The organism is Stutzerimonas sp. S1 (genome assembly GCF_025966695.1).
GTDB lineage: Bacteria > Pseudomonadota > Gammaproteobacteria > Pseudomonadales > Pseudomonadaceae > Stutzerimonas.
In genome coordinates this window covers 350,822-406,076 of the sequence record NZ_JAOEIY010000004.1, presented here as the reverse complement: position 1 = coordinate 406,076, position 55,255 = coordinate 350,822, and the positions used below count along the sequence as shown (strand labels likewise).

Here is a 55,255-nt window from a genome sequence, read left to right as displayed (position 1 = left end):
GGCTCCTCGCCGGGCGAATCCTCGCTGGCGTCGTCGTGCCGCTCCAGCGCGACCTGACGGATCGACAGGCGCAGCTCTGCGGGCAGCACGCGCTTGGCCGCGCCTTCGGCCAATTCGGCGAGCTGGTCGTGGTAGCCGAGCTTGCCGCTGGCATCGCTGCTGAGCACGTTCTGGTCCAGCAGGCTCTGGATGAAGTGGCGGAACAGGCTCTTGTCGAAGAATTCCGGCGCGTTGAGGCCATGCAGGATCGACAGGCGCTGGGCCATCACCGTGCAGAGATTTTCCAGTTCTTCGGCGCTCAGGCTGTGCTGGCCGCTGTTGAGCAGCAGCGAGGTGGCCATGTAGAAGCGTTGCAGGGTCTGCACGATTACCCGCGATAGCAGTGTGAGCAGCACGAACTGTCGCGAACTGGGTGCCGGGCGCACGTAGCTGTCGCCGTCCTGCTTGAGCAGACCGTGCTCGACGAACGCCGCCAGCCACTGATCAATCACCGCCGCCAGTTCCTCGACCTCCCAGCGGATGAATAGCTCGGCGCGCAGATAGGGGTAGAGCGCCTCGGTGAAGCGCTGGATCTGCTCGCGGTTCATCCGTGAACTGCTCTGGAAGAAACTCGCCAGCAGTGCCGGCAGGGCAAAAATGTGCATCACGTTGTTGCGGTAGTAGGTCATCAGGACGGCATTCTGCTCGTCCAGATAGAGGATGTTGCCCAGCGCATCCTTCTGTTCGGCGATCAGCTCGAGGCTCTTCACGTAGGCGATCAGCGTCTCGCCATCACCTTCCGGCAGGGTGGTGTGCGGCGAGTAGGGCACCGCGCGCAGCAGTGCCTGATACAGATCGAGAATCCGCGCCAGCGAACGCTGGTCCAGCGCCTGGCGGCTGGTGGAGAGCATCGCCAGCGCCACCAGATTGACCGGGTTGACCGCAGCGGCCTCGTTCAGGCGCTGGGCGATGCGCTCGGCCAGGCGGTTGGTGGTGTCGTTGAGCCAGTCCGGGCGGTAGTCCGGGGCGTACGTCTGCTGACGCCAGCCAGGCTGTTCCTGTTCGAGGAATTCATTGAGCTTTAACGGCTCGCCGAAATTCACCCAGACCTGGCCGAAACGCTGCTTGAGCGCGCCGATCACCTTGAAGATGTCGAAGATCGACTCCTTCTTCTTCGTCGCGCCGCGCAGTTCGCCCAGGTAGGTCCGGCCCTCGAGCACGCGCTCGTAGCCGATGTACACCGGCACGAAGAGAATCGGCAGGCGCGAGGAACGCACATAGCTGCGCAGGGTCAGGGCCAGCATGCCGGTCTTCGGACGCAGCATGCGGCCGGTGCGCGAGCGGCCACCCTCGACGAAGTACTCCACGGGGAAACCGCGGCTGAACAGGGTGTGCAGATATTCGTTGAACACCGCCGTGTACAGCGGGTTGCCCTTGAACGAGCGGCGCATGAAGAAGGCGCCGCCACGGCGCAGCAGTCCGCCGACCACTGGCATGTTGAGGTTGATGCCGGCGGCGATGTGCGGTGGCGTCAGGCCGTTGCGGAACAGCAGGTAGGACAGCAGCAGGTAGTCGATATGGCTGCGGTGGCAGGGCACATAGATCACCTCGTGGCCCTGGACCTCATTCTGCAGCGGCTCCAGATGATTGATGCGGATGCCGTCGTAGATCTTGTTCCAGAACCAGGACAGCACCACCTCGAGAAAGCGCACCGCCGTGTAGGCGTAGTCCGAGGCGATCTCGTTGCCATAGCGCAGCGCCTTGGCTTCGGCCTTCTCGATGGAAATCTTCTCGCGTTCGGCATCCTCGCGGATCGCCTGGCGTACCTGCGGCGCGTGCACCAGGCCCTTGACCAGGTTGCGGCGGTGCGAGAGGTCAGGGCCGATCACTGCGGTCTTCTGGTTGCGGAAGTGCACCCGCAGCATGCGATGGACCATGCGCAGGGTGCGCTCGTGGCCTTTGTTCAATGCGATCAGCTCGTTGAGCTGGATCGGCGTGGAGAACTGCACCCGCGTCTTGCGCCCCAGCACCAGGATGCTGAGCAGCTTGCGCAGGCGTCCGGTGACCGCCCAGCTGTCGGCGAACAGCAGCTTCCACGCGCTGGTTTCACGGTTCGGTGATTGGCCCCAGAACACGCTGACCGGAATGATCTGCGCATTCTCCACGGCGTTGTGCTCCAGTGCGCCGACCAGCCGCACCAGGGCCGGTGGTGGCACCAGCCGATTGCGTCGACCGAACCAGCTCGAAGCCGGATTGAGGAAGAAAAACGCCGCCGGCTCGATGTGATCACCTACCGCTACCGACGCGACCGGCCGTGGTAGCCCCGCTTTGCTGCATTCCGTATCGAGCACGGCAAGGTCGCTCAGCGAAGACTGTTGCAGCACATAAAACACCGGCTTGCTGCGATCCAGCTTGAGGGTGAAGGCGGACTGGTTGATGGTCTCCGAACGCACCCAGGTGTACAGAAGGCGGCGCAGCACGGAAAAGATCAGACGGCGAATGGGGGAGCGGGTCATACGGAAGATTCGACTTTTGAAGGGGCGGCGCCCTCGAAGGCGGCAAGTGTGCCGCAAGCGGCGGTAGCGGGCAAAAATGTCTGTTTCACCTCGCAGCGGGAGGGAAACCGCACAGTGTTTTTCCTCCGGGCCGGGGTATTCGATTGTCTGGCAACGGGGTCGCGGTATCCCGCTGCGGGCGGCGAGCCAGTTGCTACCGGGCGGTTACTGCCGACTCGGTTGCCCGGAAAACGAATTGACCCATCGCATCGGAAACCTTCTACCTGCACCTGCAGGCCGGAGACGCTGCGCCTGCGTACCTCCTACCCGGGTGCTGCCGTGGATCGGTGTCATTGCCCAGGGCTATGTGATCGGCCCCTGGTTTCGCCGATCCTTCGCGGCCGAGCGGCGCGGCCAGTACCTGCTCGTCGCCGGGTTCTGCTTCGATTCTGTTCATCGGATCAGGTTTGCTTGGTCTGTTGCATGGCAGCGGCTTCTCTGATCGACGTGCGGGGATTCTCCCGACGTTTTCGGCAATCTTTTCCCGCGACCACGCTGTTGCGATCACCGGGGCCTCTTCTTATAGTTCCGCCGGCATTTTGCAGGTCTGGCTCGCGGTTTGAGTGGCGAGCCAGGTCGTGACCGAACGGGTGACAAGGCCAATGATCGAACTGAAAAGTCTGACGAAACGATTCGCCCAGCACACGGCAGTGGATGCCCTGTCCTTCAGCGTCCAGCCCGGCGAAGTGCTCGGGTTTCTCGGCCCGAACGGGGCCGGCAAGTCCACCACCATGAAGATGCTGACCGGCTTCCTCGCACCGACCTCCGGCAGCGCCAGCATCCTCGGCTTCGACATCCAGTCCCAGACGTTGCAGGCTCAGCGCCAGATCGGCTATCTGCCTGAGGGCGCGCCCTGCTATGGCGACATGACGGTACGCGGCTTCCTCGAGTTCATCGCCGAGGTGCGTGGTTTCCGTGGCGCTGACAAGCGCCAGCGGGTCGAAGCCGCGGTAGAGCAGGTGGAGTTGGAAAAGGTGCTTGGCCAGTCGATCGAGACGCTGTCCAAGGGCTTCAAGCGGCGGGTCGGTCTGGCGCAGGCGATCCTGCACGATCCGAAGGTGCTGATCCTCGATGAGCCTACCGACGGCCTCGATCCGAACCAGAAGCATCAGGTGCGTCAGCTGATCCAGGGGCTGGCCCACGACAAGATCGTGATCATCTCCACGCATATCCTCGAAGAGGTCAGCGCGGTGTGCACGCGGGCGGTGATCATCGCTGGCGGCAAGCTGGTGGCCGACGGCACGCCGCTGGAGCTGGAAGGCCGTTCGAAGTACCACCAGGCCGTCACTTTGGTCAGCGATGGCGCACTGGACGCCGATGCCCTGGCGGCGCTGCCGGGTGTCGCCGGGGTGGAAGTCAACGAATTGGAACGCAGCCTGACAGTGCTGGCTCAGCCGGGACAGGTGATCTTCCCGCAGGTCAATGCGCTGATCAGCCAGCGCGGCTGGGCGGTGAAGGAGCTGGACGTGGAACGCGGCCGGCTGGATGAAGTGTTTCGTAGTCTGACCCGCGGGGAGGTGCAATGAGCCAGTTGCCGGTTATCTTCAAGCGCGAGCTGGCCAGCTATTTCGCCACGCCACTCGCTTACGTGTTCATTCTGATTTTCCTGGTGCTGTCCGGGGTGTTCACGTTCTATCTGGGCGGTTTCTACGAGCGCGGTCAGGCCGATCTCACGCCGTTCTTCAGCTTTCATACGTGGCTCTATCTGTTCCTGGTTCCGGCGCTGGCAATGCGCCTGTGGGCCGAAGAGCGCAAGTCCGGCTCCATCGAGCTGTTGATGACCTTGCCGATCACGCGTTTCGAGGCGGTGACCGGCAAGTTCCTCGCCGCCTGGGTATTCGCCGGGATCGCGCTGTTGCTGACCTTCCCGATGGTCATCACCGTCAACTACCTGGGCGAGCCGGACAATGGCGTGATCGTCGCCGGCTATCTGGGCAGCTGGCTGCTGGCCGGGGCCTTCCTGGCGATCGGCTCGTGCATGTCGGCACTGGCGAAGAATCAGGTGATCGCCTTCATTCTGTCGGTCAGCATGTGCTTCCTGTTCATCGTCAGCGGCTTGCCGATGGTGCTCGATGCCTTCGCCTGGGCGCCGCAGTGGCTGGTCGATGCGATTGCCTCGCTGAGCTTCCTGGTGCGCTTCGACTCCATCAGCAAGGGCGTGATCGACCTGCGTGACCTGTTGTATTTCGTCACGCTGATCGTTACCTGGCTGGCGGCTACCGCCGTGGTCGTCGATCTGAAGAAAGCCGCCTGAGGGAACAGACATGAAACGAGTCATCTATTCCGGTGCCGGGCTGCTGGTTATTGCGCTGGCGTTCCTGGTGTTCAACGGTCTGTCCGGTGTGCTGTTCACCAACGCCCGGCTGGATCTGACCGAGCAGAAGCTCTACACCATCTCCGACGGCACCGAGCGCATCCTCGACAGCCTGCAGGAGCCTATCGAGCTGCACTTCTTCTATTCCGACGAAACCGCCAAGGAGCTGGTGACGTTGCGCAACTACGCGCGCCGTGTCGAGGAGATGCTCAAGGCGTACGAGCGGGCCTCCGGTGGCAAGCTGAAGCTGCATGTGGTCGACCCCCAGCCGTTCTCCGAGGATGAGGACCGCGCCGCCGAGTTCGGTCTGCAGGCGGTGCCGCTCAACCAGGGCGGCGACAAGGTGTATTTCGGACTGGCCGGGCGCAATGCCGAGGGTTCGACACAGACCATTCCGTTCTTCCCGCTGGACCAGGAGGAGTTCCTCGAATACGAGATCAGCCGTCTGGTGCAGAGCCTGGCGAAGGCCGAGTTGCCGGTGGTCGGGGTGCTCTCCGATCTGCAGATCAACGGCGGGTTCGACATGCGTAGCCAGCAGCCCACGCCGCCGTGGATGGTACTGGAGGAAATCCGCCAGCTGTTCCATCTCGAGAGCCTCAAGCGCGACATCGATGTGATTCCGGCAAACGTCTCGACACTGCTGCTGATCCATCCCAAACAGCTCCCGGAACAGACGCTCTACGCCATCGACCAGTTCGTGCTGCGTGGTGGCAAGCTGCTGGTGTTCGTCGATCCGTTCAACGAAGCCGATCCGGGCATGGGCTTCGGTCCGGGCGAGCTGGCCGAGGATCGTTCGTCCGATCTCGAGCCGCTGCTCAAGGCCTGGGGCGCGCGATTGGTGCCGGGGCAGGTGATTGCCGATGCTTCCTACGCGATGTCGGTTGGCATGGGCGCCGAGCGCCGGCCAGTGCGTCATCCCGGTTGGCTGAGCCTGCCGCACGCGGCGGTCGATGCGCAGGACGTCACCACCGCTTCGCTGGAGAACCTGACCCTGGCGAGCGCCGGTGTTCTCGAGCCGCTGGAGGGCGCCAAGACGACCTTCACGCCGCTGCTGCACAGCTCAACCTATGCCATGCCGGTGGAGGCACAGCGCTTCGCCACTCTGGACAATCCGGAAACCCTGCTGCGCGGCCTGGAGCCGAGCGGCGAGCGCTATACGCTGGCGGCGCGAATCCAGGGGCCGGCGCAGACGGCATTCCCCGATGGCATCGAAGGGCGCAAGGACGGCGTCAAACAAAGCGAGAGCATCAACGTCATCGTGGTGGCGGACGCCGATTTGCTCAGCGATCGCATGTGGGTGCAGGTGCAGGATTTCTTCGGCCAGCGCGTACCGCAGCCGTGGGCGGACAACGGGGCCTTCGTGATCAATGCGCTGGACAACCTGTCGGGCACCGACGCGCTGATCAGCGTGCGTTCGCGTGGTCGTTTCACACGACCGTTCGTGGTCGTCGAGGAGCTGCAGCGTCAGGCCGAGAACCGCTTCCGTGAACAGGAGGAGGTACTGCAACAGCGCCTGGCCGATACCGAGCAGAAGCTGGCCGAACTGCAGAGTCCTGATCCTGAGCAGGCGCTGGAGCTGACCGCCGAACAGGAAGGTGCGCTGCAGCAGTTCCTCGAGGAGAAGCTGCGGATCCGCAAGGAGCTGCGTGAAGTGCGCTATCAGCTTAATGCCGATATCGAGGCGCTGGGGAGGACGCTGAAGTTCGTCAACATCGCGCTGGTGCCGCTGCTGCTGACGCTGGCGGCGCTGGCGATGTGGCTCTGGCGTCGACGCAGGACCACCTGAATAAGTCCCATGCCGAGGCCGCTCGGCATGGGAAATCGGCGCTGAATCGGGGGCGGAAAAAAGAGGCTGACAGCGAAATTCGTTGTTTTATACTCCGGCGACGGTCGCTCGCGAGCCGCATTCCCGTTGCGTGGATGCGTGAGCGCCAGACCGTGAGAACCCTCTTCCGAGGAATAACAAAAAGCGAGTTGGAGAAGTGGTAATGGCTGAGCGCGAGACCGGAACCGTCAAGTGGTTCAACGATGCTAAAGGCTATGGATTCATTCAGCGGGGTAATGGCGCCGACGTGTTCGTGCATTACCGCGCGATTCGCGGCGAAGGTCACCGCTCCCTGGCCGAGGGACAGCAGGTGGAGTTCTCGGTGATCCAGGGCCAGAAGGGCCTGCAGGCCGAGGACGTAGCCGGTCTCTGACTCCGGTTGCTGAAAAACAAAGCCCGTCGAATGACGGGCTTTGTTTTTCAGGATTGGCAGCGAGGTGGGAACGCGCTCTATGCGTTTTCCACTCTGCGCGGTTATGGCCGCGCAGCGAGCTTCAGCCCTCCAGGCCCAAAAGCGTGCGCGTTTACTGTCCAGCGCGGGACAGGATCAACCCGTCCGCCAGACGATTTCCTCTTCGCCATCAACGCTGATGCGGATCCAGCGGTCGGCGTCCTCGATAGCTTCCTCTTCCTGCCAGCTGCCGGGTGCGCAGCGGATCTCCACCCCCAGGGCTTGATGGGCTGCGCGCGCGCAGGCGAGGTCGTCTTCCCACGGCGTAGCAGCGCTTTCCAGCAGCAGGCAGTGCCACTTGCCGACCGCCTTGGGCAGCCAGGTCACCGGTATGCCCGCGGCGTTGCACTTGAAGGTCTGGCCCTTCTGCTGCCACGGCGTGCAGGCGCCGATGGCCTGTTCCAGCCATGCGGTGACGGCCTCCTGGCTGGCATCCCTGAGGTAGATCTCGATGTCCGGTTGACGCATATCGGGGTGGCCTTAGTGGTGGGTCGAAGGTCAGTTGCGCTGAATCCAGTCGTAGCGTATCGCAACCCGCACGGTCAGCGGCGTGTCGATCACCGCGGCGCGGCGTGCGGCGCTGGCGCGCCAGCCGTGGGGGGTCATTGCCAGCAGGTCGGCACGGGCCTGCGCTTCGTCCAGTTGCAGCTCGTAGGTGAGGGTTTCGCTATGGGCGAGGTGCATGTCGTCAGGAATCAGCGACAGGTGTTTCTCGTCATCGTAATCACGCACTTCGTCGTAGAGGCGGGCGCGCAGTTCCCACAGGTGCTCGCGGGTCGGCCCCATGCGCAGCAAGCCGCCACCGGGGTTGAGCAGGCGCCTGGCTTCCTGCCAGTCCAACGGGCTGAATACGCTGGCGAGCAGGTCGCAGCTGGCATCGGCCAGCGGCACACGGGCCATGCTTGCCACCAGCCATTCGAGCTGCGGCGCGCGTTTGCAGGCGCGCTTGATCGCCTCGCGCGAGATGTCCAGCGCATAGCCTTCGCCATCCGGCAGCGCCTCGGCGAGCTGCGCAGTGTAGTAGCCCTCGCCGCAGCCGATATCCAGCCAGCGCTGCGGCGTGCGTTCGGCGGCCAGTTCGGCGAGGCGCCGGGCCAGCGGCGCGTAGTGACCGCCGTCGAGAAAGCGCCGGCGGGCTTCGACCATGGCCTGGTTGTCGCCCGGGTCGCGGCTGTTCTTGTGCTGTACCGGCAGCAGGTTCAGGTATCCCTGGCGAGCGCGGTCGAAACGGTGATTGGCCGGGCAGGCGACGCCATTGTCGACCGCACTCAGCGGCGCCTGGCAGATCGGGCAGATCAGCATGCGAGCAGGTTCACCAGGGTTTGATAGTAGATCTCGGTCAACAGGTCGAGGTCGCTGGCGAGGATGTGTTCGTCCACCTGGTGAATGGTCGCGTTGACCGGGCCGAGCTCGACTACCTGGGTGCCGAGGGTGGCGATGAAGCGGCCATCCGAGGTACCGCCGCTGGTGGACGGCGTGGTTTCGCGACCGGTGACGCTGCGGATGCTGGCCGAAACGGCGTCCAGCAGTTCGCCCGGCTCGGTCAGGAAGGGCAGACCCGATAGCGCCCAGTCGATGTTCCAGTCCAGACCGTGTTTGTCGAGGATCGCGGCGGTGCGCTGCTGCAGCTGCTCGACCGTGGATTCGGTGGAGAAGCGGAAGTTGAATACCGCTTCCAGCGTGCCAGGGATGACGTTGGTCGCACCAGTGCCGGCGTTGAGGTTGGAGATCTGGAAGCTGGTCGGTGGGAAGAAGGCATTGCCGTCGTCCCAATGCTCGGCGGCAAGCTCCGCCAGCGCCGGCGCGGCCAGGTGGATGGGGTTCTTCGCCAAGTGCGGATAGGCGACGTGCCCCTGCTGACCGCGCACGGTGAGGGTGCCACCGAGCGAGCCACGACGGCCGTTCTTCACCACGTCGCCCACCAGCGTGGTGCTCGAGGGTTCGCCGACGATGCACCAGTCCAGCCGCTGGCCGCGCTCACGCAGGCGCTCGACGACGGCTTTGGTGCCGTGTTGTGCCGGGCCTTCCTCGTCGCTGGTGATGAGGAAGGCGATCTGCCCCTTGTGGTTCGGATAGTCGGCGGTAAAGCGTTCCACCGCGATGATCATCGATGCCAGGCTGCCCTTCATATCCGCCGCACCACGTCCGTGGAGCATGCCCTGTTCGTCGATGCGCGCGCTGAACGGCGGGTTGTGCCAGGCCTGCAGCGGACCGGTCGGCACCACGTCGGTGTGGCCGGCGAAGCACAGCACCGGGCCTTGGTTGCCGCGGATCGCCCAGAAGTTCTCCACGTCCTCGATGTGCATCGGTTCTACCGCGAAGCCGCAGGCGGCGAGACGCTGGCTCATCAACTGCTGGCAACCTTCGTCCAGCGGCGTCACCGAAGGGCGATTGATCAGATCGCAGGCAAGTTGAAGGGTGGGGGAGAGGGCGGGGGCGGTCATCACGACTCCGGGCGACGGGAAAGGGCGCCATATTAAAGCAAAGCCCGTGGCTCCGGTGACGGCCGGTTGCAGTGGTGGCAACGCGGCAAGGTCTTATAATCGCCAGGTTTTTTCCGGGGAGTCGGCATGTCTATCGATGAACAGCGTTTTGGCGGCATCGCCCGTCTGTATGGTCGGGTCGGGCTCGAACGGCTGGTCGCTGCGCATGTGGCGGTGGTCGGCATCGGCGGAGTCGGCTCCTGGGTGGCCGAGGCGCTGGCGCGCAGCGGCGTCGGCGAGATCAGCCTGTTCGATCTGGACGATGTCTGCATCACCAATACCAACCGGCAGATTCAGGCGCTGGAAGGGGCCGTGGGCAAACCCAAAGTCGACGAGATGGCTGCGCGCATCCGCGCCATCAATCCGGCCTGCCGAGTCCATGCGGTGGCCGATTTCGTTACCCGCGAAACCATGGCCGAGTACATCACCGAAGATATGGACTGCGTCATCGACTGCATCGACAGCGTGCCGGCCAAGGCGGCGCTGATCGCCTGGTGCAAGCGGCGCAAGATCCAGATCATCGCCACCGGCGGAGCGGGTGGGCAGGTGGACCCGACGCAGATCCAGGTCGCCGACCTGAACAAGACCTTCAACGACCCGCTGGCGGCAAAGGTGCGCTCGCTGCTGCGGCGCGAATACAACTTTTCGCGCACGCCGGGGCGCACCTACAGCGTGCCCTGCGTGTTTTCCACCGAGCAGCTGCGCTATCCCAAACCCGATGGCGGCGTATGCCAGAGCAAGAGCTTCGTCGGCGAAGGGGTCAAGCTCGACTGCGCGGGTGGCTTCGGTGCGGTGATGATGGTGACGGCCAGTTTCGGTATGGCCGCCGCGGCCAAGGCAATCGATAAGCTGGTGGCCGGCGCGCGGCGGCCGGCAGAGCGCAAGCCGACTGCCTGAATGCGCGCCGATTGACCCGCATCGCTCGACGCGCGGGCGGCGCGAATCACCCCATGGCGCCTGCGCGGTGAGTGCCTGTGTGGCCCGCGGAGCGCTCTGCGACGCGCCTCACCGGAAAGTTCCCTTGTCATAAAATCTTTATGTAACAGCCACTTGGCTGAAATAACCGGCCGCCAAGATTCCCCCCAACACAAAGAGCCCATCTCGTGTGTTTCCGACGCTAAACATAAAGGGGAATTTTGGATGATCCGTAAGCACTTCGCCGGTTTCGCCGCCAGCGCCCTCGCTCTGGCCGTTTCCGCCCAGGCTTTCGCCGGTACCGTCACCACCGATGGCGCCGATCTCGTTATCAAGACCAAGGGCGGCCTGGAAGTCGCCACTACGGACAAAGAGTTCAGCTTCAAGCTCGGTGGCCGCCTGCAGGCCGACTACAGCCAGTTCGACGGCTTCTACACCGAAGATGGCGGCAGCCAGGACGCGGCTTACTTCCGCCGCGCATTCCTCGAACTGTCGGGTACCGCCTACAAGGACTGGAAGTACCTGTTCAGCTACGATTTCGCGCATAACGCCGGCAGCAGCGACGACGGCTACTTCGACGAAGCCTCGATCACCTACACCGGCTTCAATCCGGTCGCCATTCGCTTCGGTCGCTTCGACCCGATCTTCGGCCTGGAAAAGGCCACCAGCTCCAAGTGGGTCACCGCACCTGAGCGTAACTCGGTCTATGACCTGATGGAGTGGGTAAACGGCCACCAGAACGGCATGGGTATCGAAGTGGCCGCGACCGCCGGCGATTCGCTGTTCGGTGCGGTGACACTGAGCTCCAAGGACAACGGTGATGACAACGGGCAGAGCACCAAGCAGCTCAACCTGCGTGGTGTGTTCGCACCGCTGCATGAGGCCGGCAATGTGCTGCACCTCGGACTGAACTTCGCCCAGCGCAACGCTGACGATGACGGCTACGATGCCCGCTTCCGCAGCCGTATGGGCATGCGTGGCGTGGATACCGAAGGTGGCACCGAGGCCAACAGCGGCAACCGTGGCGTGTTCGGCGGCTACAACGGTTCCGATGCTGGCGATTGGGACAAGGACACCGCCTGGGGTGCTGAGCTGGCCTGGGCGACCGGTCCGCTCTCGCTGCAGGGCGAATACATGAAGCGCACCCTGGAGGCCGATAACGCCGCCGAGGACGTCGAGGCTGATGGTTTCTACGTGCAAGCCGCCTATACCCTGACTGGCGAAGCGCGTGGCTACAAGCTGGGCAAGTTCGACGGCATCAAGCCGGAGAACAAGCAGACCGGCGCGTGGGAAGTGTTCTACCGCTATGACGACTTCACCGTCGAAGATGACAACGGTGTGGGCGCGGTTGCCGGTGTGGTCGATTACGGCACTGGTCTGCGCGAAGTGGGCGACGTCGACGGCAAGGTGCATAACCTGGGTGTCAACTGGTACGTCAACGAAGCTGTCAAGCTGAGCGCTACCTACGTCAAGGCCAAGACCGACGGCATCAGCAACTATGAAGGCGACGACGATGGCGATGGCTTCGTGGTTCGCGGTCAGTACGTGTTCTAAACATCACCTTCATCCGTGATGCTCCATTGAGCCCCGCTTCGGCGGGGCTTTTTTTCGTGTGCGTGACGGGCCAGACTGCGCGGCATGCCTATCCAGACTATTTCCCGCCTTGGCCAGGACGTGGCTGCCGCGCACTGGGATGCGCTGCTGCCCGATGCACAGCCGTTTCTGCGCCATGCCTTCCTGTCCGCACTCGAGGACAGCGGCAGCGTCGGTGGGCGCAGCGGCTGGCAAGCGGAGCATCGCGTACTGCGCGATCAGCACGGGCGGCTGCTGGCGGCGATGCCGCTGTACCGCAAGAGTCATTCCTATGGCGAGTATGTGTTCGACTGGGCCTGGGCCGATGCCTGCCAACGGGCTGGCATCGCCTACTACCCCAAGCTGCTTTGCGCGGTGCCCTTCAGCCCGGTGAGCGGTGCGCGCTTGCTGGGCAATCCACCGGCGCTCGGCACGATGCTCGACGAACTCACCGAAACGCTGTCGAACCAGGGACTGTCGGGGCTGCACGTGAACTTCACCGAGGGATCAGCCGACGGAATCCTGGCTGGCCGCGAGGGATGGCTGGAGCGGATCGGCTGCCAGTTCCACTGGCACAACCGCGGTTATCGCGACTTTCAGGATTTCCTCGACGCACTGACCTCGCGTAAGCGCAAACAGCTGCGCAAGGAACGCGAGCAGGTGGCCGGGCAGGGTATCGAGTTCGACTGGCTGGTCGGCGATCAGCTCAGCGAAGAGCAGTGGGATTTCGTCTACGCCTGCTACGCGAACACCTATCAGGTGCGTGGACAGGCGCCCTATCTGACGCGTCTGTTCTTCAGTCTGCTGGCCGAGCGCATGCCGCAGGCGATTCGCGTGGTGTTGGCCAAACAGCACGCACGTCCGGTGGCCATGGCATTCAGTCTGCTGGGCGAACAGGAGCTCTATGGTCGTTACTGGGGCTGTCTGGCCGAGTTCGATCGCCTGCACTTTGAGACCTGCTTCTATCAGGGCATCGAGCAGGCGATTGCTGCCGGTGTGCAGCGCTTCGATGCGGGTGCGCAGGGCGAACACAAGTTGATCAGGGGCTTCGAGCCAGTGATCACGCGCTCGTGGCACTACCTGGTGCATCCGGGATTGCGCGCCGCGGTGGCGGACTTTCTCGCGCAGGAACGCCACGGCGTGCTGGCGTATGCGCAAGCTGCGCGCGGGGCGTTGCCCTATCGTCAGGCGGATTGACCGATTGGCAATGGTCGGTGGGGTGGATTCGGTTTCCGGACGGGCAGGCGCGCTGTCGGCGGCCTGCCCTGGGGTTGAGCGGTCAGTGCGAGGCAGCGCTGTTCTCTTCGTGGATGCGCAGCATGTGTTCCAATTCGCTGCGCAGTAAGGGGTCTTCGCAGCCGGGCAGGTATTCGCGCAGCTTGCGGATCACCCACTGCTGGCCCTTGTCGACGAAAGGCAGACGCTCGTCCAGCGATTCGATGGCCATGGCCTTGCCATAGAAGGCGCCGGTGTCCTTGTTCGGTTCCAGGCCGAGGTGCTTCAGGCAGTTAAGCAGCAACTTGCAGCTGTCGATTTCGCCCTGACGAATCTGTTCCAGCAGCTCACGCTGTTGCGGGTCGGTGGCTTGCTGCAGCGATTCCCCGGCGACCTTGGCGCCGGCGCGCTCGGCGCTGAGTAGGTCCTGCAACAGTTGTGCCTGACCTTCCGGGGTGTTGAGGGGGCTTTGTGGGGCACTCATTACGCGATCTCCTGTGGCGAGGCGTTGCGCGGATGGGCGCAGGGGCATGGCCGCTGTGCCGTGGCCGCAAACGAGATGGCCGGCGAGGCCGGCCATCGGGAGGGATCAGAGCTTCTTCGCAGTGACGATCTTAACCGGGGTCAGCGGCACGTTCTGCATCATGCTGCGGTTGCCGGTCGGTACCTGCGCGATCTGGTCGACAACGTCCATGCCGCGAACCACCTTGCCGAACACGGCATAGCCGAAATCGCGGGAGCCGTTGTCGAGGAAGTCGTTGTCCCGATGATTGATGAAGAACTGGCTGGTCGCCGAGTTGACGTTCTGCGTGCGGGCCATGGCGATGGTGCCGCGTACGTTGTGCAGGCCGTTGTCGGCCTCGTTCTTGATCGGGGCACGGGTGGGTTTCTGATTCAGTCCCTCACCGAAACCGCCACCCTGGATCATGAAGCCCGGGATCACACGGTGGAATACGGTGTCGTCGTAGAAGCCGCTTTCCACGTAACCGAGAAAATTCTCGACGCTGATCGGCGCCTTCTCGGCGTCCAGCTCGAGTTCGATCTCGCCCAGGCTGGTGGTCAGCAGGACGTGGGGATTGTCGGCAGCCAGCAAGTTTCCGGCGAGCAGCAGGGAACAGGCGGCGAGGGTGAGGCGTTTCAACATGGCGTCATTCCTGATGGTGGCAAAAACAGGTCAACCACGAGTGGCGACAGATTGTTCGCCATCGTACGTCTTGATCAGCTCGATGAGAATCTGTGTGGCCGGACCCAGCGGTTTGTCGGGGTTGGTGTAGAGATAGAACAGCGGGCGGCGCACGCTGCCCTGGATCAACGGTAGCGGGACGAGCACGCCTTCGGCCAGCTCGCGCTGAATCATGTGCCGCGGCAGCCAGGCGAACCCGAGGCCGCTGCTGACGAAGGCTACCGACGTGGCCAGACTGCCAACCGTCCAGCGTTGCTCGGCTCCCAGCCAGCCGCTGTCGCGTGGCTGGCGCACACCAGTGTCGCGCACCACCACCTGCATCTGGCTTTGCAGATCCTGCACGCTGAGCTTGCGGCCCAGCTGATGCAACGGATGCTGGGCGTGCGCCACGGCGACGAACTCCACGGTGCTCAGCTCTGCGCCCAGATAGCCGGTGATGTCCAGGGCGCTGATGGCGAGGTCGGCGGTGCCATCCCTGAGCACGTCCTCGACGCCGGACAGCACCTCTTCGCGCAGGCGTACCCGGCAACCGCGGCTCTTGGGCATGAACTCGGTCAGCGTATGGATCAGCTTGGCGCTGGGGTAGGCCGCATCCACTACCAGCCGCACCTCGGCCTCCCAGCCCTGTTCCATGTGATGGGCCAGTTCTTCGAGCTGGCTGGCCTGGGTCACCAGCTGCCGTGAACGCCGCAGCAGAACCTCGCCGGCCTCGGTGAGCACGGCCTTGCGGCCCTCGATGCGCAGCAGTGGTACGCCGAGCTGATCCTGCATGCGCGCCACGGTGTAGCTGACCGATGACTGCGAGCGGTGCAGCACTTCCGCCGCCTGAGCGAAACCGCCGTGATCGATTACCGCCTGCAGGGTGCGCCATTGATCCAGAGTCACGCGTGGCCCTTTCATTCCCTGATCTTCCTATGCCGTAGGTCTGTTACGCTGGCCGCCGCCTTTTCGTGGAGACAGCCGAAATGAAACGACGTTGCTACATGCTGTTTGCCTTGCTGCCGCTGACCGCTTCGGCGGTGACCTATCCGGTCGACCTCGAGCAGCAGCTCAACGGCGCCGAGGTCTCGGCGTCTCCGGAAACCATCGACCGCGATATGGCCGGCCTGCAGCTGCACAACTATGGGCAGGTCGCCGCGCGTTGCACTGCCGTGTTCCGCAACGGCCCGGAAGCGCCGCGAACCCGCCGCACCGAGCTGCAGCCTGGTCAGCAGAAAATCCTCACTGCCAAGTTCAAGCGCGAGGTCATCCGCCTGCGCATCCAGCTCACCTGCGAGCCGCGCTGAGCGGTCGCCGGGAGCGGGGCTGGCTCAGTCGAGCACGTTCTCCAGAATCTCGTAAATGACGCCGGTGGCGATGGCGACCAGCACGACGTCGCGCCCGACCTGCTGCCATTCGTAGCCCTGATAATGGGGCAGGTGGCTCAGCAGGCGACCATCCATCTTCTTGGCAATGCCCGGTGGCAAGGGCTTGCCGCGCGCCAGATTCTTCTGGATGCCGGGCGGCAGGGAGGAAGCTGGAGCGAGCAGGTCGCGGTGGCTGCGCAGGGTGATGCGCACGTCGCTGAGGTCGATGGAGGGACCGTGCATGCGGTGGTCCTGCTCATACCGCGGCTGATGGTTACCGGCCTTGTCGGGCCGGCCTGGCTTGCCCTCGGGGGGCTGGGCCTGGGCGGTGGCGATGCCTGTCAGCAGGACGGCAGCCACGCTCAGTAGGCTGAATCGGGTGAACAGCGACATTTCGCCTCCTTTGGCATTAAGCCATCTTCGTCCGATCAGCTTAGCGCCAGTTGTGTGCCGAGAATATGCCGGCGGTTACAGAAACGCGCCTTTAGCCGGCAGACGGGGTAACCTATGCCACCGTTTTTTTGATATCTCCGAGGTAGCGCCCTTGTTCGACCAATTCGCCCTGCACGAACGCCTGCTCAAGGCAGTCGCCGAACTCAAATTCGTCGAGCCGACGCCGGTGCAGGTCGCGGCCATTCCGCCGGCGCTGGAAGGCAAGGACCTGCGCGTGACGGCGCAGACTGGTAGCGGCAAGACCGCAGCGTTCGTGCTGCCGATGCTCAACCGGCTGATCGGCGATGCCCAGCCGCGCGTCGACGTGCGCGCCTTGATCCTGTTGCCGACCCGCGAACTGGCGCAGCAGACGCTCAAGGAAGTTGAGCGCTTCTCGCAGTTCACCTTCATCAAGTCGGGGCTGATTACCGGCGGCGAGGATTTCAAGGTGCAAGCCGCCATGCTGCGCAAGGTTCCTGACGTGCTGATTGGTACGCCGGGACGGCTGATCGAGCACCTCAACGCCGGCACGCTGATCCTCAAGGACGTGGAAGTCCTTATTCTCGACGAGGCCGACCGCATGCTCGACATGGGCTTCGCCGAGGACGTCCAGCGGCTGGTCGGCGAATGCGGCAAGCGCCAGCAGACCCTGCTGTTTTCCGCTACCAGCGGCGGCGCGAGCCTGCGTGAGATGACCGCGCAGGTGCTGCGCGAGCCGTTGCACCTGCAGCTCAACCGCGTCAGCGAGCTGAACGCAGGCACGCGCCAGCAGATCATCACTGCCGATGACATCGCGCATAAGGAAAAGCTGGTGCACTGGCTGCTGGCCAACGAGACGTACCAGAAGGCGGTGATCTTCACCAACACCCGCGCTCAGGCCGATCGGCTCTATGGCCACCTGGTCGCCAGCGAGGTCAAGGTTTTCGTGCTGCACGGCGAGAAGGACCAGAAGGAGCGCAAGCTGGCCATCGAGCGGCTCAAGCAGGGTGGCGTCAAGGTGCTGGTGGCGACCGATGTGGCCGCCCGTGGGCTGGATATCGAAGGCATGGATCTGGTGATCAACTTCGACATGCCGCGTTCGGGCGACGAGTACGTGCACCGCGTCGGCCGTACCGGCCGGGCCGGCGCTGAAGGGTTGGCGATCTCGCTGATCTGTCACAACGACTGGAACCTGATGTCCAGCATCGAGCGCTATCTCAAGCAGCGCTTCGAGCGGCGTGTGATCAAGGGGCTCAAGGGCACCTATCAGGGGCCGAAGAACCTCAAGGCTTCAGGCAAGGCTGCCGGCACCAAGAAAAAGAAGGTCGAGAAGAAGAAGGGCGCCACGGACAAGAAGGCCAAGCCGGCCGCCAAACGGCCGAAGAACGCCAAGCGGGAAACGCCTTCATTGGTCAGCCAGGACGGCCTGGCACCGCTCAAGCGCAAGAAGCCAGCCGCCGAGTGACGGCCAGCTCGCGCTAATCCTTCACGTCCGCTTGCGACTCCGCCTGCTCGATCTGCTGCAGGCGCTTGTCGTAGGCCTCGCACTCGTCGCCCAGCTGGTCGGCGGTGCGCTTGGCCTCCATCTGGCGGATTTCCTCGTTGATTTCCTTGGCCCGCTGCGGATCGCTTTGGGTCAGCTGGTTGACGCGCTCGGCCAGTTGCTCCGCCTTGGCCGTGACTTCCTCGGGCGTGCAGGTGGCATGGGCGCCCTGGCTGGCCAGCAGCGCGGCAGCGAACGGAACGATCAGATATCGCATGGTTGGCATCCTCGGCTCGGTCGATATGAACGGTGGATCGCCATGCGGGTGCTTTAGTTCAGCCATCGTGCGGCAGCGAACCCTCGCGCGGTCGGCTAGTCCCAACTAGCAAGCGCCCCGTTTGCCGCGGGGTTGTAATCTGCATCGGGAGACGAGCCATGAACTACAACTGGGACCTGCTGCTGCGCCTACTGCATGAAGTCCAGCAGTCGGCCAATGACAGCTTCAAACCACGTCGCTATGCCGAGGATTACGCTGCCGAACTGGAAAGCGCCGGCCGCCCACTGCCCAACCTCGACAGCCTGCGCGCCGAGGCGGCGGACTACGAAAGCCGGTTGTTCGAGGGCGGTTTCATCGCTTCGCGGCCGGAAAAGGAGGGCGGCAACGGCGAGAACTTCGTGCTCACCGAGCGTGGCGCGCGGCTGCTGGCGATCCTCGATGGGCGTGAGCCGGACAGCGTCAGTCTGCGCCAGCGCCTGACCGCGCAAGGCGACAGTGCACTGGCGCCGGAGACGTTCGACGGGCTGGTTGCCGGGCGCGGCTGACCCATCAGCGGCGATGTTGCAGGCTGTCGACTGCCAGCTCCAGCGCCTTGCGCATATCCAGCCGCGCCGAGCGACCGACATCGCGGTTGTCCAGCTGGTAATTGCGCTCGGAGGGCAGGATCGGCGCTGTCAGATCATCCGCTTCGGCCGCTTCGAAATCGGCGCCGATGGTCATGGCACTGCGGCGCAGCAGCTCGCGCACCTGTTCGGGCTCCAGGCGTGGGTTGACCGACAGCATTGATGCTACTGCGCCGGCCACCAGCGGGGTCGCGTAAGAGGTGCCGCAATGCACCTCGCCCGGTGCCTTGCCATCGCGGGTGGCCGCGCGGGTACAGGCTGCGGCGGTGATGTCGACGCGCATGTCGACATTCGACGAGCGGCGCTTTTTCACGTAATCCGGATGCTCGACCGGCAGTTCGCGCTTGTCGCTGAGCTGATGGCCGCCGACCACCAGCAACTGCTCGGTGATGAACGACGAGGGCAGGCGGTAATCATCGCGTCCGGAGCGCGCCGAGCCGTTGCCGGCCGAGTTGATTACCAGCACGTCCGGGTGCTCGCGGCGCAGCCAGAGGAAGAATTCCTCGAGCAGCTCCTCGTACCCGCTCATGGCGATGCCCGAGCGCAGCAGCGAATCCACCGGTTCGCCTTCGACATCCAGCGTGCCGATCCGATGAATGCCCCAGCTCCAGTTGAGGATGCGCACGCCATCCTCCACCAGATTCACCGACGCGGCGATATTGGCGGTGATGCCGGCATCTGAGTTGCGCTCGACGATCACCTCGAAGCCGGGGCCGACGCCGTCCAGCGCGCTGAGAAAGCCCATGTCCTGCGCCTCCTGGCCGCGGGCGGCGAGAATACCGGCGACACTGCTGCCGTGACTGTCAGGGGCGTCGCCATCGCGGGCGTACAGGCAGGTACGGCGCTCGTCAGCTTTGCAGGGCGTCAGGTAATCGGCGAAGGCTGGCGTGTCGAAATCCACATTGCGTTCGATCACGCCGATGCGCAGTGGCTCGGTTTCGACAGGCGCCTGGCGCGCGTTGATGCGCTGGCGGTAGTAGTGCACCGCATCGAGGAAGCGGTTCGCCGCCCATTCCGACGTCTGCGGCTTTTTGTCGCCATCGTCGCGCTCTGCGGCCTCGGCGCCGGATTCCTCGATCACCACCGCATCCACGCCGACCTCGTTGCCCAGACGCAGGACCAGGGCGTCGCGCTCGGTCAGATTGCTCACCGGCAGGCGCAGCTGGTAGGTGTTGAGCGGGGCGATGGCGCCGACCAGTTCGGCATCGTACTTGTCGGCCAGCTGGCGCGCCGTGTCCAGCGCATCCAGGTCCTCCTCGATGATCACGCTGACCAGGTTCACGTAGGTCGTCAGGCCGTCCATGTTGGTGGCGACTTCGTTGGGCCCGGCGGCCCGCACCTGGCTGCCACCCAACGACAGCCATACCGGGTTGCTGCGACGCTGCTGTTGCTCCAGCCACAGCGGGCCGCTGGCGTGCGCGCGGCTGTGCAGGCGCAGGCGCAGTGTTTCGCCGTTACGCTCGATCTGCTCCGCCGGCAGTGGCTGGCCGGCGAGCAGCACGCGCGGCGTTTCGCTGCCAAGCCCCTCGCTGCGCAGGCAGAAGGTCAGCTTGGTAGCGGCGAACAGGTCGCCGCAGCGCTGCAGGGACTTCAGCCGTAGTGGTTCATCGGCGGGGGTTGCCGTTGCACAAAGGTGCGAGGCGAGCAGCAGGGACAGGGCACGCACTGGAAATTGTCTGCGCATGGCTCAACGTCGCTGCAGGTAATGCACGCTGAACAGCGCCTGTGCATCGGTCCACTGGCCGCGGCTGTCGAAGCCTGCGCTGCTGGCCAGCTGCTTGAAGGATTCCAGCGTGTACTTGTAGGAGTTCTCGGTATGCAGGCTTTCCCCGGCTTCGAAGTGGAAACGCTGGCCCTCGATGGTCACGTCCTGCGCGGCAGGGCTGATCAGGTGCATCTCGATGCGCGATTCGGCCTCGTTGAAGTACGCGCGATGGACGAAGCGCGATGGGTCGATGTCGCTGTCCAGTTCGTCGCGGATGCGCTGCAACAGGTTGAGGTTGAACGCTGCGGTGACATGCGCCTCGTCGTTATAGGCCGCTTCCAGTCGGCTTCGCTCCTTGACCAGATCGACGCCGATCAGCAGCCCGCCGCCCAGCGGCAGCACGTCGTGCAGGCGATGCAGGAAGCGGCGGGCCTCCAGCGGGGTGAAATTGCCGATGCTCGATCCGGGGAAGAACACCAGCGGGTGATGGCTTGCGAAGTCGTCAGGCAGGCAGAGCTGCTGGGAGAAATCGGTACAGGCGGCATGCACCTCCAGCCAGGGGTAATCGGCGGCCAGGCGCTGGGTGCTGCTGAGCAGGAAGTCCTCGGAAATGTCGATGCCCAGATAGCTCGACGGGTGCAGCGCTTCGAGCAGCAGGCGCACCTTGCGGCTGGCACCACTGCCCAGCTCGATCAGGTCGCTGTGCGGTCCGGCAATGTCGAGGATGTCGTTGGCGGCGTCGGCGAGAATCCGTTCCTCGGTGCGGGTGATGTAGTACTCCGGCTGCTGGCAGATCTGTTCGAACAGCTCCGAGCCGCGGCGATCATAGAAGAACTTCGGCGACGCCCACTTCGGCGTCGCCGCGAAACCGGCGAGGGTTTCCTCGCGCAGTGACGCGGCGGGCGGCTGCTGCAGCTGATCGTGGAAATGAATCGCTAGAGCCATCTCAGAGCCCTCGGGCCAGGCGCAGGCCGGCGAACTGCCAGCGCATCGCGGGTTGGAAGAAATTGCGGTAAGTAGCGCGGATATGGGTGGCAGGGGTTACGCAGCAGCCACCACGCAGCACCATCTGCCCGGACATGAACTTGCCGTTGTATTCGCCGAGGCTGCCGGGTAGCGGGCGGAAGCCCGGATAAGGCAGGTAGGCACTGGCGGTCCATTCCCAGACGTCGCCATACAACTGCACCGGCGCGCCTGCTGCACAAGCGGCGGCCACTGGCTGCAGGTGATCGCTCTCGAGGAAATTGCCGTGCTGCGGCACATCGGATGCCGCCAGCTCCCATTCCGCTTCGCTGGGTAGCCGTGCGCCGCTCCAGCGCGCAAAGGCATCGGCCTCGTAGTAGCTGAGGTGGCACACCGGCGCATCGAGTTCCAGCGGCTGCAGCCCGCCCAGAGTCATCTCGTACCAGAGGCCGTCATCGCGCTGCCAGTACAGCGGTGCATGCCAGCCGGCTTGCTGGATCAGATCCCAGCCGTCGGAGAGCCACAGTTCCGGGCGGGTGTAGCCGCCGTCGGCGATGAACGACAGGTATTCGCCGTTGCTCACCAGGCGTTCGGCGAGCTGGAAGTCTTCGACGAACTGGCGGTGACGCGGCGTCTCGCAGTCGAAGGCGAAGCCATCGCCGGCATGACCGATCTCGACCACGCCGCCGGCATAGTCGTACCAGTGCTGGCGTTCCAGCGTCCGACGCGGCGCCGCTTGCAGGTCGCTGCGGTACACCGGGTGCAGCGGGTTCTGCGCAAGGATGTGCTTGATGTCCATCAGCAGCAGCTCCTGGTGCTGCTGCTCGTGCTGCAGGCCGAGCTCGATGCGCCGGGCGATCTCGCCGACATGTTCGCGCGGGGGCGCGGCGAGCAGTTCGCCCATCGCCTGGTCGACATGGCTACGGTAGCGATAGATCTCGTCCACGCCGGGCCGTGAGATCAGCCCGCGTCGGGCACGTGGGAAGGGCACGCCGTGGGTCTGGTAATAGGAGTTGAAGAGGTGGTCGTAGGTCTCATGCAGCGGTCGGTAGCCGTTGAGATAGGGCTTGAGCAGGAACGTCTCGAAGAACCAGCTGACATGCGCCAGGTGCCACTTTGGCGGGCTGACCTCCGGCATGCTCTGGATGATGTAATCCTCGATCTGCAACGGTGCGCAGATGGCCTTGCTGACGGCGCGAACGTGACTGAAACGCTGTTGCAGCTGGTCCAGTTCGGCGCTTGAAACCTGGTGATGCGGCTGGTGTGCCAGGTTGCCCATGGACGTACCCCCATTCCGTTACGGGCCGCCAAACGCCGCCCTCAATAGCGACCCGAAGCGCGACGGAAAGTTTTCTGCCGAGCCGCGATTACGCCTTTGAGTGAAGCAGGCCACCAGCGTTGGCGCTGCCGGCCCCGCTCAGCGTGCCGTGTCGAGCGGCGGTGTCGGGCGGATCAGGATTTCGTTGACGTCCACGTGTGGCGGTTGCGACAGCGCATAGACCACCGCCCGCGCGACGTCATCAGGCTGCAGCGCATAGGCTGGCGGCTCGTCGAACAACGGCGTGTCGACCATGCCCGGCTCGATCAGCGTGACCCGCACGCCGCTGCCGCGCAGTTCCTCGCGCACGCTCAGGCCCATACCGGTCACGGCCCACTTGCTGGCGCTGTACATGGAGCCGGGGATGACGAACCGTCCGGCCGCCGAGCCGGTGAGTAGCAGGTGGCCGCGGCGGGCCTTGAGGGCGGCCAGCGTACAGCGCAGGGTCAGCCCGACGCCGTAGACGTTGGTCAGCAGCATGGCTTTCCACACTTCGGGATCGGCGCCGCTGAAACCGCCTTCGCAGCCGGGGATGCCGGCGTTGGCGTATACCGCATCGAGCTGTCCGAAATGCTCCACTACGCGCTGCACCATGGCCTGCTGCTCATCGTAATCGGTCACGTCGCAGCGGATCGCGAGGGCGCGCTCGGCGCCGATCTCGTCGACCAGCTGTTGCAGCTTGTCCGTCGAACGCGCGGCGAGCGCCACGCGGTAGCCAGCCTTGGCCGCCAGTCGCGCGGTGGCCGCACCGATGCCGGAGGAGGCGCCGGTGATCAACAACACGGGATCGCTCATGCCGCGTCCTCAGTAGTTCGGTGTGGTTTCCGGGATGGCGCTGGCGTCGGTGATGAAGGGCATCGTCCACGGCTCGAGGGTGCAGCCCTTGTCGATTAGCTCCTGACGGGTCTGCTCGATCACATGGGCCACGCGCAGCGGGTCGGCGTAGTCGCGCACCTGCGCAACCCGTGTGATTTCCTCGCCGTTGCCGTTCATCACGGTGAAGCCGAAGCTGTCATCCTCGGGGTTGGCGCTGGTCACGCAGCCACAGGGCAAGAAGGCTTCGGCGGCCAGCTGCATGGCGTTATCGAGGCTGAGCGGGGTCGTGGTCATGGGTCGTCTCCGTGGCGTTGCGGATGTCTGAAGGTTGACCGCCATAGTCGCGGGCCGTTTCCCGGTTACCGACCGGCTGTCGCTTGTGCAAAGGCCGGGGCACCACCATATTCATCGGCATGAGCACGCCTTGTTCTGATCCGTTGAGCCGCTTCCATCCCGCCGTGGCCGGCTGGTTCGCCCGCAGCTTTCCCGCGCCGACGCCAGCCCAGGTGGCTGCCTGGCCGCTGATCCATGCCGGGCGCTCGACGCTGGTCGCCGCACCGACCGGCTCGGGCAAGACGCTGACCGCCTTTCTCGCCGCCATCGACGCGCTGGTGCAGCAGGGTCTGGCCGAGGGCGGGTTGGCCGATGCCACACGGGTGCTCTACGTCTCGCCGCTCAAGGCGCTGTCCAACGACATCCACATCAATCTGGAAGAGCCGCTCGCCGGCGTTACCGCCGAACTCCAGCGTCTCGGTCTGCCGCCGCTGGAGATCCGCACCGCCGTGCGCACCGGCGACACGCCTCAGGCCGAACGGGCGGCGCTGCGCAAGCGGGTGCCGCACATCCTCGTCACCACGCCGGAATCGCTTTACGTGCTGCTCGGCTCGGAATCCGGCCGGCAGATGCTGGCGGACGTGCAGAGCGTGATCGTCGACGAGATTCACGCCATCGCCGGCAACAAGCGCGGTAGTCATCTGGCGTTGTCTCTGGAGCGGCTGGAGGCACTCTGCAACAGGCCACTGGTGCGGGTTGGACTGTCGGCGACGCAGAAGCCGATCGAAGCCGTCGCGCAATTCCTGGTCGGCGCCGGGCGGCCGTGCGAGGTCGTCGATATCGGTCATGGCCGTGCGCGCGATCTGGCGCTGGAAGTATCGCCGGTGTCGCTCGAAGCGATGATGAGCAACGATGCCTGGGAGCTGGTCTACGACCGCCTGGCGACGCTGGCCGGCGAGCATCGCACCACCCTGGTGTTCGTCAACACGCGGCGCATGGCCGAGCGCACCACGCGGCATCTGTCCGAGCGACTGGGCAGCGCCGTGGTGGCCGCGCACCACGGCAGCCTGGCCCGCGAGCAGCGGCTGGCCGCCGAGCAGAAGCTCAAACGCGGCGACCTGCGGGTGCTGGTGGCTACCGCCTCGCTGGAGCTGGGTATCGACATCGGCGACGTGGAACTGGTCTGCCAGCTCGGCTCGCCGCGCTCTATCTCGGCCTTCCTGCAGCGGGTCGGACGGGCTGGCCACCAAGTGTTTGGTGTGTCCAAGGGGCGGCTGTTTCCCAGCTCCCGTGACGATCTGATCGAGTGCGCCGCGCTGCTCGACGCAGTGCGCCGTGGCGAGCTGGATACCCTGAAGATTCCCCAGGCGCCGCTGGATGTGCTGGCCCAGCAGATCGTCGCCGAGGTGGCCTGCAGTGAATGGGGTGAGGACGCGCTGCTGGTGCTGATCCGTCGCGCCATGCCTTATGCCGGGCTGGCCGAGACGACTTACCAGGCGCTGCTGCGGATGCTTGCCGAGGGCTATACCACCCGTCACGGCCCACGCGGGGCCTATCTGCATCGCGATCTGGTGACCCGCAGCCTGCGTGGCCGGCGCGGCGGGCGGCTGATCGCGCTGACCTCCGGCGGCACCATCGCCGACAACGCCGACTACGCCGTGCTGCTCGAACCGCAGGGGCTGAACATCGGCACGGTCAATGAAGACTTCGCGGTGGAGAGCCTGGCCGGCGATGTGTTCCAGCTGGGCAATACGTCCTATCGCATTCTCAGGATCGAGGCGGGGCGGGTGCGTGTCGAGGATGCCCAGGGCCAGCCGCCGAACATTCCGTTCTGGCTCGGCGAAGCGCCGGGGCGCAGCGACGAGCTGTCCTTCGCCGTGGCGCGTCTGCGCGGGGAGATCGACCAGCGACTGGCGGCGGCCGAGCAGACGGGCGCCTCGCGTCTCGAACCGGCGATCGCCTGGCTGCTGGACGTGCTCGGCCTCGCCGAGCCGGCGGCGCGACAGATCGTCGAATACCTGGCCCGCGCGCGCTCGGCGCTGGGCGCGCTGCCGACTCAGCAACGGCTGGTCATGGAGCGCTTCTTCGACGAGTCCGGCGGCACCCAGCTGGTGATCCACTCGCCCTATGGCAGTCGCATCAACCGCGCCTGGGGCCTGGCGCTGCGCAAGCGCTTCTGCCGCACCTTCAACTTCGAGCTGCAGGCGGCGGCCACCGAGGACGCCATCATCCTTTCGCTGTCCACCAGCCACAGCTTTGCGCTGGATGAGGTCTGGCGCTACCTGCATTCGGCGAGTGCCGAACAGGTATTGATCCAGGCGCTGCTCGACGCGCCGTTGTTCGGCGTGCGCTGGCGCTGGATCGCCACCACCGCTCTGGCGCTGCCGCGCATGGCCGGCGGGCGCAAGGTGGCGCCGCAGCTGCAGCGGATGAAGAGCGAAGACCTGCTGGCCACGGTGTTCCCCGATCAGGTGGCCTGCCTGGAGAACATCGTCGGCGAGCGTGAGATTCCCGAGCATCCGCTGGTGGCGCAGACCCTCGACGATTGCCTGCACGAGGCGATGGACAGCGAAGGCTGGCTGGCGCTACTGCGGCGCATGGAGCGCGGTGAAGTGGAGCTGCTGGCGCGCGACCTGCCGGCACCGTCGCCGCTGGCGATGGAGGTGCTCGGCGCGCGGCCCTACGCCTTTCTCGATGACGCGCCGCTGGAGGAGCGACGCACCCAGGCGGTACTCGCCCGGCGTTGGAGCGATCCGGAATCGACCGACGATCTCGGCGCGCTGGACGCGGATGCCATCGCCGCAGTGCGTGACGAGGCCTGGCCCGAGGCGCGCACCGCCGATGAGATGCACGAGGCGCTGACCGCGCTGGGCTGCATCGCCGAAGCCGAGGCCGCGGCGCAGCCGATGTGGCTGCAATGGCTCGCCGAGCTGGCGCACGGCGGACGGGCGACGCGCCTGCAGGTCGCCCATGACCGTGCGCTGTGGCTGCCGCTGGAACGGTTGGCGTGGCTGCGCGCGATCTACCCGCAGGCGCCCTGCGAGCCGCGCCTGCAGCCGCCGGCCGGGCACGACCAATCGTTCACGGAAGACGAGGCGCTGGTCGAGCTGATCCGCGCGCGACTGAGCGGCTTCGGCCCGTTGCCGGTGCCGCTGATTGCCCGGCCGCTGGCGCTGCCGGCCTCAGCGGTTGCGCTGGCGCTGACCCGTCTGGAAAGCCAGGGCTACGTACTGCGCGGGCGCTTTACGCCTGGCGCGGTGGAGGAAGAGTGGTGCGAGCGGCATCTGCTGGCGCGTATCCATCGCTACACGGTCAAGCGCCTGCGGCGCGAGATCGAGCCGGTTGAGCGCGCGGACTTCATGCGTTTTCTCGTCGACTGGCAACATCTTTGTGCCGCCACCCGCATGCAGGGCCGAGAGGCGCTGGCCACGGTAATCGAGCAATTGGAAGGCTTCCAGGCGCCGGCAGCAGCCTGGGAAGCCGATCTGCTGCCGGCACGGCTGAAGGATTACGGCAGCAGCTGGCTGGACGAACTGTGCCGTTCCGGTCGCATCGTCTGGACGCGCCTTGCCGGGCGACTGAAAGCCAGTGGCGGTCCGGTGCGTGGTACGCCGGTCGTGCTGCTGCCGCGCCGCCAGCTGAAGGCCTGGTACACGCTGGCGGCCGATGCGCCGGCACCGGAACTGTCGTCACGGGCGCAGCGGGTATTCGATTGCCTGTGCTCGCAGGGCGCGCTGTTCTTCGATGAGCTGCAGCACGAGGCGCATCTGCTGCGCAGCGAGCTGGAGGATGCCCTCGGCGAGCTGGTATCGGTGGGGCTGGTCAATGCCGACAGCTTTGCTGGCTTGCGTGCGCTGCTGACGCCGGCCAGCAAGCGCTCGCGCACCGCTCGACGCACCCGCGGTGGCGCCTTCATCGGCGGTATGGCCGATGCCGGACGCTGGGCGGTGGTGCGCAAAACCGGCCCGGTTGACGAGACGCCGCATGGGCGGACCAGCGTCGATCCGGAGGCGCTGGAGCATATCGCTCGGGTACTGCTGCGTCGCTACGGTGTGGTGTTCTGGCGGCTGCTGGCACGCGAGGCCGACTGGTTGCCACCGTGGCGCGAACTGCTACGGGTCTATCACCGCCTGGAGGCTCGTGGCGAAATACGCGGTGGGCGCTTCGTCGCTGGCGTGGCGGGCGAGCAGTTCGCCCTGCCGGAAGCGCTCGGCCTGCTGCGTGAGGTGCGCAAGCGGCCAGTCTCAGGTGAGTGGCTGGCGGTTTCGGCAGTCGACCCGCTGAATCAACTCGGCACCCTGTTGCCCGGGACCAGGGTGCCGGCGTTGGCTGGCAACCGCATTCTCTTTCGCGATGGTGTACCGCTGGCGGTGCTGGTGGCGGGCAAGCCGCACATGCTTGTCGAGCTGGACGAGCCCGCACAACGTGATGTCAGGCGACTGCTGGCGGTACCGCGACGTTAGGCATTGGACGGGGGCAGGCATCGCAGCGAAGCAAAGTCCGCCTGCAGGTTCGCCAGCCGTCCGGTGAGGTGTGCGCGCTGCGCCTCGTCAGCCAGTTGGTAAAGATCGGCGACCAGCTTCAGGCCTGCCTGCTCGGCGCGCCGCAAGTCGGCCCGATCGCTTGCGCTCAGGAGTGCTTCACGCTCCTGCAAGAGCTGGGCGATACGGGCATCGAAGTCTTCACGGTGGCGTTGTTCCACGGCGCCGAGCAGCATCGTCTGCCAGCGCTCGCGGCTCTCCAGCCAGCGGCGGTTCTGCTCGCCCAGGGTGTGCGCCCAGAGCAGCACGCGCTGGCGCTGCGCGGCACTCAGCTCGCCGAACCAGAATTGCAGGCGGTCCTGCATGCGTTCGGCGCGCTCGCGAATCTGCTGTGGCAACGGCGGAGTCAGGTATTTCTCGCGGTGCTCGCGGCGGTTCTCCGCCAGCGCCGCGCGTAGTTCCTGCACCTGTTCATCATTCAGTGCGCGCAGCAGTTCGCTGGCGGTCGGCGTGATCTCCACGGCAATGGTGCGCATGGCCTCGTGCGCCCGCTGGTAGTGCGATTCCAGGTCGTGCTGATTCAGCTGGCCGCTGGCGCTTTTGCGTTCCAGTTGCTCCAGGCCGACCAGAATCTCCGGCAGTTGCGTGCTGCAGTGCCAGGCCAGATGCTCACGCAGCCGCCCGCGTAGCTCGCCCTTCTGACGCCGATCGAGATCCAGATAGTCGTTGAGTGTCCAGGGCACCAGCAGGTCGAGGTTGCTATAGACCAGCGTTGCGCGACTGCAGCCGGCCAGTACCAGGCAGGAAAGCAGTATCAGCGGAAGCACGCGGCTGGTGGAACGCATTGCAGATCCTCGCCTGTATCACCCGTTCTGTAGAACGCGCGCCTCGGTTGCGGTTCGCGTGAGCGCGCTTCCGTCGGCTGCGAGAAGAGAAACCGTCGCGCGCATGGTCTTCCCTGTATGGGCCGCCTGCACCGGAACCGGGCGGCGACTTGCCTGACCAGCCGTGGAGAAACGCCATGTCCCTGCAGATCAAGTACCTCAGCGGTGACGATGTACCCCAAGCCTGGCGACCGACCTGGGTCGTCTGCTGGATCGTGGAGCTCGACGGCACGCTGATTGGCGGGCCCTACGCCACCGAGGCGCAAGCGCGTGCGGTGGCTGATGGCAAGCAGGAGCCGCGGCTGTCGCAGACACCAGCCCCGTAACGGGCCGTGCAGGCGCCGACGCTGCGCGCATCGGATTAGCGTGCTTTTTCCAGGCAGTGCTGGGGACAGGGCGCGCGGTACTCGGATGCCGGTGGCGGCGGCTCGACCAGCTGAGACACCAGAGCCAGAGCCTTCTCGAAGGACGGGTAGCCGCTCTGGGCAACATCCAGATGAGCATAGGCTTCGCGATACCGGTCCGCTTTGGCGATGTCGCGTTCGTCGACGAGATAGGGTTCCATGTAGATCTTGTAGAGCAGGGCAACCGCATGCGGATGGCCCTTGCGCTTGGCCTTCTCCAGCAGTTGCAGCACTTCGGACGGCTCAGGCCCCTGGCGGATCATCAGTAGTGCCTTGTAGAACTCCGTTTCGCCGCGTCGATCCTGCGCGGCGCTGCGATCGAGCAGGGCATCGGCCAGTTCGTAGCCTTCCTCATCGCCTACCGAAATCAGGATCTTCGCCTGTAGCAGGTCGTTCTGGTAGAGCAGCCGCTCGGCCCGACAAGCACTGCCGCTCCAGGGCTGGTCGCAGGTTTGAGTGGCGCAGCCGCTCAGGGTCATCAGCAGCGCGATCGCCAGGGCGTGTCTCATTTGTGAACTCGCTCTCCTTTTGTTTGCGCCAGTATGGGCCGTGCGCACCTCGATTCGCCAGAGCCGCCTGCGTCCGCTCAATAGACCGCGCAGGGTGCGCTCATCCGTTGCAGGCCGTAACGGCGCAGCAGGGTCTGCCAGCGCGCGCTCTGGGGGAGGTCGGCGATCAGCTGCTGAATGAACTGGGTCGCCGCAGGATTGAGAGTCGCGGTGGTGAGGATGTGGCGTTCGAAGCTGTAGAGGGGCACGGTCGACACGTGCAGGCGTTCAGCCGCCACCTCGGTTGTTTCGTAGAACAGCCGCGCGGAGCGTGGCAGCAGGATCACGTCGATACGGTTGGAGAGCAGCTTCTGCAGGTTCTGCAGATCGGAGTGCACATCTTCCCGATGGATCAGCTGCCGCTCGATGTCGGCTTGCAGTGCCTGATAGCGATGCCCGAGCACGCCGCCGAGGCGGTAACCGTGAAGCGAGCCCGGGCCGTCGTAGTCGAATGGGCGAGTGGCTAGCGACACGAAATCCTGGGTATCGCAGAGCAGCGGCGGGGTCAGATGCGAACTGGCGATCAGTCGGCTGGGGAAAAATTCCGGCGTCGCCCATAGCAGCACGCCTGGCTTGTTCCCGGCGAGACGAGCATCGAGGCGCTTGCGCGGTAGTTGGCTGAGTGCGAAGAAATAGCGGCCGTTGTTGGACGGGTGCTGGTTGAGCAACTCCACCAGCGTTTCGGACAAGCCCGGACTCTGCTCGCTGGCGAAGGGGGGCGATGCGTGATAGGTCCAAACCTCGACCCGCTCAGCCGCCTGGGCAGTCGACGAGCAGAGCAGCAGCAACAACAGCAGTCTTGGCATCAGTGTTCCGATGGACGGCAGGCGAACTCGCGGTGCGAATTCGATGAGGTGCTGTCGTCGGACAGCACCTCGGTAAGACTGGTTCAGCCTTACCGGTACTGCAAGCGCGTGTGCGGCGGCAGGCGGGCTTGCGGTAATGCTCGCCGCCGAATGGCGGGTTCAGAACCGCTCGTGTTCGCCAAGAAAGCGCCACTGCCCGACCGGCAGCTTGGCCATCGACAGCCGGCCGATGCGGATGCGTTTATAGCCGAGCACGCGCAGGCCGATCGCTTCACAGAGCATGCGCAGTTCGCCAGGCTGCGGCTGCTTGATCGCCAGGCGCAGATGGGTTTCGTTCTGCCAGCTGGCCTTGGCCTTGGGCAGAATCTTGCCGCGATGGCCGATACCCTGGCCGAGCAGCGCGAGGCCGTTGGCTTCGGGCTCGCCACTGACCTCGACGATGAACTCCTGTTCGAGCTTGCTGCGCGCATCGGTCAGCAGGCGGATTACCTCGCGCTGCTGGCTGAACACCACCAGGCCACTGGCCTCGTCTGCCATGGGCAGCAGCAAGTTCTGTCGCAACAGATGCCGCTGCAGCGGCTGGATCGGACTTGGATCGTCCGCCCAGTGACCGGCGGCAGTGAGCAGCTGCAGCGCAGCTGCGGCGTCCTGCGGCACGGCCTGGCCAGCGGGTTTGTGCATCAGCAGGGTGACCGGTGGCACTTCGGTCGCCTTCGCGCCGGGCAGCAGATCGAGGCGTTGCGCCGGCAGGACCTTGAGAAACGGCGCCTGTACCAGCTGATCGTCGACCGTCACCCAGCCTCCCTCGATATACAGTTCGGCCTCACGCCGAGAGCAACCAAGCTGTTCGGCGAGGCGTTTGGACAGGCGTACGGGTTCGGTCATGGAGCGCTCGGAAGGCGGGGCAAAGGCTGGAAAAAACGCGGCGAGCCGATGCACAGAAGGCACAAGCTCGCCGAGGGCGTTTCTATTGCAGAGTCAGCCGATCACTTCTTGCTGATGGTGATCTGACGCGATGGGCCTTGGGTCTGGCCGCTGACCCCGTTGGGGATCTGTTGAACTTCACCACCGGCCTTGAGGAAGGCTGCCATCTGGGCGGCGAGAGACTGGCTGGTTTCAAATGCAGGTTCGGGCTTGCGCTTGGCAGCGGCTTTAGTGGCCATGGGGTTCACTTTTTCCGTTTATCAGTCGAACCGGGCATTATACAGATTTGGTTGACTTTTGTCTGGTTTTCCGCTGAGCAGTCGCCTCGGTCGTACTGGCAGGCGAGTGTGGCTTCCTTGTTCTTTACTGAAGCTGTCCTCTGGACCGTCGATTCCGCGGGAGAGTCCTTATGTCGCGCCGTGCCATTGCCGTCTTGTTCGCAGGTTTAGCCGTCGCCACCAGCCTGGCCTCGGCAGTCGAGCCGCAGCGCTACGCAAGCGAGCTGGGTACGCTGCGGCTGGAAGAAGTCGCCGTTGGCCTGGAAAACCCCTGGTCGCTGGCCTTTCTGCCGGACCAGAAGCGGCTGCTGGTGACCGAACGCCCCGGTCGCCTGCGGCTGGTTGGTCTGGACGGGTCATTATCGGCGCTGCTGGCCGGCGTGCCCGAGGTTTATGACCGCGGCCAGGGCGGCTTGCTCGATGTGCAGCTGTCGCCCGAGTTCCAGCGTGATCGACTGGTCTATCTCAGCTATGCCGAAGCCGGCGAGGACGGGCTGGCCGGCACTACGGTGGGGCGCGGTCGCTTGAGCGACGATCATTCACGGCTGGAGGATTTCCAGGTGATCTTCCGCCAGCAGCCTCGGCTGTCCAACGGTGCGCACTTCGGTTCGCGGCTGGTGTTCGATCATGACGGCAATCTCTTCGTCGCCCTGGGTGAGAACAACCAGCGCGCCACCGCCCAGGATCTGGACAAGCTCCAGGGCAAGCTGGTGCGTATCCGTCCTGATGGCGAGGTCCCGCCGGACAATCCCTTCGTCGGGCGCTCCGGCGTGCGGCCGGAGATCTGGTCCTACGGCCACCGCAACCAGCAGGGGGCGGCGCTCAATCCCTGGAGCGGCGCGCTCTGGACTCACGAGCATGGCCCACGGGGCGGCGACGAAATCAACATTCCGCAGCCGGGAAAGAACTACGGCTGGCCGCTGGCGACCCACGGCATCAACTACAGCCTGTTACCGATTCCCGAGGCGAAGGGCGAAGCCGTCGAGGGGACCGAGCCACCGCTGCACGTGTGGAAGAAATCGCCGGCCATCAGCGGCATGGCGTTCTACGATGCCGAGCGCTTCGCCGCCTGGCAGCACAACCTGTTCATCGGTGCGCTTTCCGCGCAGGCATTGATCCGCCTGCAGCTGGATGGCGACCGCGTGGTGCATGAGGAACGTCTGCTGGCAGAACTGGGCGAGCGTATTCGCGATGTCCGCCTCGGCCCGGATGGCTACCTCTACCTGCTTACCGATGCCGCCGACGGCAGGTTGCTACGGCTTGGCCTCGAACCTTGAACGGCAACGACATTGGCGGGGAGCGTTTCGGGCGCTTCGCCGGTCCATTGTCGGTAAGCGGATTGCCGGCCGGGCGTTCGCTTGTCGAACAATGGGCCTGGGGTGCGCGTTACGCCGTGTGACAACAACGGACTGGACGCCGCTGCAGGCCGACTGACAAGGCAGGAAGGAGGCGCCAGTGGCGGTGATCATCAGCGGGTTGCTCTGCATCATCCTCGGTATTGCGCTGGGTGTCGGCGGGGTGAAGGTCATCACTCTGGGCGGCACCTGGTATTTCGCCCTCGTCGCGGCAGGATTCCTGGTTACCGGGACGCTGTTGCTGCTGCGCCGACGCGCCGCGCTGTGGATCTATGCGCTGCTGATGCTCGGTTCGCTGGGCTGGGCGCTCTATGAGGTGGGCTTCGACTGGTGGCAACTGGCGCCGCGCGGAAGCCTCATCGCACCACTTGGCCTCTGGCTGCTTACGCCCTGGATCGCTCAGCGCCTGGGTTGGCAGCACTTCGGCATGCGTGCCTGGGGTGGCGCCGCGCTGCCGCTGATGCTGGCCGTGCTGCTGTGGGGGGCAAGTGCGGTATATGCGCTGGGCAATGATAGCCACGACCTCAAGGGCATGTTGCCGGCACCGCTGGCGCAGGCGCCCGGCAGCGAAGCGACGGTGCCAGACGGCGACTGGCATGCGTACGGCCGGACCGCGCACGGCCAGCGCTATTCACCGCTTGCCCAGATCACGCCGCAGAATGTCGAGCGCCTGCAGCCGGTCTGGCATTACCGCACCGGGGACAAGCGCCGGCCTGGCGATCCGGATGAGACCACTTACGAAGTCACGCCGCTCAAGATCGACGACAGTCTCTATCTGTGCACGCCGCACAATCTGGTGATCGCGCTGGACGCCGAGACTGGCGCCGAGCGCTGGCGCTTCGATCCGCAGGTGCCGGACTCGGTGAACCGCCAGCATCTGACCTGCCGCGGCCTGTCTTACCACTTCGATGAGCAGGCGCCGCCAGCGCAGGACTGCCGCCAGCGCCTGTTCATGCCTACCGCCGACGCGCGCCTGATCGCCCTCGATGCGAAGACCGGCGAGGTCTGCGCCGGCTTTGGCGACAACGGCGAGGTGAATCTCTGGGCGAATATGCCCAACGTCAAGGAGGGGTTCTATTACTCCACCTCACCGCCCGTGGTGGCGCGCGATCTGCTGATCGTCGGCGGGGCGGTGAACGACAACGTCTCCACCCACGAGCCGTCCGGCGTGATTCGCGCCTACGACGTGCGCAGCGGTGCGCTGAAATGGAACTGGGACCCGGGCAACCCTGAACAGACTGCGCCGCTTGCCGCCGGGCAAACCTACAGTGCCAGTACGCCCAACAGCTGGAGCGTATCGAGTGCCGACGAAGCGCTGGGGCTGGTCTACGTGCCGCTGGGCAATCAGGTGCCGGACCAGTGGGGCGGTGAGCGCAGCGAGAACAGCGAGCGGTTCTCGTCGTCCATCGTTGCGCTGGAACTGGACAGCGGCCGACTGCGTTGGGTGTTCCAGACGGTGCGGCATGACCTCTGGGACATGGACGTGCCGGCGCAGCCGAGCCTGATCGACATCCAGACCGAAAGCGGCGTGGTACCGGCACTGGTCGCGCCGACCAAGCAGGGCGATATCTACGTGCTCGATCGCCGGACCGGCGAACCCATCCTGCCGGTGCACGAGGTGCCGGCGCCGCAGGGCGCTGCCGCGGGCGACTGGGTTGCCGAGACGCAGCCAGCCTCGGCGCTGTCCTACGAGCCGTCGAAGTTGCAGGGCAAGGATCTGTGGGGAGCCACGCTGGTCGACCAGATGCTCTGCCACATCCAGTTTCACTCGCTGCGCTATGAAGGTCGTTACACACCACCGTCGACCCAGGGCACGCTGGTGTATCCGGGCAATTTCGGCGTATTCAACTGGGGCGGAGTGGCGGTCGATCCGGTGCGGCAGATGGTCTTCAGCACCCCGGCCTACCTGGCCTTCACCTCCCGCCTGGTGCCGCGGGAGGATGAATTGAGCACCTACGTATCCGACAAGGAACCCTTTCTGAACGAGAATTTCGGCGCGCCTTTCGCGGTGGAGCTCAAACCCTTCGTCTCGCCCATCGGCCTGCCATGCACGGCGCCACCGTGGGGCTACATTGCCGGCGCCGACCTGCGCACCGGTAAGACCCACTGGCTGCGCAAGAACGGCACGGTGCGCGATCGGGCGCCGTTGCCGCTGCCGTTCAAGATGGGTGTGCCGAGTCTTGGCGGGCCGTTGCTGACTGCGGGGGGCGTGGCCTTCCTCAGCGGGACGCTGGATTACTACCTGCGTGCCTATGACGTGAACACCGGTCGCGAACTGTGGAAAGCCCGTTTGCCGGCCGGGGGGCAAGCGACACCGATGAGCTACCGCAGCCCCTCGGGCCGGCAGATGGTGTTGGTGGTTGCCGGTGGCCACGGCTCGCTGGGCACTGCCGCCGGCGATTCGATCATCGCCTACGCGCTGCCGCAGTAGCGCCCTCGACCAAACGGCGCTGCTCGCACTCCCTGCGGGCAGCGCCTGCTAGAATCGCCGCCTTTCTGATTCGGGATTTACGCACATGGCCGTCATCGGGCGCTTCAACAGCCTGCCAATCGTCAAGCACACCAGTTTCGGCCTCTATCTCGACGGCGGCCCGGACGGCGAGATCCTGCTGCCCAAGCGCTACATCCCGAAGGACACGCCGACCGAGGTGGATGACTGGCTCAACGTGTTCGTCTATCTCGATAGCGAGGACAAGCTGATCGCCACCACGGAAAAGCCCAAGGTGCAGGTCGGCGAGTTCGCCAGCCTCAAGGTGGTCGAGATCAACCGCGTCGGGCTCTTTCTCGACTGGGGCCTGCCCAAGGATCTGCTGCTGCCGCATTCGGAAGAGAAACGGCCGCTGCAGGTTGGCGATTACTGCGTGGTGCATGTCTATGTGGACAAGCGCACGCGCCGTATTACCGCTACCGCGCGGCTCGACCGCTATCTGGACAAGACACCAGCGCGCTATACGGTCGGCGAAGCGGTGGACCTGCTTATCGTCGAAGCCACCGATCTGGGCTTCAAGGCGATCATCAATGGTCAGCACTGGGGGCTGATCCACAAGAACGAGGTGTTCAAGTTCCTGCGCGGCGGCATGCAGGAGCGTGGCTTCATCAAGGAGCTGCGCGCCGACGGCAAGATCAGCCTGAGTCTGCAGCCAGTGGGCACTGAAGCAGTCGATGCCCTGCAGGCGTTGATTCTGCAGAAGCTCGAGGAAAACCAGGGCGTGCTGATGCTGAGCGACAAGAGCCCGGCCGAGGAAATCGCCCGTCAGTTCGGCGTCAGCAAGGGCAACTTCAAGAAGGCCATCGGTGGTCTGTACAAACAGGGGCGCATTGTCATTCACCCGGATCGCATCGAACGCGCCTGAGCGCACTGCCCGGCGGCGTGGCAGCTACAGCTCCAGCCGGGTTTGCCGGTCGGCCCAGGCCTCCTTGCCCAGCGGTTCGCCCACGCCCTCCACATAGCTCAGCTCGCCGTCGACCAGTCGGGCCGGCGCGGTAAAGGGGTGCGCGACCGCGTGCTGCTCATCCTGAATATGCAGCACCTCGATGCCACGTACCTTCAGCACATCGGACACCAAGGAGCGGTGGCAACGCCACCAGAGCACTTCGGCACACATCATCGCCGTGCGCCGCTGGCTGGCAAGCTCCAGCAGACGCGCCAACCCTACGGCGAACTCCGCGCTCTTGAGGTGATCGGCGTAGCCACGAAATGAGCTGTTGCGCCAGGCCCGGTTGACCGAATCGGCCGCTGGCCGGCGCCGGCCGCCCAGTTCAGGCAGCCAGGCGTAGGCGATGCCCCGTGTAGCGAGCGCCTCGCGCAGTGCATCGCTACCGAACTGCGGCAACCGGCGCGAACCGGGATGACGGCGGACGTCGGCGATCCCCTCGATCCGATAGTGCCCGAGCAGCGCGAGGAAGGCGTCGATCGAGCGGGTCGAGTGGCCGAGCGTCCAGACGGTGGCCGGCGTATTCATCGGTCACTCAGTCCATTTTGCTCAGGGCGCCGGGCTTGTGCATGGCGATGTGATCGGTCTTGTCGCTCTTGATCTCGTACTGCGGCTCGTCCGGGCTGGCGCGGCGGGTATGCCCTTTGTACTGCGTATCGGCGGTATGAACCCTGATGATGGTGCCGCTGACCCGTCCCGCTTCGGAATTCCAACTGACGTGATCGCCAACCTTGAAGCTGTTCATTAGCTGATCTCCTTTTGCCTTCTGTGTCTGTTCGGACAGCGCACGTCAGGCAAAGGTCGCTGCTCCAGCTGAGGGGTTCAGCTCGAATTGCGGACAGTCGGCGCCCTTACCGTCTATCGGAAATCGCTCGACGTTGAACCGCGATAAATCCGCCGGCCATTCAAAAAAATGGCGCCTCCAATATGCCGAAGTCCCGTATTCAAGCCGGGTATTAATTCTTTCGATTGCTGGCATGTTGCTATTTCGCAATAGCAAACTAATAGCTTTACAGAAATACCGTCGAAATTCTGGCGATCTATATAAGTCAGAAAACGTTCCATTATTTTTTGGAAACTATTATAAAGCCGCCACGCAACGGGGAATCCGGGTTGTTCAGGGGTGGAACAGCGGTTGGCTTTGTTGCTGAGCGGTTCGTTCGGTTGTGACAAAGCGGCTTCCATCCATAAGCAACGCCCCACGACTTAATTGACCTCCCGCCACTTTTTTAAAGGCCGCGACAGCGCCTTTAGACGTATTAAGTTTCGGAGAGACAAGATGTCTATCAATGTTTTTGCGGGCCCCCGCAAGGCGCTCGTCGCCTCCATCGCCCTGGCTGCCGTATTGGGTGGATTCACCGCTTCCGGTGCTGTCTTCGCCAGCGACACCAGCAGTACCGTATCGACCACCGTGACGCTCAGCGCCAAGGTCAACAGCTTCACCAACACCGATTGGCTCAATGGCGTATGGCGTGCAGCGCCGGCGCTGTCGATCCCGGCGTCCAGCGCCAACAACGCGGCCTTCAAGGTGGGCGCCAGCGTTCGCCTGGCCGACGGCCAGATCCGCAAGATCACCAAGGTGTACGTGGTAGGCAGCAACCTCAGCGTCTTTCTCGATGGTGCGGTTATCGACGGCAACAAGGTCGGTGCTCCGAACGTGCTGAGTGCGGTAACCGTATCGACCGGTACTGCCCCGAGCACCAGCGAGCCGGTCAGCACTGCCCCCAGCGGCACCACCTACGCATCCAGCATCAACAACTTCACCAATACCGATTGGTTGAATGGGGTATGGCGCAAGTCGCCCGGTTTCTCGATTCCGGCAACTACCGGTAACAAAGGCGCGTTCATTGTTGGTGCATCGGTAAAACTGGCTGATGGCCAGCAGCGCAAGATTAAAACGGTGCAAGTTGTCGGCTCGAATATGAGCGTCTTTCTTGATGGTGTTGCGGTTAATGGCAGCGTTGTCGGATACCCGAACAAACTGACAGTTGTTTCCGGCTCGACAACGGATACGGCAATAACTGCACCGACCCAAACGACTCTGGCGACTGCCGGTTTGAACAACTTCACCAATACCGACTGGCTGAACGGTGTGTGGCGCAAGTCCGCCGGGTTCTCCATTGCGGCGACGGCGGCCAATCAGGCGGCATTCAAGTCCGGTAATTCAGTGAGGCTCGCCGATGGCCAGGTGCGCAAGATCACCGCGGCCTACATTTCCGGCAGCAACATGAGCGTCTACCTCGACGGCGCGGCCATCGATGGCAATACCCTGGGCTACCCGAAGACCATCTCGGCGATCAGCACCACCACCACGTCGAGCCCGACCACCTCGGTTCCCGCTCCGGCACCGGCTCCGGCCCCGGCCCCGAGTGCGCCTGCCGATTCCACCGCGCCGGTCGACACCACCAATGGCAAACCACGCCTGGTCGGCGTCAACCTGTCCGGTGCCGGCTTCGGCCCGTCGGTCGTGCCGGGAGTACATGGCACCAACTACACCTATCCGGCCGAGTCGTACTACAAGAAGTACGCCGACCTGGGCATGAATCTGGTGCGCCTGCCGTTCCTCTGGGAACGCATCCAGCCCAAGCTGAACACCGAGCTGAACGCTGCTGAGCTCGCACGTTTGAAGCAGTCGCTGGACTACGCCCACAAGCATGGTGTGAAGGTCATCCTCGATCTGCACAACTACTACCGTTACTTCGGCAAGCTGATCGGTTCCAGCGAAGTGCCCATCAGCTCGTTTGCCGGCGTGTGGAAGCGCATCGTTCAGCAGGTGGCCAACCACCCAGCCGTGGAAGGTTATGGGCTGATGAACGAACCGTATTCCACCAACGGGCTCTGGCCGCAGGCCGCACTCGCCGCTGCCCAAGCGATCCGCACTCTGGATAGCCAGCGCTGGATCTACGTGGCAGGCGATCGCTGGTCGAGCGCCTACCACTGGCCGCACTACAACAACCAGCTGATCAACGATCCGTGGATGCGCGATCCGAAGAACAACCTGGTCTACGAAGCGCACATGTATGTGGACAAGGATTTCTCCGGTAACTACTTCGACAAGGCTGAGGTGTTCGACCCGATGATCGGCGTGAATCGCGTCAAGCCCTTCGTCGACTGGCTGAAGCAGAACAAGCTGCGCGGCTACATCGGCGAGCACGGCGTGCCGGACTTCTCGCCCTCGGCCATCGCCGCCACCGACAATCTGCTGGCCTACCTGCGGCAGAACTGCATCCCCAGCACTTACTGGGCGGCTGGTCCCTGGTGGGGTGAGTACGCGCTGTCCCTGGACGTTACGAGCGGCAAATCCCGTCCGCAGCTGCCGGTGCTGCAGAAGCACGCCAAGACCGCCAACAGCTGCAGCAGCGTCGGCCCGCTGTAAATCGAGCCGCTTCACCAAAACGGGCCTTCGGGCCCGTTTTGCGTTTTCCCAAGTGTGAAGCGGGCAGTGCAGTTCGTCGGCCTGCGCTGCGCTCGCGCGTGACCTGGCGGTCATCTTTTGCGCGGGCAGTGTCGTTTCGCTTGCAAGGCGGATGTATTGCTGCAGCCCGCGACAGGTGTGGCGTTGCGGCTCGCGCTGGGCCATCTGCCAGCGGGTGCGTGGCTGGCGGTCGTTGCGCTTGCGTCGGATCGGGCGTCAAGGCCGACGCCGAGCCGCTGGCCGGACCGACGGAACTCGAAAATTGGGGTCCGGTCACCTTCTATGTGCACACCGTGAAGATGCACGGCTCGCGGCAGAAGCAGAACCCGCAACGCTGTGTTTCAACGGATCGTGGTCATCCGGACAACCCATAGAAGGTGGACAACATGACGACACCCGATGAAGACATCACAGGTTATGGCGGCCTGGGCAAAACCGGCTCGACAGCGCCGGACGGCAGTCCCGCACATGCAACGGCCGGACCCTCGAAGGAGAATCTCAAGGCCAAGGCACGCGAAGCCGGCGAAGAGGTGAAACACCAGGGCAAGGCCCAACTCGAGAACTATCGCGGCACGGCCGCCGACGGCTTGGAGAAGGTCGCCCGCAGCGCCCAGGCGGCCGCCGCCGAACTGGAGAAGCAGGACAGTAGCGGCCTGTCGCACTACGTTTCGGAGATGGCGCAGAGCATGGCCGAGCTCGCCGACAGCCTGCGCGGCAAGAGCGTCGACGAGCTGGTTGGCGAGGTCAACCGTATCGCCCGCAACAATCCGGCACTGTTCATCACCGGCAGCATCGCCGTCGGTTTTGGCCTCACCCGTTTCGCCCGGGCCTCCAGCCAGCGTCCGGCGACTCACGAACCCACGGTGGACTATGGACACTCGGACGCCGTGCGTCCGCATCCCACTTCGCCGCTGGGACGTTCGACCGCCGCCAGCGCGACCGAGCTGCCCAGTCAGGCGGAGCTGGACGAGCGGTTGTCCAGCGGTGCGCCCGGCGCTCCGGTGGGCAGCATCAGCAATGCCGGAGCGACCACGGGGCCCGGGACCACACGCAAGCCTGATTCCGGCAAAGGCAACGATGGAGGGCTTACTCGATGAACGAGCAACATAACCTCAATACCCCATACGAACCGCTGCATGCCGAGCAGGACAACTCCGTCGGTGGCCTGCTGCGCCAGCTGACCCGCGAGGTGCCATCGCTGTTCACCAAAGAACTGGCGCTGGCCAAGGCCGAGTTGAGCGAATCGCTGCGGGCCACCAAGGCCGGCGCGGCCAGCGTGGCGACCGGCGGCGCGGTGCTGCTGGCGGGGTTCATCATTCTGCTGCTGGCGGCGGTGTATTTCCTCGCCACGATGATGGAGCCCTACCTGGCGGCACTGATCGTCGGCGGGGTAGTGGTGGTCATCGGCCTGATCATGGTCTCGGCTGGCAAGAAGAAGTTCGAGGCCTCGTCGTTCAAGCCCGACCGCACCCTCCATTCCATCCAGAAGGATAAAGAAGCCGTCAGGGGGCACGCATGATGAGCACGCACAATCAGATCGACGTCGAAGCGCAGAAGGATCCGGATACCCTCGAACGGGAAATCGACCAGCAGCGCGCTGAGATCGGCAACATCGTCCATGCGCTGGAAAGCAAGCTGTCGCCGGGGCAGATGATCGACACGGCGCTCGGCTACGCCAAGGGCGGTGGCGGCGAATTCCTGCATAACCTCAGCGATACCCTGAAGGCCAATCCGGTGCCGACGGTATTGACCTCGGTCGGCCTGCTCTGGCTGATGGCCGGACAGAATCGCCGTCCGGATCACGCCAGCCCCACTGGCCCATCGGTAACCGACAGGCTTGCCGCCAAGGCTTCAAGTCTTAAGCAGCAGGGTGTCGGGGTGAAGGACCGCGCTGGCCAGCTCGGGCACAGCGTGTCCGATTCGCTGGGGGCCGCGCGTAGCCGCGTCGGCGAATCCGGCCGACACGCCGCCGATAGCCTAAGGCATACCGCCGAACGCGCTCGCGGCGGCTTCTCGGAGTTGCTCGAGGAGCAGCCGCTAGCCGTGGGCGCTATTGGTATAGCGTTGGGAGCGCTGCTCGCCGCCGCGATGCCGCCGACCCGGCGTGAGGATCAACTGATGGGCAGCGCCAGCGACAAGCTGACTGGAAACCTGCGGCAAAAGGCCCGCGAAGGCTATGCCCAGGCCAGCGCGATGGGCAGGGATGTGGCCGACGATGTCGTGGGCAAGGTGAAACAGGACATGCACCACGATGCCACTCGCCCGACCTCCGGCCCACATTGAGCAGTACGCCGAGAACTTATGCCGCCGGGCTTGAGTCCGGCCGCATAACCTTCGATAATCCGCCGCCTGGCGCCGGTGTAGCTCAGTAGGTAGAGCAGCGCATTCGTAATGCGAAGGTCGCAGGTTCGACTCCTGTCTCCGGCACCATGAAATTCCAAAAAGCCCGCCTAGTGCGGGCTTTTTGTTTCATGCAGTGCCATCGGCTCACCCGAGCTTCTGTCGTCCGAGTACCCCTGTGAGTACCTTTGGTTGCCAATGATCTTTGGTATTCGGATCCGGCTGCCACTGGCTCGGCGTGTAGCAACCAGATGGGCGCCGCCTTTCCCGAGCGAATCGTCGAGAGCGCTGGTCATGGTCCTGCCAGGTTCGCACAACCTCATCTCACCTTTGACGCGAAAAGCCCTGGTCGGCGAGGAATAAGCGACCCCCTGTGCATGGGCCGGCCACGCTAGAGATCAAGGACCAGAGGTTGAGGATCGCCCTCCGATTGCGCCGGTACCGCGCAGCAGGTCAGCACCTGATCGCTGGCGGGCATCTGTGCCGGTGCGATGGGGTAATGCACGTTGCCGCTGATCAGCCTGGTGCTGCAGGTGCCGCAGGAGCCACCACGGCAGCTGAACTCGGGGTTCAGGCCGCGGCTTTCCGCCAGTTCCAGCAGGCTGCCACTGTCGGGTGTCCAGCGTGCTTCGGTGGCTGATGCGCGAAAGTGCACCGGCACCGGTGTGCTGGCCGCCAGCGACTGCGCCGGCGGCTGCCCGGTTTCGGAGCGCCGCAAGGCCGACGGGCCGAATGCCTCGGCATGGATGCGCTGGTCCGGGATGGTCATACCCCGCAGGCCGTCGTACATATCCTGGAGGAAGCCAGCCGGGCCGCACAGGTAGAAGTCGTAATCATCCAGCGGCAGTCGCGCCTTGACCTGCGCGAAGTCCAGGCGGCCGGTCACCTGGTAATCGCGCTCTGGCTGCGCCGTGCCGGGTGCGCTCAGCGCGCGGTGGATGTGCAGCAGTCCGTTCGAGCGTTGCTGCAGGTCCGTGAGTTCATTCTGGAAGGGCAGGTCGGCCAGGGTTCTGGCGCTCTGGAACAGATGAATCGCACGTGCCTTGCGCTGCTGCCGGTTCTGCGCCACCCACTCTCGGGCCATCGAGATCAACGGCGTGATGCCGACCCCGGCGCCCAGCAATACCACTGGCCGTCCGCTGTCCACGCGCAGGGTAAAGCTGCCCAGCGGCGGCCGCACTTCCAGCAGATCGCCCGCCCGCAGCTTGTCATGTAGATGCGCGGAAGCCCGGCCTTGCCGCTTGACGCTGATACGGATGTAGCCGTCCGACGGCGCGCTGGAAACGCTGTAGGTTCTGACCAGGACATCGCCCTCGGCGGTGTGGATGCGGATCGGCAGGTGCTGGCCCGCGGCGAATGGCACGGCAGCGCCGTCCGGCGGCTCGAGGAAGAACGAGCGGATGTCGCGGCTTTCCTGTTGCACATGCGCGACCCGCCATGACTGCCACTGGCGTTGTGCCTCCCGCTGCAGGCGCTGGTCAGCTTCCGCCCAGGTGCCGGTGGCCAGGCTGGTGGGCGCGTAGTCGTGAAATTGCCAGCGGATCGTCAGCGCGCCCGGGCGCAGCACCGCCTGCTCGACTTCGAAGGCCCAGAGCCGCTCGGCGCCCTCGAAGGCGCTGATCGAAGAACTGTCCAGCAGCAGTTCGGTGCGACCGGTGAGTTGCAGCAGGCCGCCAGTGGTGAAGTCGATGAACAGCAACCCCGCGACCGGATTGGTTTGCAGGTTGCCCAGGGTGTTGAAGAACCGGTTGCCGGCGTAATCGGGGATGGTCAGGCGGTTGCCTTCGACCTTGATGAAATCGGCACGGCCGCCACGATGGGAAACATCCACGGCGCGCGCCTGACCGTCCTGCGCGACGTAGCTGGCGACGAAGAAAGTGTCGGCCGCACGAATGAGCGCGCGGGTGTGTTCGTCCAGCGCGCTGAAATCCTGGCGCGGCGCGATGCCGTCTGCCGGGGGCGGCACGCGGGTGTAGGCCCGCGCCTGAATGTACTTCGGGCAGTTGCCATAGGACTGCGCGACCACCACCTCAAAGCCTTCGGCCGAGGCGCGCCGGATCACGCCGTTCATGCGATTGCGTCGGCGCGTATGCAGCTCGATGCCGAGCAGGCCGATCGCCTGGCCTGCCCGCAGGCCGGCAGCCGCCGGGTCTTGCGGATCGGCGTGCGCCGCCAGAAACAGATGCTGCGGGTCGGCGGAGGTGACGAAGCCTTCCGGCCCTTCGAGTACGGTGGCCCAGGGACGATTGTCGGCATCCACCGCGCCGACCACCATGAACGGCAACTGGTGAAAGAACGCGCGGTGCTGCTCGGGCATGTAGTCGCGGATGACTTGCCGCCCGAGTACGGCCAAGCGTTCGGCTACCTTGAAGCGCTCCTGCAGCGCTCTCTCACCGGCATGCCAGGGCGACGTGGGATGTTCGGGCCGATCATTCATGACTGACGCTCCTGGAAAACTGCCGGGACGCCCGGCAGTCCGGTGCCTATTCAGGCGGCTTGCAGACCTATGGCGGTGCGCTGCATGGGCACGAAGCCGGGCAGGGCTTCAATGCGCTGCAGCCAGGCGCGCACATTGGGGTAGGGCTCGAGCGAGACGTTGCCCTCCGGCGCATGGGCGATGTAGCTGTAGTTGGAGACATCCGCGATGCTGGGTTCGGCGCCGGCCAGGAACGGGCTGCGAGCGAGTTCGGCGTCCATCACCCTGAGCAGGCTGTGAGCGCGGGCGATGACCTCATCGGCATTGAATGGCGCGCCGAACACGGTGATCAGCCGGGCCGCCGCGGGGCCGTAGGCCACTTGGCCGGCGGCCACCGACAACCAGCGCTGAATGCGTGCCTCGGCAAGCGCGTCCTGCGGCTGCCAGCTGTCGCCGCCGTAGCGCTTGGCGAGGTAGACCAGAATCGCGTTGGAGTCGCTGATATAGGTGCCGTTGTCCTCGATGACCGGCACCTGGCCGAACGCGTTGATGGCGAGAAACTCGGCGGATTTGTGTTCGCCGTTGGCCAGGTCGACGGACACCAGCTCATAGGGCAGCTCGAGCAGCGAAAGCATCAGTTCGACGCGGTGGGCGTGCCCCGAGAGCGGGTGGCGGTAGAGTTTGATGGGCTGTGACATGGTGCTGGCTCCGCAATGGATGCAAGGGGATCGGCGCAGCGGCAGTCCTGCGCTGGCGGAGCCATGCTGCGCCCTCGTCGGGCTGAGCAGAATCACCATGCGGCGCAATCCATAATTTCGTTTTCTGGAATAACGGCAGGCGCTGGCGCAGCGGGGGAATGCTCCGTCAGCGCGATTGGAAGGCGGGATGGGCGCGCAGTTGCGGCACGGCGAAATCGATGAAGGTCCGCACGCGTGCCTCGGCCCGACGGCCATGTCGGTAGATCAGCTGCACCGGTACGTCGGCGGCGGCAAACGCGGTCAGTACCGGTTCCAGCAGGCCGCGCCGCAGTTCGTCGTGGGCTTCGTAGCTCATGCAGCGAATCAGCCCCAGCCCCAGGGTGGCCGCACGGATGGCCGCGCGCTGGGTGGTGCAGGTGAGCGCCGGCGCGGGTTTTACCGGGCGAATGGAACGACCACAGCGGAACTGCCAGTGCGCCTCGTAGCCTGCCGAGTTCGTGGCCACCGCGCGATGTGCCTTGAGGTCATCGGGTGTCGCCGGTCGCCCCCATTTGGCGAGATAGGCGGGTGAGGCGCAGACAATCGGCCTGACGGCGCCCAGCGGCACGGCGAACTCCGATGAGTTGGGTAACTGGCCGATAACCAGCGCTATATCGATGCCTTCCTTGAGCAGCTTGGGTACGCCTTCGCAGGCGCGGATATCCAGCCGCACGTCGGGGAAGGCGTTCAGGTAGGCCACGGCGATGGGCGTGAATACCTGCAGATCCATCAGCAGCGGCAAGGCCACCGTCAGCTGCCCGTCGGGGCTGGCATGCACGCCGGCTGCGGAGCGCTCGGCCTGCGCGGTTTGCTCCAGGATGAGCCGGCAGCTTTGGGCGAACTGCTCGCCAGCAGGACTCAGCGCGACGCCACGCGGTCCGCGCATCAGCAGGCTGGTCTGCAGGCGCGCTTCCAGCGCGGCAATGGTGCGCATGACGGTGGCCGGCGACTGGCCCAGCTGGCGTGCCGCCGCGGCCAGGCTGCCGGCCTGTGCCACGGCTGCGAAGGTCTGCATCTGGCGATATCGACTCACGGTCAGGTTACCGGCATGGCCTGCAGCACCGGGTCGGCAAGGAATCGACTGGCGCAATGATCGACGAAGGTACGCACCTTGGCGGGAACCCGGTTGCCTCCTTGATACAGCACATGCACCGGCAGCGCCGGGGTCTGGAACGCCTCGAGGACGATCTCCAACTCGCCCTTGGCCACCCACTCGGCGGCCTGGTAGGACAGCACCCGCGTGAGCCCCCAGCCCAGACGCGCAGCATTGATCGCCGCCTGATTGGAGCTGACTGTCAGGCGCGGTTCGGGATGCAGGGCGATAACACGGTCGCCGACCCTGAACTGCCAGTCGGTGAGCAGGGTGCTGGTCGAGGACATCACCATCGGCAGCGCCAGCACATCCTCGGGTTGTTGCGGTCGGCCGACGCGTTCGAGGAAGCCCGGCGAGGCGCAAATCACCGGCCGGATCTGTCCGACCCTGATGGCTTGCAGGCTGCTTTCCGGCAGCTCACCGATGCGGATGGCAACGTCCACACCCTCATCGACCATGTTCACCACGCGATCCACCAGCACGGCGTTGAGCGTCACCTCGGGCTGTGCCGCCAGGTATTCGGTAATCAGCGGCATGAGAAACAGCTCGCCGAACATCACTGGCGCCGTCACCGTCAGGTTGCCGCGGGCGCGAACGGCGCTGCCGGCGGCCAGCTCTTCGGCTTCTTCGAGGTCCAGCAGGATGCGCTTGCAGTCCTCGACATAACGCCGGCCCGCTTCGGTCAGACGCAGGCTGCGCGTACTGCGTGCCAGCAGCAGGGTGCCCAGGCGGTTTTCCAGGCCGGCGATCACCCGCGTCACGCTCGGCGGCGACATGCCCAGCAGCCGGGCACCGCCGGCGAAGCTTTGTGCCTCGGCAACCGCCACCAGCACTTTCATTTCCTGAAACCTGTCCACTATCACCGCCAGCTGCAGAGTTGAGCCGACCACAGCGTAGCGGTTGACGAGCGCTTCGCCCACTGCAGCCGCGCCATGTTCGGCGGACTACCACGGGCTGCCGCCCACGGGTTCGCCTCTGTCTGCGCAGCAGTGAATTCAAGGCCCGCAACGATGCGGGCCTTTTGGGCGCGTGGTGCTTGCGGGGGCGTCGCTTGGCTCAGAACCAGCGATCGTTGCGCTTGCGGCCGCGCGTCATGACTGGAATCAGCAGGCCGAGCAGCAGGCCGGCGCCGGCGATGCTGCCGCCGTAGACCAGATAGCGCATCAGCACCTGTTTGTTCTCGTCGCCCAGGCGTGCCTGGGCTTCGCGCAGTTCGGACTGGCTTTCGTTCAGCGCGGCATCGAGCTCCTGGCGTCGTGCCTCCAGTTCGTCGATCAGCGCCTTGCGCGAATCCAGCGTCTCCTGCATGCCCTGTACGCGGGCTTTCCAGTTGTCGTCGATGGTGCGCAGCTGTTGGTCGAGCTCGGCCACCTGCTGCTCCAGTTGCGGTACGCGTTCGGCGTGGCCGGGCACCTCCTGCAGCTCGCGGCTGGGTATCCAGACGGTGTCGCCGTTTTCGCTGCGCACCTGACTGAAGTCATCCTTGGTGGTGATCAGCTCGACTTTCTGTCCTGACTGCAGCGTGCCGACGATGCGATAGCCCTCGGTCGGACCGCTTCTGACGTAGGTACTCAGCTTGTCGCTGACCCAGCGTTGCTTACTGTCGGTTTCCTGCGCGTGGACCGGGGCGGCGACGAGCCAGGTGGCGAGCAGACCGGCACCGAGCAGGCCGTGTTTGGACAGGCGTTGCGCAGTGCGGGCGGAATGCAGGGCGGGGCGGTTATGAAATATGGGCATGCAGACGTCACGTTAGAGAGAGAAAGATAAAGACCCCGATGACCGGGCCGGTGAGCGATGGACAACGATCCAGCTGAACCGCGGCGGCGGGCTTTTCGCTGCAGAATGCCGCTTGCGTAGATGGCAGCGTGCGAAGGGGGAGGCGTACAAAAACTCCCGGACGGGTACATGGCCCGCCACGCTATCGGTGTGGTCCGTCAGCTGAAAGACAGTTCGCCGGCTGTTGAGTTCCGTGGTGATTGGCGGTAGGCGCCGCTCCGGCGGCTGGCGCAGCGTCTGCTTCGCTGGCCAGCGCTAGCAGCGGGCTTTGTCGTTCGGTCACTGCAGCAGGGCGGCGTCACCGGCCAGGACGGAATCCGCCAGCGCGCGGGCCTCGGCAATGCGCAGTTGCTGTGCCAGCGCAGCGGAGAAACTGTGCACCGCTGACCAGCGCAGGTGGATGGCGTCGACGAAGGCGTTCGGCGGCGCGGTCCAGTTGTGGTCCGGAATCCAATATTGCGCGCCGCTCGGCGCCAGTGTGGCGTGCATGCGCCGATCGAAGTCGGCGAGGAAGCTGCCATCCGGATCATGTTCCGCCTTCCATTGCGGATGCAGTGGCGTGGAGACGACCAGCAGCTGCCGTCCCTCCCGCTGCAGCCGCTGTGCCAGGGTTCCGAGGGCCGTGAAGCAGCTGCGGTCGAGCGGTTCAGGGGCACCGTAGAACAGCCCGCGATCCTTCGCCGGCTCCAGTGGCCCATCGCCGAAGCGGTTGAATACCAGCGGGTCCCACTCGATGCGGTTGGCGCGCTGCAGTTTGACCGTCTGTGCATTACGCAGCAGCGAGCGGGGCGCGAAATAGCGCATGTAGTAGCCCCAGGGTGCGGCGTTCTCATAGACGTAGCGATCGGCATCAGTGCGATCGAACACGGCATCGGGCACTTTCCAGCAGCCGGCGAAGTCCAGCGGATCGGCAATCATCACCACCTGCCGGATACTCGGCTCGCGATCCAGCAGCCAGTCGGCGACGTATACGCTCTGATTGGCGTGCAGACCGCAGAAGCCGCCGTTGAAGGGCCGTAATTGGGGGGAGTGGCGGATCAGCGCGGCGCCATCGACGTGGCGCCAGGCGACCGAGGAGCCGATCACCAGCAGGTTGGGATCGGCGATCGGGTTGTTGCGCAGGAAGTTGAGCTTTTCATCGACGCACAGGCTGTTGGAGAAGGCCGGTGGCGGCAGGTTGTCGGTGAGGTTCAGCCCAGTCAGCAGCAGCACGAAGATGCCCAACGTGCCTAGCAGGCCGCTGCACAGCGCCAGCAGATAGGCTGGGGTGATCAGGTGCGATGCCGTGGCATCGTTTGCCGCGGGATAGTGAGAGACTCCGGAGGTGTCGGCTTTATGGTTCATGGGCTTAACGTCCCTCCAGCTTGCTGCCGATGAGCTGGACGAAATGGCCGACGTTCTTCAGTGATTCCAGTTCGGCCGTGCGGAACTTGATGCCGAAACGCTGCTCGGCGGCCACGATCAGCAGGACGTGCGTCTGGCTGTCCCAGCCATCGATGTAGTCGGCGGTGGTTTCCGGGCTGAGGACGATCGTGTCGTCGTCGAAAACGTCGTGGAAGACCTGGGTCAGCGCCGCGAGAATTTCCTTTTCGTTCATGCTTGCACCTGGATGAAGTGGTTGAGAGGGGCGCGCGAGGCCAGCTCGTAGCGCCAGAAATGGGCGTCGGGGAGGGCATTTGCCGGGGCCGGGTGCTGCTCGAAGCCGAGCTGTGGGTAATGCTCGGCCACCATGCCGTTACGCTCGGTGGGTCGGTACTCGCCGATCAGTGCACGCCAGCCGGCGCCCGCCGCGGCATCGGTCAGCACCTCGAGCACGGCCATCTCGACCTGACGGCCAAGTACGCGACAGCTCATCAGCCAGCTGTCGATGAGCAGTTCGTCCGTGTCGATGCCGACATCGGGACGGGCCAGCACCACGCTGATCAGTCCGTTGTCGCCGAACTTGTCCTCCAGGCGCAGGGCGAGGGCGATGACTCGCGGATCACTGGCCATGCGCTCGACCTCGGCCTCGGTGTAGCGGCGGGTGGTGAGGTTGAACTGATTGGTCTTGTTGATCAGCTGGGTGGCGCGCGCCAGCTCGGCGGGGCCGATGCGGCTGACGCGCAGGACCATCTGCAGGCCGCGCAGGTAGCCCTCAATGTCCGTGGCCTGGCCCAGCGCAGCCTTGCGTTCGGCGTTGAGCGCATAACTGCGACCGCGCCCGGCGTCATCGGAGGTGAAGGACACGGCCTCGAAATAGCCGGCAGCGGCGATGCGCGCGGGATAGTCGGCGACATCATCGGGCAGCTCCGGTACGGCAACTTCCGGCAGCTCGCGGCGCACGATATCGCGTTCGGCGGGGTTGTCGTCGACGAACACCAGGCTGTCGAGGCCGATATCGAGCATGCTTGCGATGCGCCGCAGGTTGCCGGCCTTGTCGTCCCAGTTGGCGACGAAGGCCGCGATATCGCTGCGCTTGAGCGCCATCTCCGGGTGCGCGAACGCCGCCTCGGCGACGGGCAGGTCGTTCTTGCTGCAGACCGCGAGAATCACCCCGCGACGTGCCAGTTGCGCGGCATAGCGCTGGAAGGCGAGGAAGGCCTCGCCGCTGGCGCTGCCCTGGCCGAGCTGGATGCCGTCGATGCCGTCATCGCCGATCACGCCGCCCCAGAGGGTGTTGTCCAGGTCGAGCACCAGACATTTGCGCGACAGTCCGGCGCTGGCCGCTGCAATCCGCGCCAGCTGGTCGCCATATAGCGGCGCAACCGTCGGACTGACCAGTTGCTTGGCCTGGTGCCAGCGCACCGGCTCAGCCAGACCATCGGCGTATGCAGCCGCTTGCCAGGCCAGGTCCAGCAGCAGTACGCCGTCCTCGCGGGCGGCCGTGCGAATGGCAGCGTTCAGACGTTCGATCAGCGCGAGTGGAGAGGCCGGCACCAGCGCCTCGAAGGCGCCGAACAACGGCGGGTCGGCTGGCACCAGCGTCTGCTGTACCACCTGCGCGGCATAGCGCTCGCGGGCGCGGCGCCAGAGCAGACGCAGTTCCTCGACGCGTTCCGCGACGGCGGCGTCCACTTCAGCCTGAGACGCCTGCAGGGGCAGCTGCATTGGCGCGTCATGGGCGTCCAGGGCCAGCACCAGCAGTTGCGGGGTGAAGGCGTTCAGCGCCGGGTCGTCAGCCAGCAGCGCCTGGCGGTACATGCCATAGGGTGCAACGTACAGCGACAGTGCCATGCGTCGCTGCAGCCCGGCGACGCGGATCGCCGGCAGCAGATGCTCGACGGTATGCGACGACAGCAGGGCAATGCGCAGTGGGCTGAAGCCGGCGGTCGGTCGCGCGCCTGGCTGCGTCAGTTCGGCGAGGCCTTCGGCGGCGAGCTTGTCGAGGCGTCCGGTATGAATGAAGTCGCGGCGGTAGCCGGCCAGTCGCGCTGCCTGCAGCAGCCGCGCGGATGGCGTGGGTGCGTGCTTGGCCGCAGCGATGGCAGCGCCGAGGTCGGGATGCGTGGGTAGCCAAGACAGCTGATCCATAGCGTGGCTCCTGGGGGTAGTCAGAACTGGAAGTAGAGGAACTCCGTAGGGGCGACGGAAAAGGCGATCGCCAGGGCGAAGAAGCCCAGCACGCCGACGGCCGCGCCATAGACCGGCGCCGGTTGCCAGGCAGCCAGCGGCAGCCAGCGTTCGATCCAGTGAGCCGGCGGTTTGAAGTTCAACGCGGTACGGAAGAGGCTCATCCATTGCTGGATGTTCGGCATGATCCAGACGAACGCCAGCAAGCCGACGATGTAGACGACGTCGGAGCGGTCCAGCTGAGTGCTGATCGGACTCAGGCCGAACATGCCGCTCAGCACCGCCAGTGCCGCAGAAAGGTTGGCCGCGCGGAAGAACACCATCGCCACCACCACACAGAAGAAGGTCAGCAGCACCGCGCCCACCCGGTGCCAGATCACTTCACTGTCCAGCTGCCAACCCTGACGCACCTTCCAGGCGCGCCAACCGTGAGCGACCACCAGGTAGAAGCCGTGCAGCAGGCCGAACATTACGAACTGCCAGCCGGCGCCGTGCCACACGCCGGAGATGAACATGGTCAGCATCGTCGGGTAGGCCACCAGCGCGAAGAAGGTACCGGCAGTCATCTTGCCCCGGCGCGGTTGTGGTTTGCCGGCGGCCATCCGTGCGCGCGTCACGCGCAGCACAAGCGGGTTGTAGATGTAGGCGGTGAGGAAGCGGGTCAGCGTCATGTGCCAGCGCGACCAGTAGTCGATGACATTGCGCGCCTTGAACGGGCTGTTGAAGTTGATCGGCAGGACGATGCCGAACAGCAGGCCGAGGCCGATCGCCATGTCGCTGTAGCCGGAAAAGTCGAAATAGATCTGCAGGGTGTAGGTCAGCGCGCCCGTCCAGGCGTCGTACAGCGAGGGCACCAGGCCATCCGCCGCGACGGCGAAGACCGGCGTGGCCTTCTGGCCGAGCGTGTCGGCGATCACCACCTTCTTGAACAGGCCGAGGAGGAAGATCGTGCTGCCGAGCGAGAAGTTGTCCAGCCGCAGACGGAAGCTGCTGCGGTCGCGGAACTGGGCCAGCATCTCGCTGTGGTGGGTGATCGGTCCGGCGATCAGTTGCGGAAAGAAGCTGATGAACAGGCAGTAGTTGACGAAGTCGTGCTCCTCCACCATGCCGTCGTGGGCATCGACCAGATAGGCGATCTGCTGGAAGGTGAAGAAGGAGATGGCCAGCGGCAGGATGATGTCGTCGATGTCCCAGCCGAGGCCCAAGGCGTCATCGAGGGTGCCGAAGAGAAAGCCGGTGTATTTGTAATACCCAAGCAGCAGCACGTTGGCCGTCACTGCCAAGCCGAGCACCAGGCGCGACGGCTGCTGGCGCAGATAGCCGCCAAGCAGGTAGTTGAACACCATGCTGCCGACCAGCAATGGCACGTAAGCGGGGTTCCACCAGCCGTAGAACACCAGCGAAGCGAGTGTCAGCCAGATGACCGCGAGTCGCTGTCGGCCGGAGCCGGTGAGGAGAAAGAAACCGATCAGCACTACCGGGAGAAACCCGGCAATGAATGTCACCGAATTGAACAGCATCGTCCTACTTCCTTTCCAGCGTACTTCCGATTACGCCGCCCAACCCGAGCGTGTCGGGTGTTGCTCCACAGCTGCCACGTCCCGCGCATCGATACGCACGTGAGGTGGCTGTGTCACTGTGGAAACAATCGCGGGCTTAACCGCTCTGTCGAGTGGAAAACCCGGCTAGGCTCCTGCCAACTCGGACACACTTTGCTAAAGAAAAGTTGCTGTGTTGCTGGGGCGCCAATGAACTTTTTTGGTGGTCGCGACGCGATTACGGTGGTCTGATCTGCTGCATGGCCCGTATTTCGGGGTGATGACGCATTGCGTGCGCTGGCCGGCCGGCGACGAACGGGCGCGGCGCGGCTGGGTGGCAGCGCCGCGAACTCTCGCGCGGCGTCATCGTCCCAACTCAGACAGTTCGTTTCGAAGGGGGAAGGCATGGCAATCCTGGATACGCGGGGGATTGGCGCGGGCACTTTGCTCAAGCGCACGCTCAAGGAATTCAGTAACGACGACATGTCCACCTACGCCTCGGCGTTGGCCTATCGGGCGTTGTTTTCGTTGTTCCCGTTCCTGCTGTTTCTCATGGCCCTGCTCGGTTTTCTCAATCTTTCGAACTTCTTCGCCTGGCTGAGGGAGCAGGCAGCGCTCGCCCTGCCGGCAATGGCCATGGAGCAGGTCAATCCGGTGATCGACCAGTTGCAGGAGCAGAAGAGCGGGTTGCTCTCGGTCGGTATCCTCGTGGCGCTGTGGACCGCCTCGGCGGGCTTTCGCTCGCTGATGAACGCGATGAACAGGGCCTACGACGTCAGGGAAGGGCGCCCCGGCTGGAAGCTCACGCTATTGTCCCTGCTCTATACGGTAGGTACTGCGGTCGTGCTGCTGTCGAGCGCCGGGCTGATGATCGTCGGGCCGCAGGTCATGGAATGGCTGGCCGATATGGTCGGGCTGAAGGAGACGGTCGTGTTGCTGTGGGCATGGTTGCGCTGGCCGGTGGTGGTGTTCCTGATGATGCTGCTGGTGGCGGTGCTCTATTACGTCTCCCCGGATGTGGAGCAGGAATTCCGTTTCATCACGCCCGGTTCGGTGCTGGCGGTGATCGTGTGGATCGCCGCATCGGTGGGCTTCGGTATCTACGTGCAGAGCTTCGCTGACTACAACGCCACCTACGGCAGCATCGGCGCGATCATCGTGCTGCTGCTGTACTTCTATATCTCCGCGGCGGTCCTGCTGCTCGGCGCCGAGCTGAATGCGGTAATCGAGCACCATTCGGTCGAAGGCAAGGACCCGGGCGACAAACAGATCGACTCCTGAACCGAGCGATGCGACGTCTGGCGAACGTCTATTCTGCATAAGGGTCCATACCGTTCATTACAGAACCTTGCGGACGCGGCGTGGATCGGCGAGGCAGGCCAGCCAGAGGGTTGGCGCCCGGCGCTGGGGCTGCCCCGGGGTTTCTGGACCGAAACCGGATGGAGACGTTGCATCTTGCATATCGCCGACATGACCATGTTCTACGCGCCGGCCAGTGGCGGCGTGCGTACCTACCTCGAGGCCAAGCACCGCCGTCTGCAGCTATATCCGGGAGTCCGCCACAGCATTC

General features: G+C 64.8%; 51 protein-coding genes and 1 tRNA gene (2 of these 52 cut by a window edge). 22 read left to right on the top strand and 30 right to left on the bottom strand.

Annotated features, from left to right (window positions below; genetic code table 11):
* On the bottom strand, positions 1-2,495 hold the 5' portion of the coding sequence (gene plsB, locus N8H22_RS11150; RefSeq protein WP_264590568.1) for a glycerol-3-phosphate 1-O-acyltransferase PlsB. 16 nt of this gene lie to the left of the window's left edge; only the first 2,495 of its 2,511 coding nucleotides appear in the window; the start codon lies at positions 2,493-2,495; the stop codon falls past the left edge of the window.
* Positions 2,496-3,136: 641 nt separating this feature from the next.
* Here plsB and N8H22_RS11145 point away from each other — a divergent pair.
* The 4 genes from N8H22_RS11145 to N8H22_RS11130 all read left to right on the top strand — a co-directional run bounded on the left by N8H22_RS11145 (position 3,137) and on the right by N8H22_RS11130 (position 7,046).
* Positions 3,137-4,060: an ABC transporter ATP-binding protein gene (locus N8H22_RS11145; RefSeq protein WP_264590567.1), complete on the top strand. Its 924-nt coding sequence runs from the start codon at positions 3,137-3,139 to the stop codon at positions 4,058-4,060.
* Positions 4,057-4,788 carry an ABC transporter permease gene (locus tag N8H22_RS11140; RefSeq protein WP_264590566.1) on the top strand — a complete coding sequence of 244 codons (732 nt, stop codon included), beginning with the start codon at positions 4,057-4,059 and terminating at the stop codon, positions 4,786-4,788. The genes N8H22_RS11145 and N8H22_RS11140 overlap by 4 nt, the downstream gene beginning before the upstream one ends.
* 10 nt (positions 4,789-4,798) lie before the next feature.
* Complete coding sequence (locus tag N8H22_RS11135) at positions 4,799-6,634, top strand: Gldg family protein (RefSeq protein ID WP_264590565.1); 1,836 nt, start codon at positions 4,799-4,801, stop codon at positions 6,632-6,634.
* A 202-nt stretch (positions 6,635-6,836) separates the two neighbouring features.
* Positions 6,837-7,046 (top strand): cold-shock protein, encoded by a 210-nt coding sequence (locus N8H22_RS11130; RefSeq protein WP_003293422.1) that lies wholly within the window; start codon positions 6,837-6,839, stop codon positions 7,044-7,046.
* 174 nt (positions 7,047-7,220) lie between these two features.
* On the opposite strand, the gene N8H22_RS11125 is transcribed toward N8H22_RS11130, so the two are convergent.
* The 3 genes from N8H22_RS11125 to dapE are packed head-to-tail and all read right to left on the bottom strand — an operon-like array spanning position 7,221 to position 9,568.
* On the bottom strand, positions 7,221-7,592 hold the full coding sequence (locus N8H22_RS11125; RefSeq protein ID WP_264590564.1) for a hypothetical protein: 372 nt from the start codon (positions 7,590-7,592) through the stop codon (positions 7,221-7,223).
* A 30-nt stretch (positions 7,593-7,622) separates the two neighbouring features.
* Positions 7,623-8,426: a putative RNA methyltransferase gene (locus N8H22_RS11120; RefSeq protein ID WP_264590563.1), complete on the bottom strand. Its 804-nt coding sequence runs from the start codon at positions 8,424-8,426 to the stop codon at positions 7,623-7,625.
* Entirely contained in the window at positions 8,420-9,568 is a 1,149-nt protein-coding gene (gene dapE / locus N8H22_RS11115; RefSeq protein WP_264590562.1) for a succinyl-diaminopimelate desuccinylase, read from the bottom strand. The genes N8H22_RS11120 and dapE overlap by 7 nt, the downstream gene beginning before the upstream one ends.
* 126 nt (positions 9,569-9,694) lie before the next feature.
* On the opposite strand from dapE, the gene tcdA reads away from it, so the two are divergent.
* From tcdA to N8H22_RS11100, 3 genes are all read left to right on the top strand, one after another.
* On the top strand, positions 9,695-10,504 hold the full coding sequence (gene tcdA, locus N8H22_RS11110; protein WP_264590561.1) for a tRNA cyclic N6-threonylcarbamoyladenosine(37) synthase TcdA: 810 nt from the start codon (positions 9,695-9,697) through the stop codon (positions 10,502-10,504).
* Positions 10,505-10,747: 243 nt separating this feature from the next.
* On the top strand, positions 10,748-12,076 hold the full coding sequence (locus N8H22_RS11105; RefSeq protein WP_264590560.1) for a porin: 1,329 nt from the start codon (positions 10,748-10,750) through the stop codon (positions 12,074-12,076).
* 84 nt (positions 12,077-12,160) lie between these two features.
* Positions 12,161-13,291: a GNAT family N-acetyltransferase gene (locus N8H22_RS11100; RefSeq protein ID WP_264590559.1), complete on the top strand. Its 1,131-nt coding sequence runs from the start codon at positions 12,161-12,163 to the stop codon at positions 13,289-13,291.
* Between the two features lie 82 nt (positions 13,292-13,373).
* On the opposite strand, the gene N8H22_RS11095 is transcribed toward N8H22_RS11100, so the two are convergent.
* From N8H22_RS11095 to N8H22_RS11085, 3 genes are all read right to left on the bottom strand, one after another.
* Entirely contained in the window at positions 13,374-13,793 is a 420-nt protein-coding gene (locus tag N8H22_RS11095; RefSeq protein ID WP_264590558.1) for a DUF6306 domain-containing protein, read from the bottom strand.
* A gap of 105 nt (positions 13,794-13,898) precedes the next feature.
* The gene (locus N8H22_RS11090) at positions 13,899-14,453 is read right to left on the bottom strand and encodes a peptidylprolyl isomerase (protein WP_264590557.1); all 555 of its coding nucleotides are present in this window, start codon (positions 14,451-14,453) and stop codon (positions 13,899-13,901) included.
* 30 nt (positions 14,454-14,483) lie between these two features.
* Positions 14,484-15,392, bottom strand: a complete 909-nt coding sequence (locus N8H22_RS11085; RefSeq protein WP_264590556.1) for a LysR family transcriptional regulator — start codon at positions 15,390-15,392, stop codon at positions 14,484-14,486.
* Positions 15,393-15,457: 65 nt separating this feature from the next.
* On the opposite strand from N8H22_RS11085, the gene N8H22_RS11080 reads away from it, so the two are divergent.
* Positions 15,458-15,778, top strand: a complete 321-nt coding sequence (locus tag N8H22_RS11080; RefSeq protein ID WP_264590555.1) for a 3-phosphoglycerate kinase — start codon at positions 15,458-15,460, stop codon at positions 15,776-15,778.
* 24 nt (positions 15,779-15,802) lie between these two features.
* Here the strand turns inward: N8H22_RS11080 and N8H22_RS11075 are convergent, their stop codons facing one another.
* A complete protein-coding gene (locus N8H22_RS11075; protein ID WP_264590554.1) occupies positions 15,803-16,231 on the bottom strand; it encodes an RcnB family protein in 429 nt (142 codons plus the stop codon).
* Positions 16,232-16,382: 151 nt separating this feature from the next.
* Here N8H22_RS11075 and N8H22_RS11070 point away from each other — a divergent pair, with 151 nt between their 5' ends.
* The gene (locus N8H22_RS11070; RefSeq protein WP_264590553.1) at positions 16,383-17,714 is read left to right on the top strand and encodes a DEAD/DEAH box helicase; all 1,332 of its coding nucleotides are present in this window, start codon (positions 16,383-16,385) and stop codon (positions 17,712-17,714) included.
* A gap of 13 nt (positions 17,715-17,727) precedes the next feature.
* Here N8H22_RS11070 and N8H22_RS11065 read toward each other — a convergent pair whose 3' ends face one another.
* Positions 17,728-18,009, bottom strand: coding sequence for a hypothetical protein (locus N8H22_RS11065; protein WP_264590552.1), 282 nt, complete (start codon positions 18,007-18,009; stop codon positions 17,728-17,730).
* Positions 18,010-18,167: 158 nt separating this feature from the next.
* On the opposite strand from N8H22_RS11065, the gene N8H22_RS11060 reads away from it, so the two are divergent.
* Entirely contained in the window at positions 18,168-18,554 is a 387-nt protein-coding gene (locus N8H22_RS11060) for a transcriptional regulator (protein ID WP_264590551.1), read from the top strand.
* A 4-nt stretch (positions 18,555-18,558) separates the two neighbouring features.
* On the opposite strand, the gene N8H22_RS11055 is transcribed toward N8H22_RS11060, so the two are convergent.
* The 5 genes from N8H22_RS11055 to N8H22_RS11035 form a co-directional block, all read right to left on the bottom strand.
* A complete protein-coding gene (locus tag N8H22_RS11055; protein WP_264590550.1) occupies positions 18,559-20,316 on the bottom strand; it encodes a S8/S53 family peptidase in 1,758 nt (585 codons plus the stop codon).
* Between the two features lie 3 nt (positions 20,317-20,319).
* On the bottom strand, positions 20,320-21,282 hold the full coding sequence (egtD, locus tag N8H22_RS11050) for an L-histidine N(alpha)-methyltransferase (RefSeq protein ID WP_264590549.1): 963 nt from the start codon (positions 21,280-21,282) through the stop codon (positions 20,320-20,322).
* 1 nt (position 21,283) lies between these two features.
* Positions 21,284-22,579 carry an ergothioneine biosynthesis protein EgtB gene (egtB, locus tag N8H22_RS11045; protein ID WP_264590548.1) on the bottom strand — a complete coding sequence of 432 codons (1,296 nt, stop codon included), beginning with the start codon at positions 22,577-22,579 and terminating at the stop codon, positions 21,284-21,286.
* A 138-nt stretch (positions 22,580-22,717) separates the two neighbouring features.
* Positions 22,718-23,413: an SDR family oxidoreductase gene (locus N8H22_RS11040; RefSeq protein ID WP_264590547.1), complete on the bottom strand. Its 696-nt coding sequence runs from the start codon at positions 23,411-23,413 to the stop codon at positions 22,718-22,720.
* 9 nt (positions 23,414-23,422) lie between these two features.
* Positions 23,423-23,728 carry a hypothetical protein gene (locus N8H22_RS11035; RefSeq protein ID WP_264590546.1) on the bottom strand — a complete coding sequence of 102 codons (306 nt, stop codon included), beginning with the start codon at positions 23,726-23,728 and terminating at the stop codon, positions 23,423-23,425.
* Between the two features lie 119 nt (positions 23,729-23,847).
* On the opposite strand from N8H22_RS11035, the gene N8H22_RS11030 reads away from it, so the two are divergent.
* Positions 23,848-28,170, top strand: coding sequence for a DEAD/DEAH box helicase (locus N8H22_RS11030; RefSeq protein ID WP_264590545.1), 4,323 nt, complete (start codon positions 23,848-23,850; stop codon positions 28,168-28,170).
* Here the strand turns inward: N8H22_RS11030 and N8H22_RS11025 are convergent.
* Positions 28,167-29,033: a DUF6279 family lipoprotein gene (locus tag N8H22_RS11025; RefSeq protein WP_264590544.1), complete on the bottom strand. Its 867-nt coding sequence runs from the start codon at positions 29,031-29,033 to the stop codon at positions 28,167-28,169. The genes N8H22_RS11030 and N8H22_RS11025 overlap by 4 nt on opposite strands.
* Positions 29,034-29,209: 176 nt before the next feature.
* On the opposite strand from N8H22_RS11025, the gene N8H22_RS11020 reads away from it, so the two are divergent.
* Positions 29,210-29,398, top strand: a complete 189-nt coding sequence (locus tag N8H22_RS11020) for a hypothetical protein (protein ID WP_264590543.1) — start codon at positions 29,210-29,212, stop codon at positions 29,396-29,398.
* A gap of 35 nt (positions 29,399-29,433) precedes the next feature.
* Here the strand turns inward: N8H22_RS11020 and N8H22_RS11015 are convergent, their stop codons facing one another.
* The 4 genes from N8H22_RS11015 to N8H22_RS11000 all read right to left on the bottom strand — a co-directional run bounded on the left by N8H22_RS11015 (position 29,434) and on the right by N8H22_RS11000 (position 31,993).
* Positions 29,434-29,985 (bottom strand): hypothetical protein, encoded by a 552-nt coding sequence (locus N8H22_RS11015; protein ID WP_264590542.1) that lies wholly within the window; start codon positions 29,983-29,985, stop codon positions 29,434-29,436.
* Between the two features lie 77 nt (positions 29,986-30,062).
* Complete coding sequence (locus N8H22_RS11010) at positions 30,063-30,830, bottom strand: PAAT family amino acid ABC transporter substrate-binding protein (protein WP_264590541.1); 768 nt, start codon at positions 30,828-30,830, stop codon at positions 30,063-30,065.
* 159 nt (positions 30,831-30,989) lie between these two features.
* Complete coding sequence (locus N8H22_RS11005) at positions 30,990-31,715, bottom strand: RNA pseudouridine synthase (RefSeq protein ID WP_264590540.1); 726 nt, start codon at positions 31,713-31,715, stop codon at positions 30,990-30,992.
* Between the two features lie 101 nt (positions 31,716-31,816).
* On the bottom strand, positions 31,817-31,993 hold the full coding sequence (locus N8H22_RS11000; RefSeq protein WP_264590539.1) for a hypothetical protein: 177 nt from the start codon (positions 31,991-31,993) through the stop codon (positions 31,817-31,819).
* A gap of 170 nt (positions 31,994-32,163) precedes the next feature.
* On the opposite strand from N8H22_RS11000, the gene N8H22_RS10995 reads away from it, so the two are divergent.
* The 3 genes from N8H22_RS10995 (at position 32,164) to N8H22_RS10985 (ending at position 36,740) form a co-directional block, all read left to right on the top strand.
* Positions 32,164-33,309, top strand: a complete 1,146-nt coding sequence (locus N8H22_RS10995) for a PQQ-dependent sugar dehydrogenase (protein WP_264590538.1) — start codon at positions 32,164-32,166, stop codon at positions 33,307-33,309.
* 178 nt (positions 33,310-33,487) lie between these two features.
* Positions 33,488-35,818: a glucose/quinate/shikimate family membrane-bound PQQ-dependent dehydrogenase gene (locus N8H22_RS10990; protein ID WP_264590537.1), complete on the top strand. Its 2,331-nt coding sequence runs from the start codon at positions 33,488-33,490 to the stop codon at positions 35,816-35,818.
* A gap of 85 nt (positions 35,819-35,903) precedes the next feature.
* The gene (locus N8H22_RS10985) at positions 35,904-36,740 is read left to right on the top strand and encodes a S1-like domain-containing RNA-binding protein (protein WP_264590536.1); all 837 of its coding nucleotides are present in this window, start codon (positions 35,904-35,906) and stop codon (positions 36,738-36,740) included.
* A 24-nt stretch (positions 36,741-36,764) separates the two neighbouring features.
* On the opposite strand, the gene N8H22_RS10980 is transcribed toward N8H22_RS10985, so the two are convergent.
* Both N8H22_RS10980 and N8H22_RS10975 read right to left on the bottom strand, forming a co-directional pair.
* A complete protein-coding gene (locus tag N8H22_RS10980) occupies positions 36,765-37,349 on the bottom strand; it encodes a DUF488 domain-containing protein (protein WP_264590535.1) in 585 nt (194 codons plus the stop codon).
* 7 nt (positions 37,350-37,356) lie between these two features.
* The gene (locus N8H22_RS10975) at positions 37,357-37,566 is read right to left on the bottom strand and encodes a DUF2945 domain-containing protein (RefSeq protein WP_264590534.1); all 210 of its coding nucleotides are present in this window, start codon (positions 37,564-37,566) and stop codon (positions 37,357-37,359) included.
* A 534-nt stretch (positions 37,567-38,100) separates the two neighbouring features.
* Here N8H22_RS10975 and N8H22_RS10970 point away from each other — a divergent pair.
* From N8H22_RS10970 to N8H22_RS10950, 5 genes are all read left to right on the top strand, one after another.
* Positions 38,101-40,197, top strand: a complete 2,097-nt coding sequence (locus N8H22_RS10970; protein ID WP_264590533.1) for a glycoside hydrolase family 5 protein — start codon at positions 38,101-38,103, stop codon at positions 40,195-40,197.
* 425 nt (positions 40,198-40,622) lie between these two features.
* Positions 40,623-41,333, top strand: a complete 711-nt coding sequence (locus tag N8H22_RS10965; RefSeq protein ID WP_264590532.1) for a hypothetical protein — start codon at positions 40,623-40,625, stop codon at positions 41,331-41,333.
* The gene (locus tag N8H22_RS10960) at positions 41,330-41,755 is read left to right on the top strand and encodes a phage holin family protein (protein WP_264590531.1); all 426 of its coding nucleotides are present in this window, start codon (positions 41,330-41,332) and stop codon (positions 41,753-41,755) included. Before N8H22_RS10965 ends, N8H22_RS10960 begins: the two co-directional genes overlap by 4 nt.
* Positions 41,755-42,519, top strand: a complete 765-nt coding sequence (locus tag N8H22_RS10955) for a DUF3618 domain-containing protein (RefSeq protein WP_264590643.1) — start codon at positions 41,755-41,757, stop codon at positions 42,517-42,519. The genes N8H22_RS10960 and N8H22_RS10955 overlap by 1 nt, the downstream gene beginning before the upstream one ends.
* A gap of 71 nt (positions 42,520-42,590) precedes the next feature.
* Positions 42,591-42,666: transfer RNA gene (locus tag N8H22_RS10950), tRNA-Thr, on the top strand.
* A 301-nt stretch (positions 42,667-42,967) separates the two neighbouring features.
* Here the strand turns inward: N8H22_RS10950 and N8H22_RS10945 are convergent.
* The 9 genes from N8H22_RS10945 to N8H22_RS10905 form a co-directional block, all read right to left on the bottom strand.
* Positions 42,968-45,013, bottom strand: a complete 2,046-nt coding sequence (locus N8H22_RS10945) for a pyridoxamine 5'-phosphate oxidase family protein (protein ID WP_264590530.1) — start codon at positions 45,011-45,013, stop codon at positions 42,968-42,970.
* A gap of 50 nt (positions 45,014-45,063) precedes the next feature.
* Positions 45,064-45,690, bottom strand: coding sequence for a glutathione S-transferase (locus tag N8H22_RS10940; RefSeq protein WP_264590529.1), 627 nt, complete (start codon positions 45,688-45,690; stop codon positions 45,064-45,066).
* Between the two features lie 166 nt (positions 45,691-45,856).
* The gene (locus N8H22_RS10935; protein ID WP_264590528.1) at positions 45,857-46,762 is read right to left on the bottom strand and encodes a LysR family transcriptional regulator; all 906 of its coding nucleotides are present in this window, start codon (positions 46,760-46,762) and stop codon (positions 45,857-45,859) included.
* 2 nt (positions 46,763-46,764) lie between these two features.
* Entirely contained in the window at positions 46,765-47,661 is an 897-nt protein-coding gene (locus N8H22_RS10930) for a LysR family transcriptional regulator (RefSeq protein WP_264590642.1), read from the bottom strand.
* Positions 47,662-47,878: 217 nt separating this feature from the next.
* On the bottom strand, positions 47,879-48,559 hold the full coding sequence (locus N8H22_RS10925; RefSeq protein WP_264590527.1) for a TIGR04211 family SH3 domain-containing protein: 681 nt from the start codon (positions 48,557-48,559) through the stop codon (positions 47,879-47,881).
* A gap of 318 nt (positions 48,560-48,877) precedes the next feature.
* On the bottom strand, positions 48,878-49,870 hold the full coding sequence (locus N8H22_RS10920; protein WP_264590641.1) for a hypothetical protein: 993 nt from the start codon (positions 49,868-49,870) through the stop codon (positions 48,878-48,880).
* Between the two features lie 76 nt (positions 49,871-49,946).
* Positions 49,947-50,195 carry an acyl carrier protein gene (locus N8H22_RS10915; protein ID WP_264590526.1) on the bottom strand — a complete coding sequence of 83 codons (249 nt, stop codon included), beginning with the start codon at positions 50,193-50,195 and terminating at the stop codon, positions 49,947-49,949.
* On the bottom strand, positions 50,192-52,108 hold the full coding sequence (locus tag N8H22_RS10910) for an HAD-IIIC family phosphatase (protein ID WP_264590525.1): 1,917 nt from the start codon (positions 52,106-52,108) through the stop codon (positions 50,192-50,194). The genes N8H22_RS10915 and N8H22_RS10910 overlap by 4 nt, the downstream gene beginning before the upstream one ends.
* A gap of 20 nt (positions 52,109-52,128) precedes the next feature.
* A complete protein-coding gene (locus tag N8H22_RS10905) occupies positions 52,129-53,667 on the bottom strand; it encodes an MBOAT family O-acyltransferase (RefSeq protein WP_264590524.1) in 1,539 nt (512 codons plus the stop codon).
* Between the two features lie 423 nt (positions 53,668-54,090).
* Between N8H22_RS10905 and N8H22_RS10900 the strand changes: the two genes are divergently transcribed.
* A complete protein-coding gene (locus N8H22_RS10900) occupies positions 54,091-54,966 on the top strand; it encodes a YihY/virulence factor BrkB family protein (RefSeq protein WP_264590523.1) in 876 nt (291 codons plus the stop codon).
* A 174-nt stretch (positions 54,967-55,140) separates the two neighbouring features.
* On the top strand, positions 55,141-55,255 hold the beginning of the coding sequence (locus N8H22_RS10895) for a glycosyltransferase family 1 protein (protein ID WP_264590522.1). The gene runs 1,001 nt beyond the window's last position; 115 of the gene's 1,116 nt are visible here — the first part of the coding sequence; it begins with the start codon at positions 55,141-55,143; its stop codon lies beyond the right edge, outside the window.

Excerpts from the sequence above, each read along its gene's own strand:
- N8H22_RS10905 (WP_264590524.1), bottom strand. The coding sequence starts at position 53,667 with ATGCTGTTCAATTCGGTGACATTCATTGCCGGGTTTCTCCCGGTAGTG.
- N8H22_RS11055 (WP_264590550.1), bottom strand. The coding sequence starts at position 20,316 with ATGCGCAGACAATTTCCAGTGCGTGCCCTGTCCCTGCTGCTCGCCTCG.
- N8H22_RS10955 (WP_264590643.1), top strand. The coding sequence starts at position 41,755 with ATGAGCACGCACAATCAGATCGACGTCGAAGCGCAGAAGGATCCGGAT.
- N8H22_RS10940 (WP_264590529.1), bottom strand. The coding sequence starts at position 45,690 with ATGTCACAGCCCATCAAACTCTACCGCCACCCGCTCTCGGGGCACGCC.
- N8H22_RS11120 (WP_264590563.1), bottom strand. The coding sequence starts at position 8,426 with ATGCTGATCTGCCCGATCTGCCAGGCGCCGCTGAGTGCGGTCGACAAT.
- tcdA (WP_264590561.1), top strand. The coding sequence starts at position 9,695 with ATGTCTATCGATGAACAGCGTTTTGGCGGCATCGCCCGTCTGTATGGT.
- N8H22_RS10980 (WP_264590535.1), bottom strand. The coding sequence starts at position 37,349 with ATGAATACGCCGGCCACCGTCTGGACGCTCGGCCACTCGACCCGCTCG.
- N8H22_RS10985 (WP_264590536.1), top strand. The coding sequence starts at position 35,904 with ATGGCCGTCATCGGGCGCTTCAACAGCCTGCCAATCGTCAAGCACACC.
- N8H22_RS11085 (WP_264590556.1), bottom strand. The coding sequence starts at position 15,392 with ATGAAAGGGCCACGCGTGACTCTGGATCAATGGCGCACCCTGCAGGCG.
- N8H22_RS11135 (WP_264590565.1), top strand. The coding sequence starts at position 4,799 with ATGAAACGAGTCATCTATTCCGGTGCCGGGCTGCTGGTTATTGCGCTG.
- N8H22_RS11130 (WP_003293422.1), top strand. The coding sequence starts at position 6,837 with ATGGCTGAGCGCGAGACCGGAACCGTCAAGTGGTTCAACGATGCTAAA.
- N8H22_RS11060 (WP_264590551.1), top strand. The coding sequence starts at position 18,168 with ATGAACTACAACTGGGACCTGCTGCTGCGCCTACTGCATGAAGTCCAG.
- N8H22_RS11005 (WP_264590540.1), bottom strand. The coding sequence starts at position 31,715 with ATGACCGAACCCGTACGCCTGTCCAAACGCCTCGCCGAACAGCTTGGT.
- N8H22_RS11100 (WP_264590559.1), top strand. The coding sequence starts at position 12,161 with ATGCCTATCCAGACTATTTCCCGCCTTGGCCAGGACGTGGCTGCCGCG.
- dapE (WP_264590562.1), bottom strand. The coding sequence starts at position 9,568 with ATGACCGCCCCCGCCCTCTCCCCCACCCTTCAACTTGCCTGCGATCTG.
- N8H22_RS11095 (WP_264590558.1), bottom strand. The coding sequence starts at position 13,793 with ATGAGTGCCCCACAAAGCCCCCTCAACACCCCGGAAGGTCAGGCACAA.
- N8H22_RS11140 (WP_264590566.1), top strand. The coding sequence starts at position 4,057 with ATGAGCCAGTTGCCGGTTATCTTCAAGCGCGAGCTGGCCAGCTATTTC.
- N8H22_RS11020 (WP_264590543.1), top strand. The coding sequence starts at position 29,210 with ATGTCCCTGCAGATCAAGTACCTCAGCGGTGACGATGTACCCCAAGCC.
- N8H22_RS10945 (WP_264590530.1), bottom strand. The coding sequence starts at position 45,013 with ATGAATGATCGGCCCGAACATCCCACGTCGCCCTGGCATGCCGGTGAG.
- N8H22_RS11025 (WP_264590544.1), bottom strand. The coding sequence starts at position 29,033 with ATGCGTTCCACCAGCCGCGTGCTTCCGCTGATACTGCTTTCCTGCCTG.
- N8H22_RS10900 (WP_264590523.1), top strand. The coding sequence starts at position 54,091 with ATGGCAATCCTGGATACGCGGGGGATTGGCGCGGGCACTTTGCTCAAG.
- N8H22_RS11000 (WP_264590539.1), bottom strand. The coding sequence starts at position 31,993 with ATGGCCACTAAAGCCGCTGCCAAGCGCAAGCCCGAACCTGCATTTGAA.
- N8H22_RS10910 (WP_264590525.1), bottom strand. The coding sequence starts at position 52,108 with ATGGATCAGCTGTCTTGGCTACCCACGCATCCCGACCTCGGCGCTGCC.
- N8H22_RS11075 (WP_264590554.1), bottom strand. The coding sequence starts at position 16,231 with ATGTCGCTGTTCACCCGATTCAGCCTACTGAGCGTGGCTGCCGTCCTG.
- N8H22_RS11040 (WP_264590547.1), bottom strand. The coding sequence starts at position 23,413 with ATGAGCGATCCCGTGTTGTTGATCACCGGCGCCTCCTCCGGCATCGGT.
- N8H22_RS11080 (WP_264590555.1), top strand. The coding sequence starts at position 15,458 with ATGAAACGACGTTGCTACATGCTGTTTGCCTTGCTGCCGCTGACCGCT.
- N8H22_RS10965 (WP_264590532.1), top strand. The coding sequence starts at position 40,623 with ATGACGACACCCGATGAAGACATCACAGGTTATGGCGGCCTGGGCAAA.
- N8H22_RS10915 (WP_264590526.1), bottom strand. The coding sequence starts at position 50,195 with ATGAACGAAAAGGAAATTCTCGCGGCGCTGACCCAGGTCTTCCACGAC.
- N8H22_RS10970 (WP_264590533.1), top strand. The coding sequence starts at position 38,101 with ATGTCTATCAATGTTTTTGCGGGCCCCCGCAAGGCGCTCGTCGCCTCC.
- N8H22_RS10930 (WP_264590642.1), bottom strand. The coding sequence starts at position 47,661 with ATGAAAGTGCTGGTGGCGGTTGCCGAGGCACAAAGCTTCGCCGGCGGT.
- N8H22_RS11010 (WP_264590541.1), bottom strand. The coding sequence starts at position 30,830 with ATGCCAAGACTGCTGTTGTTGCTGCTGCTCTGCTCGTCGACTGCCCAG.
- N8H22_RS11065 (WP_264590552.1), bottom strand. The coding sequence starts at position 18,009 with ATGCGATATCTGATCGTTCCGTTCGCTGCCGCGCTGCTGGCCAGCCAG.
- N8H22_RS11145 (WP_264590567.1), top strand. The coding sequence starts at position 3,137 with ATGATCGAACTGAAAAGTCTGACGAAACGATTCGCCCAGCACACGGCA.
- N8H22_RS11030 (WP_264590545.1), top strand. The coding sequence starts at position 23,848 with ATGAGCACGCCTTGTTCTGATCCGTTGAGCCGCTTCCATCCCGCCGTG.
- N8H22_RS11105 (WP_264590560.1), top strand. The coding sequence starts at position 10,748 with ATGATCCGTAAGCACTTCGCCGGTTTCGCCGCCAGCGCCCTCGCTCTG.
- N8H22_RS11125 (WP_264590564.1), bottom strand. The coding sequence starts at position 7,592 with ATGCGTCAACCGGACATCGAGATCTACCTCAGGGATGCCAGCCAGGAG.
- egtB (WP_264590548.1), bottom strand. The coding sequence starts at position 22,579 with ATGGGCAACCTGGCACACCAGCCGCATCACCAGGTTTCAAGCGCCGAA.
- N8H22_RS10995 (WP_264590538.1), top strand. The coding sequence starts at position 32,164 with ATGTCGCGCCGTGCCATTGCCGTCTTGTTCGCAGGTTTAGCCGTCGCC.
- egtD (WP_264590549.1), bottom strand. The coding sequence starts at position 21,282 with ATGGCTCTAGCGATTCATTTCCACGATCAGCTGCAGCAGCCGCCCGCC.
- N8H22_RS10925 (WP_264590527.1), bottom strand. The coding sequence starts at position 48,559 with ATGCCCATATTTCATAACCGCCCCGCCCTGCATTCCGCCCGCACTGCG.
- N8H22_RS11090 (WP_264590557.1), bottom strand. The coding sequence starts at position 14,453 with ATGTTGAAACGCCTCACCCTCGCCGCCTGTTCCCTGCTGCTCGCCGGA.
- N8H22_RS10975 (WP_264590534.1), bottom strand. The coding sequence starts at position 37,566 with ATGAACAGCTTCAAGGTTGGCGATCACGTCAGTTGGAATTCCGAAGCG.
- N8H22_RS11035 (WP_264590546.1), bottom strand. The coding sequence starts at position 23,728 with ATGACCACGACCCCGCTCAGCCTCGATAACGCCATGCAGCTGGCCGCC.
- N8H22_RS10960 (WP_264590531.1), top strand. The coding sequence starts at position 41,330 with ATGAACGAGCAACATAACCTCAATACCCCATACGAACCGCTGCATGCC.
- N8H22_RS11015 (WP_264590542.1), bottom strand. The coding sequence starts at position 29,985 with ATGAGACACGCCCTGGCGATCGCGCTGCTGATGACCCTGAGCGGCTGC.